Below are 57,115 nucleotides of genomic sequence, written 5' to 3'. Positions count from 1 at the left end.
GCGCGGCGCTCGGCGTCGAGGTGGAGATCGTGCCGGGTGTGTCGTCCTTCTCGGCGGTCGCGGCGCTGGCCGGGCGGGAGCTGACGATCCCGGAGGTCGCGCAGTCGGTGATCCTGACCCGGCTGGGCGGCGGCAAGACGCCGATGCCGCCCGGTGAGGAGGTACGGGAGTTCGCCCGGCACGGTACGACGATGGCGGTGTTCCTGTCCGCGGCCCGGTCCGGGCAGCTCGCCACGGAACTGCTGGAGGGCGGATACCCCACGGACACACCGGTGCTGATCGCCCATCAGGTGACCTGGCCGGAGGAGTTGCTGCTGCGCTGTGAGATCGGCACGCTCGAAGAGACCGTCAAGGCGCACAAGTTGTGGAAGCACACGCTGTTCCTGGTCGGGCCCGCGCTGTCGGCGTCCGGGACGCGTTCGCATCTCTACCACCCCGGTCACTTCCACGGCTTCCGGCGGGCCGACCCGGTGGCCCGGCGTGAGCTGCGCGAGTCCCGTGGCTGACGACGCGAGTGCCGCCGGACGGCCGGTGAGCGCGGTGGCCGAGCCGGTGTGTCCGGTGGCGGCCCGGGCGATCACGGTGCTCGGCGCGGGTACCGGCGGGGCGCTGCCCCCGGTCCTGCTGAGCGGCGCGGGTCTGGTGGTGGGCGCGGCCCGGCATCTGGCGGCCGCCGAACCGCCCGCCGGGGTACGCCGGTTGGTGCTCGGTCCGCTGGCGCCCGCGCTCGACGCGATCGGCGCGCATCTCGCCGCAGACGGCGGGCCGGTGGTGGTGCTGGCCTCCGGCGACCCCGGATTCTTCGGCATCGTCCGGGCGCTGGGCGAGCGGTTCGGTCCGGCGGCCCTCGATGTGCGGCCGTCGTCGCCCTCGGTCGCGGTCGCCTTCGCCCGGCTCGGCCTGAGCTGGGACGACGCGCTGGTGGTGAGCGCGCACGGCCGCGAGCTGCGGACCGCGGTGAACGTCTGCGCGGCCCACCGCAAGGTGGCGGTGCTGACCGGTCCTGGCGCGGGGCCGGCGGAGCTGGGGGCGGCCCTGGAACGCCTCGGCGTCAGCCGGGAGTTGGTGGTGGCCCACGCGCTCGGTACGGACGCGGAGACGGTGCTGCGGCTCTCCCCCGCGGCGGCGGCCGTACGGGACTGGCCCGAGGCGGTGTCCGTGGTGCTGTGCCTCGGCCCCGAGCGGGAGTTGGTGGCCGCCCGGGCCCGTACGCTGGCCGGTCCGCCGCCCGCGCCCGCCGGATGGGCGCTGCCCGAGGAGGCGTTCGCGCACCGCGACTCGATGGTCACCAAGGCGGAGGTGCGGGCGCTGGCGCTGGCCCGGCTCGGGCCCCGCACCGGCGAATCGGTCTGGGACATCGGCGCCGGATCGGGGTCCGTGGGGGTGGAGTGCGCGCGGTTCGGCGCGGCGGTGGTCGCGGTCGAGCGTGATCCGGAGGGCGCGGCCCGGGTGCGGGCCAATGCCGCCGCGCACGGGGTGGACGTCTCGGTGGTCACGGGTGCGGCGCCCCGGGTGCTGGCCGAACTCCCCGATCCCGACGCCGTGTTCGTCGGGGGCGGCGGTCGTGAGCTGGCCGCGATCGTGGCGGAGTGCGGACGGCGGGCGCGGCGGGTCGTGGTGGTGACACTGGCGGCGGTGGACCGGGTCTCCGAGGTCCGGGCCGCCCTGCGCTCGGCCGGCCTGGTGCCGGACGGGGTGCTCCTGCAGTCCTCCCGGCTGGCGCCGCTGCCCGGTGAGGTGGTCCGGCTGGCGGCCGGCAATCCGGTGTTCGTGCTGTGGGGCGTCCGCCCCGCGACGGTGGAAGGAGCGGTTGCATGATCGGGCTCATCTCGGCGACGGCGGCGGGGCGGGGCGGCTGCGCCCGGCTGGCCGCCGCCTGGCCCGGCCGCACCCGGCTCTACGACGGCCCGGTCCGCGAGGCCCTGCCCGTCGCTTTCGCCGAGTGCGACCAGCTGGTGCTCTTCCTGGCGACCGGCGCGGCCGTACGGCTGCTCGCGCCGCTGCTCACCACGAAGCGGGCGGACCCGGCGGTCGTCACGGTGGACGAGGCCCACCGCCACGCCGTCGCCCTCCTCGGCGGCCACGCCTCCGGCGCCAACGCCTTGGCCGAGGCCCTGAGCCCGGTCCTCGGTACGACCCCGGTCGTCACCACGGCCACCGACGCGGTGGGCGTCTCCGCCCTCGACCTCCTCCCCTACCCCGCCGAGGGCGCCCTCCCAGCGGTGACCCGCGCCCTCCTCGACGGCGAACGGGTCGCCTTCCGCGCGGACACGATGTGGCCACTGCCGGCACTGCCCATTGCGGCCCCGGCCGCCACGCCACCGCCGACCTCCGCCGTCCCGCTTCCCGCCGCCGCGGCGGCCTCGGGGGACCCGAACCCCCCCAAGACCGCCGCTGGGAACACGGCGACCAACCCGGTCGCCCCCCACGCCGACACAAGCCGGGCGGTGCCAGCGCGGCCCCTCGCCGCCCCGGCCGGCACAACACCGCCGACCCCCGCCGTCCCGCTTCCCGCCGCCGCGGCGGCCTCGGGGGACCCGAACTCCCCCGAGACCCCCGCGGACAACCCCGCGACCGACCCGCTGCCGGCCCTAACCCCCACCCCGCGGCGCCCCGACGCGCCGCTTCCCGGCGCCGCGGCGGCCTCGGGGGATCCGACATCCCCCGAGACCCCCGCCGGGTCCGGTGACAGCGCGACAGCGCGGGGCGGCGGCGGGAGCACGGCGGTCCCCGAGGACGCTGGCCTCGCCGCGTCTGGCGGGGGCCGGTCGGGGCCGGCCGGTGGGCCCGGAAGCGGTGGCGGAACGGCTGCCGCCGGGGATGAGTACCTCGTGTGGGTGACCGATCGGCTGGTGGACGGTGGGGGGCGCGCCGTCTATGTGCGGCCGCCGTCGCTGGTGGTGGGGGTCGGGGGGAGCCGGGGGGTGGGGGTCGAGGAGGTCGCCGGGCTGATCGCGGGGAGTCTGGCGGAAGCGGGACTGGCAGCGAAGAGCGTGGCCGCGTTGGCGACGGTGGACGCCAAGGCCGGGGAGCCCGGGATCGTGGCGGCCGCCGCGAGGCTGAAGGTGCCGCTGCTGACGTACCCGGCGGCGGCGCTCGCCGAGGTCGCCGTGCCCAATCCCTCCGCCGCGCCGCTCGCCGCCGTGGGGACGCCCTCGGTGGCCGAGGCGGCCGCGCTGCTCGGCGCGCCCGGGGGCGAACTCGTCGTGCAGAAGCGGAAGTCGGCGATGGCCACCGTGGCCGTCGCGCGCAGGAAGCCGCGCGGGCGGCTGGCCGTGGTGGGCCTCGGACCGGGTGCCCGGGACCTGATGACGCCCCGGGCGGAGGCCGAACTGCGGCGGGCCTCGGTGATCGTCGGTCTCGACCAGTACGTGGACCAGATCCGGGACCTGCTGGCCCCCGGGACCCGGGTGCTGGAGTCGGGGCTGGGCGCGGAGGAGGAGCGGGCGCGTACCGCCGTCGCGCAGGCCCTCGAGGGGCACGCGGTCGCCCTGATCGGCAGCGGCGACGCGGGCGTGTACGCCATGGCCTCGCCCGCGCTGGCGGAGGCCTCCGACGACATCGACGTGGTGGGCGTCCCCGGCGTGACCGCCGCGCTGGCCGCCGCCGCGCTGCTCGGCGCGCCGCTGGGACACGACCATGTGTCGATCAGCCTGTCGGACCTGCACACGCCGTGGGACGTGATCGAGCGCCGGGTACGGGCCGCCGCCGAGTCCGACCTGGTGGTGACGTTCTACAACCCGCGCAGCCGCGGCCGGGACTGGCAGCTGCCCAAAGCGCTGGCGATCCTCGCCGAGCACCGCTCCCCCGCCACCCCGGTGGGCGTCGTGCACGCCGCGTCCCGGCCGGACGAGCGGGCCGAGGTCACCACCCTGGCCACGCTCGACGTGACGACCGTCGACATGGTCACCGTCGTCACCGTCGGCAACACCGCCACCCGCGAGATCGCCGGCCGGATGGTCACCCCGCGCGGCTACCGCTGGCAGTCATGATCCCCACCCCACCTCCAGGAGCCGCCGCGTGAGCCGCACGGTCCACCCCATCGAGCAGGAGTCGTACCGCATCCTGCGCTCCCGCCTCGACACCTCCGCGCTGCCGCCGCTGCGCCGCGCCGTGCTGGAGCGGGTGATCCACGCCAGCGCCGACCTGACGTACGCGGCCGATCTCGTCGCGGACGAGGCGGAGTTGCGGGCCGCGCACACCGCGCTGCACCGAGGCGCCCCGGTGGTCGCGGACGTGGAGATGGTCGCCTCCGGCATCACCGCGCTGCGGGCGGTGTGCCTGCTCGCGCAAGCCCGGGCCGGCGACGGCCTGACCCGCAGCGCGCGGGCGATCCGGCTGGCCTACGCGGAAGTCGGCCCCGGCGCGGTGTGGGTGATCGGCAACGCGCCCACCGCGCTGGAGGAGTTGATCGCGCTGGACGCGGCCCCGGCGCTGGTGATCGGGCTGCCGGTCGGTTTCGTCGGCGCCGCCGAGAGCAAGGCGCGCCTGCGGGCGTCCGGGCTGCCCGCGGTCAGCAACGTCTCGGAGAAGGGCGGTTCCGCGGTGGCCGCCGCCGCGCTCAACGCCCTGCTCTACGTCCCGCACCCGCTGCCGGACCCCGCGCCGGGCGCCGCGCCCGAACCCGCGAAGGAGCCCGCCCACCCCAAGGAGACCGCCCAGTGAATCCCCCCGCCCTCCTCCTCGTCGGCCACGGCACCCGTGACGAGGCCGGCGCCGAGGCCTTCCGCTCCTTCGTCACCCAGCTCGGCGCGGCCCACCCCGGGCTGCCGGTGGGCGGCGGTTTCATCGAGCTGTCGCCGCCGCCGCTCGCGGACTCGGTACGGGACATGGTGGCGGCGGGCGTACGGAATTTCGCCGCCGTGCCGCTGGTGCTGGTGTCCGCCGGGCACGCCAAGGGGGACATCCCGGCGGCGCTGGCCCGGGAGAAGGAGCGGCACCGGGGCACGTCGTACGCGTACGGGCGCCCGCTGGGCCCGCACCCGGGTCTGCTCACGGTGCTGGAGCGCCGGGTGGACGAGGCGCTGGACGGCGCGGACCGGGCGGACACCACCGTGCTGCTGGTGGGCCGCGGATCGACCGACCCGGACGCGAACGCCGAGGTGTTCAAGGTGGCCCGGCTGCTGTGGGAGGGCCGGGGCTACGCGGGCGTGGAGACCGCGTTCGTCTCGCTGGCCGAACCGTCGGTGCCGGCCGGCCTCGACCGCTGCCGGCTGCTGCGCGCGCGCCGCGTGGTCGTCCTGCCGTACTTCCTGTTCACCGGGGTGCTGCCGGACCGGGTAAGGGACCAGGCGGACACCTGGGCGCGGGGCCACGACGGGCTGGACGTGCGCTGCGCCGACGTCATCGGGCCCGAACCGGAACTGGCCGGACTCGTCATGGAGCGCTACCGGGAGACGGTCGGGGGCGATCTGCGGATGAACTGCGACACCTGCGTCTACCGGATCGCGATGCCCGGCTTCGAGGACCGGGTGGGCGCGCCGCAGCAGCCGCACCACCACCCGGACGACCCGGCCCACACCCATGGACACCCGCATGCGCACACCCACTGACCCCGCCGCACCGGGCGACTACGACCTGCGGCACCACGGCGACACCGAGGTCGGCGGCGGCCTGATCGACCTCGCGGTCAACGTCCGTACGGGTACGCCCCCGCCGTGGCTGGCCGAGCGGATCGCCGCCTCGCTGGCCGGACTCGCCGCCTACCCCGACGGCCGGGCGGCCCGGCGCGCCGTCGCCGTACGGCACGGCCGCCCCGACCCGGAGGTGCTGCTGACCGCGGGCGCCGCGGAGGCGTTCGTGCTGCTGGCACGGGCGCTGACGCCGCGCCGGGCGGTCGTGGTGCACCCGCAGTTCACCGAGCCCGAGGCGGCGCTGCGGGACGCCGGACACGCGGTGGAACGGGTCCTGCTGAGCCCCTCCGACGGCTTCCGGCTGGATCCCGCGCTGGTGCCCGAGCAGGCCGATCTGGTGGTGGTCGGCAATCCCACCAACCCGACATCGGTGCTGCATCCGGCCGCGCTGCTGCGGCGGTTGGCGCGGCCGGGCCGGACCCTGGTGGTGGACGAGGCGTTCATGGACGCGGTGCCGGGCGAGCGGGAGTCCCTCGCCGGGGAGCGGGACCTGCCGGGCCTGCTGGTGCTGCGCAGCCTGACCAAGACCTGGGGGCTGGCCGGCCTGCGGATCGGCTACGTCCTGGGTGCGCCGGAGCCGGTCGCCGCGCTGGAGCGGGCGCAGCCGCTGTGGGCGGTGTCCACCCCGGCCCTGGCGGCGGCCGGGGCTTGTATGGAGCCGGCCGCGCTGGCCGAGGCGGACCGGGCGGCGCGTACGGTCGCCGCCGACCGCGCGTATCTCGTCGACCGGCTGCGGGAGTCGGGCGGCCCGGCGGGGCTGGAGGTGGCCGGCGACGCCCCGCAGGCGCCCTTCCTGCTGCTCCGGCTGCCCGGGGCGGCCCAAGTCCGTTTGCGGCTGCGGGAGTCGGGCTACGCGGTGCGCCGGGCCGACACCTTCCCCGGTCTGGGCCCGGACTGGCTGCGGATCGCGGTCCGCGACCCGCTCACCACCGACGGCTTCGTCGCCGCCCTGGCCGGCGCTACGGCTGGACACCCAGTGCGGTGAGGTCGACACCGCCGAGCACCTGCTGCTCGTAGACATTGGTCAGGCGCGGGGAGTGGTAGACCGGGTGCCGTTCGTAGAGCAGCGGGACCATGGTGGACTCGGCCATCACCTGCTTGTCGATGGCCTTCCAGGCGTCGGCCGCCCCGGCCGGATCGGTCTCGGTGTCGGCCTGGTCGACCGCGTCGTTGAGGTCGGCGTCGTCGAGCCCGGAGTAGTCGGCGTAGCCGCCGGGCTGGACGAGGGCGCGCAGGAAGCCGCCGCCGGTCGGCCAGTCGGCGGCCCAACTGGTCAGCACCATGCCCCACTTCTTGCTCTTCAGCGCGTCCGGTGAATGCAGGGTCTTGTAGAAGTCGGTGGCGTCCACCGCCTTGACCTTCACCGTGATGCCGACCACGCGCAGCGCGCGGCTGATCGCGTCCATCGCCACCGTGGTCTGCGCGCTGTCGACCCCCGCCAGCGTGATGTCGAATCCGTCCTGCTCGCCGCACCCGGCCAGTTGGGTCCTGGCGGTGTCGGGGTCGGCGGCGCCGGCCGCGGTGGTGTACGGCGCCGCGTCGGGGTCGTGGCCGTCCACCGTCGGCGGCAGCATGGTGGTGGCGATGTCGCCGCCGCTGGTCGGGCCGCCGAACGCGGTCCGTACCGCGAGGCGGTCGACGGCGTACTGCACCGCCTGGCGGCAGCGGTAGTCGTCGAAGGGCGCCACCGATGTCTGGAGGCTCAGGAAGCGGGTGGCGCCGTTGTAGACCAGGTCTGTGTCTGCCTTGAGCGCGTTGTCGCCGAGCACCTTGTTGACAGTGGCGTCGCTCAGGCCGGTGTTGTCGATGTCCAGGTCGGCGGTGCCGGAGAGCAGCGCCGCGTCCGCCGTGCTCTGGTCGGCGACGAACTTCAGGTCGATGGCGTCGGGCAGCGCGGAGTGGACGCTGTCGGTGGACTGCTTCCAGTACGGGTTGCGGACGAGTTCGACGGACTTGCCCGAGTCGTAGTCCGCCACCTTGTAGGGGCCGCTGCCGACCGGGTGGTGCTGGAAGTCCTTGCCGTCGCCGGTGTCGGCGGCGCGCGGGATCGGGGCGCCCATGGACAGCGCGAGGACGTAGCGGAAGTCGGCGAACGGCTTGGCGAGGGTGAAGACGACGGTGGTGTCGTCGGGCGTGGCCACCGAGTGCAGCCCCAGTCCGTCGGGGTCGTCGTCCTCGTAGGGGCCCGGGTAGTGCTGGCCCTGGTCGAGCAGGTCCACGAAGTAGGAGGGGCCGGAGAAGGTGTCGCGGGCGAAGGTGCGCTCGACGCCGTACTTGACGTCCTTGGACGTGATCGGGGTGCCGTCGTCGAAGAGCAGCCCGGGCTTGAGGTGGAAGGTCCAGGTCAGGCCGTCGGAGCTGACATGGCCGGTGTCGGTGGCGAGGTCGGGGACGAGTTTGCGCCCCGCGGGGCCGGGCGCGGGCGCGTAGTCCACGAGTTTGCGCAGGTAGAGGCGCTGCACATTCCAGGACGTGGTGTCGTAGCTGGCCGCCGGGTCGAGCATGCCGGCGGGCGGGTAGTCGGAGACGAGGTGGAGGGTGCCGCCCGTGGTGGTCGAGGGGCGGACCACGCCGTCGAGGCCGCCGTTGTAGCCGCTGCCCTGCTTGCCGCCGTGGAGTGCGAGGGCGGCGTTCCGCACGGTGGGGGTGGCGGTCGGTCCGCCGCTGCTCTTCCCGCCGTGATCGCCCTGATCGCCCCGGTCGCCGCCCAGCGGGGCGAAGGCGAGGGTCAGACCGACACCGACCGCCGCGACGGCGACCCCGGCGCCCGCCGCGATCCAGCGCCTGCGCACGCGGCCGCGGTCCGTGACGGGGCTGGTCCGCAGTTCGAACGGCGGCGGGGTGGCGGGCGGACGCGGCGGCGGGACCCGCGGCGCGGGAAAGGCGGGCGAGGCGGGCGAGACGGGCGAGGAAGCAGCGCGGGAGTACGGCGGTTGCTCGGGCCCGGCGGGCGCCGGATCGGGCCGCCGGTCCGGGGCCGGCGGCAGGACGGGCAGCTTGGCCCCGACGCCGAAGGTCGCCCGGGGGTCGGCGGGCCGGGGCGCGGACGGGTGCAGGGCGTCCTGGCCGGCCCGCGGTCCGGGGCCGTGGCCGGCCGCCGGTCCGGGTGCGCCCTCCCGCACGGACCGCGCCACGGCCTCGGGCGCGGCGGCCGGGCCGGTGAGCGCGGCGGCGCCGGTGGCGGCCAGCCAGCCGAGCAGCCGGTCCCGGTAGGCGGCGGCCGTGGGCGGGCGGTCGGCCGGGTCCTTGGCCAGCGCGGCCAGCACCAGATCGTCCAGCGCCTTCGGCACCCGGGGATCGCGGGAGGAGGGGGCGGGCGGCGGGGTGTGGACATGCCGGTACATCAGGCTGAGCGGATTGCCGTCGATGAACGGCGGGCGGCCGGTGAGGAGTTCGAACAGCACGCAGCCGGCCGCGTACACATCGCTGCGCGCGTCCACATCGCCGCCGTTGATCTGCTCGGGCGACATGTAGCTGGGGGTGCCGATCGCGGAGCCGGTGGCGGTCAGCCGGGTGTCGCTGTGCAGCACCCGCGCGATGCCGAAGTCGGTGACCTTGACGGCCCCTTCCTCGGTGATCATCACGTTGGCGGGCTTGACGTCGCGGTGCACGGTGCCGTGGCTGTGCGCGTGCGCCAGCGCGTCCAGCACGTCGCACACGATCCGCACCGCCCGCTCGGGCGGCAACTGCGCGTGCTTGCGCAGCAGTTGCGCCAGGGTGATGCCGGGGACGTACTCCATCACCAGGAAGGGGACCACCGCGTCGCCGTCGGAGGTCTCGTCCTGGTCGTGGACGGTGACGATCCCCGGGTGGTTCAGCGCGCCTGCCGCCCGCGCCTCGCGGGCGAACCGCTGCCGCGCGCCCGGGTCGCCGGCCAGTTCGGCGTGCAGGGTCTTGACGGCGACCGTACGTCCCATCCGGGTGTCACGGGCCCGGTGCACCCGGGCCATCCCGCCGGAGCCGAGCAGCTCCGCAAGCTCGTAACGCCCGGCGAAAAGCCCGTCAGCCATATGCCCCGTCCGTCTTCTTCCCCCGGTGATGCCCGTAACAGCGTAAGGGGGAGGCCCTGCCGGACAGCGGCCCCCCTCCTGCTTGTTACCCGCTTGTGGTGCGCGCCCGGCCCTTTCTCACCGCACCACCGCGCCCCGCAGCACGATCCGCCGCGGCGCGCCCAGGACCGCCACGTCGGTGCGGGGATCCTCGTCGTAGACCACGAAGTCGGCGGGGGCGCCCTCGGTCAGCCCCTCGCGGCCGAGCCAGTCGCGGGCGCCCCAGGTGGCCGCCGACAGCGCGGCCTCCACCGGCAGCCCGGCGGTGACGAGTTCGGCGACCTCCGCCGCGATCAGGCCGTGCGCCAGGCCGCCGCCGGCGTCCGTACCGGCGTAGATCGCGATCCCGGCGTCGTAGGCGTCCCGGACCGTGGCGTAGCGGCGCTCGTGCAGCCGGAGCATGTGGTCGGACCAGCGCGGGAAGCGGGCCCGGCCGCCGGCCGCGAGCGCTGGGAAGATCGCGATGTTGACCAGGGTCGGCACGATGGCCACGCCGTGCCCGGCGAAGAGCGGGATGGTGTCGGCGGTCAGTCCGGTGGCGTGCTCCACGCAGTCGATACCGGCCTCGACCAGGTCGGCCAGCGACTCCTCGGCGAAGCAGTGGGCGGTGACCCGGGCGCCCTCCTCGTGGGCTGCGGCCATCGCCTCGGCGAGGGCGTCCTTGGGCCAGCAGGCGCCCAGGTCACCGGTCTCCCGGTCGATCCAGTCGCCGACCAGCTTGACCCAGCCGTCGCCGCGGCGGGCCTCGCGGCGGACGTAGGCGGCCAGGTCGCCCGGCTCGATCTCATGGGCGTAGTTCCGGATGTAGCGGCGGGTGCGGGCGATGTGCCGCCCGGCCCTGATGATCCTCGGCAGGTCCTCGCGCTCGTCGGTCCACCGGGTGTCGCCGGGCGAGCCGGCGTCGCGCAGCAGCAGCGCGCCCGCCTCGCGGTCGGTGAGCGCCTGCCGTTCGGCGGCGTCCCGGTCCACCGCGCCGTGCGCGTCCAGACCGACATGGCAGTGCGCGTCGACCAGGCCGGGCAGCACCCATCCGGTGACGGTTCCGGCGCTTTCCGCCGCGGGCCGCCGATAGGTGATCCGGCCGCCGACGACCCAGAGTTCGTCGCGTACGTCCCGCGGTCCGGCCAGGATTCCGCCCCTGATGTGCAACACCTCGCGATCGACCATGCACGGCACTGTACGAGGCGCTGGGTAATGTCGGATCGCACGGCCCCCTGACCGCCCCCCAAGGGCCCTTGAACCCGCCCGACCGTCCCCGCGACCACGCCTGACCGCCCCGGACCACCTGCACCCCGGCCTGCCGGCCCCCGAGTCGCGGAGGAGCGCTCGACCGTGTCCCACCACCCCCTGCTGGACCTGCCGCCGCTGACCGCCGACGAGTTCGCGGCGACCGAGCGCCGGATCGCGGCGCTGCTGCGGACCGACAACGACGTGGTGATCACCCAGGGCGAGGCGCTGCTGCCGCTGGAGGGCGCGATCCGGGGTGCGGCCCGGCCGGGCTCGACCGCGCTGAACGTGGTCACCGGACCGTACGGACGCGGTTTCGGCGACTGGCTGCGGGACGCGGGCGCGAAGGTGGTGGAGCTGGCGGTGCCGTCCGACCGGGCGGTGACCGCCGACCAGGTGGCCGAGGCGCTGGAGCGGAACCCGGGGATCGAGCTCGTCTCGCTGGTGCACGCCGAGGCGGCCACCGGTATCAGCAACCCCGTCGCCGGGATCGGCCCGGTGGTACGGGCGCACGGCGCGCTGCTGATGCTCGACGCGGTGGCGTCGGTGGCGGCCGAGCCGCTGCTGACCGACGCGTGGGGTGTGGACCTGTGCGTGGTCGGCGCGCAGAAGGCGATGGGCGGTCCGGCCGGGGTGTCGGCGGTGGCGGTCGGCGAGCGGGCCTGGCGGCGGCTGGCGGACAATCCCGCCGCGCCGCGCCACTCCTACCTGTCGCTGCTGGACTGGAAGGAGCGCTGGATCGACACCGGGCGCCGCGCCCTGCCGCACGCGCCGGCGCGGCTGGAGATGCTGGCGCTGGCGGCCTGCCTGGACCGGATCGAGGAGGAGGGCCTCGACGCGGTGATCGCCCGGCACCGCGGCGCGGCGGCCCGTACCCGCGAGGGCGCGCTCGACCTGGGGCTGACCCCGTATGTCACCGACGCCCGGGACGCGGCGCCGGTCGCCACGACGGTACGGACGCCGCAGGGCATCCACGCGGGCGAGTTGGCGGCGAGCGCCCTGGTGGCCGACCCCGGGGCGCCGATCACCGCGGGCACCGGCCCGTCGGCCGCGGACATGCTGCGGGTCGACCACTACGGGCCCGCGGCCGACCCGGCGGTGGTCGACCGCGCGCTGGCGGCGCTGGGGGCGGCCCTCAAGCGCTGAGCGGGGGGGCGGGCCGTCCGGGCCGCCCTGGCGGCCCGGACGAGCCTGATCATCCGACCGTGATCACGGCGCCGAGTCCTTCACCTCGGGGCTGATCGCGTACGCCTTGGTCGGCGTCATCCCGTAGCGGCTCGGCTTGGTGGTGACCTTGCCCTCGGCGGTCTCGCCGATCGTGCTGAAGGTGCTGACGGGGGCGCACTTGGAGGTGTCCTTGCCGTTCTGCACGCCCGCGCCGCCGAGCGCCGACTGGGTGTCGGCCGGGGCCGGCTTCGCCTTGCCGCCGGGGAAGGTGTCGCCGGTCGTCCAGTCGGCGCCGATGAGCAGCACGAGCTTGCTGCCGGTGCCCTGGGTGAGGGCGGTGGCCGGCAGGCCGAGCGCGGAGGCCACCGACTTGGCCTGGGCCTGCTCGCCGGCGGGATAGGTCAGCGTGGTGGTGTCGGTCGCCTCGCCGTTGCCCGAGGTGGTGTCCTGGCTGAAGCCCTGCTTCACCAGCCCCTCGGCGATCACCGCGGCCCGGTGGCCGATGCCGGTGCCGTTCTGCACCTCGACGGCGATCTGGGCGGGCGGTACGGGCGGCGGCCCGGACGGCTTCGGCTTCACGGTCTTGGCGCCCGCGGCGGTGGTCAGCGACTGGTCGTTGGCGATGGTCTGGAACAGCGACGCCGCGCCGGGGCCGATCACCGTCTTGCTCGAACCGGTGGTGAGCGGGACCTGCTGGGTCTGCATCGTGACGAAGGTCATCCGGTCGGTGGGGACCTTGTTCACGTCCTTGGCGAGACCGATCAGGCTCTGGATGGGCTTGAGCGCCTTGTCGACGGTCAGCGACTTGGTGGCGGCGTTGGCCAGGCTCCACAGCTTCGTGGGACTGGTGAGGGTGTTCTGGTTCTTGAACTTGTTGATCAGCGCGGTGAGGAACATGTGCTGCGACGAGGTGCGGCCGGTGTCCGAGCCGTCGCCGAAGCCGTGGCGGGTGCGCAGGAACTCCAGGGCGGCCACGTCCTTGAGCACGTGGCTGCCCTGCTTCAGCTTGAGATGCGAGTACGGGTCGTAGACGTTCGCGGTGACGCAGACATTGACGCCGCCGACCGCGTCGGACATGTTCACCACGCCGGAGAAGTCGACCATCATGAAGTGGTCGATCGTGATGCCGGTGAGCTGGTGCACGGCCGCGACGCTGCATCCGGGGCCCCAGTTGAGGGCCGAGTTGATCATCGTGTCGGGCTGCGCCCCGACACTGGTGTGGTTGTCCTCGTCGACACAGGCCGGCAGATCGGCCCTCAGGTCGCGCGGGATGCTCATCACCGTCGCGTTGGTGCGGTCGGCGGATATGTGCACCACCATCTCCACGTCCGCCCGGGCGCCCGAGGACGTGGAGCAGGCGCCGCCGAGCTTGCAGTCCGCGGCGTTGGTCCGGGCGTCCGAACCGATCATCAGGATGTTGATCGGCGTGCGGCCGAAGGCGTCCGCCTTCTCCTTGCCCGCGTCGCCGGACTTGCCGGCGTACAGGTCGGAGGACTTGATGTTGCCGCTGAGCTTGGTGTAGGCCCAGGTCGCGGTGCCCACGCCGAGCAGCACCACAAAGCCGGTGGTCCAGCCGATGATCTTCAGCGCGCGTTTCCCGCCGCGTTTCTTCTGCCGGCGGGCGGCGGCCCTGCCGCCGACCACGGGCGCCTGCGCGTCGACGGAGACGGGAGAGGCGCGGTGCCTCGACGAACCGCGGTTTTGCTGGTTACTGCGGGACCGCGTCATCGAACCTCTTCCTTCGGAGCGTTGAGCCCTGCGTCTGCCTGAAGACCGCGGGAGTTATGACTCCGTCTTGCGGTGAAGCGTTGCAGAGCTGCCGGGCAATCGTCATATCTGCACAAGATCTTCACTTCACGGATGGAGCAAGCGGCGTCACAGTGGGTAGGGGGATGGCTTGGCTCTCGTCCAGGCCGTTCGGGACGGGGAGGCGCCACCGGCCGTGACACTACCGGCGCCGCCCGCGCGGCGGAGCGAGGGGGGCCGCTTGCGGGCGGTGTCAGCGCTGTCCGCGGCCGGTGTCCGGGCGCGCGAAGGCCCGGTGGGGGTGCCTCCCACCGGGCCGGGGACCGCGCTGACGCTCTGCTCCTGGTACCGCTCCCGTTACTTACTCCCGCACGCCGTCCACCCGGCGCGGGATGCCCAGCGGGTTGCCGTCCCGCAGTTCCGGCGGCAGCAGGGCGGGCGGGGTGTCCTGGTAGGCGACCGGGCGGAGCCAGCGTTCGATGGCGGTGCCGCCGACCGAGGTGGAGGTCGAGGTGGTCGCCGGGTAGGGACCGCCGTGGTGCTGGGCTGCGGCCACCGCCACACCGGTCGGCCAGCCGTTGACCAGCACCCGGCCGGCCAGCGCGGTGAGCCGGGCCAGCAGCGCCGCGGCCGCCCCGCCGTCCCGCTCGGCCTCGCGGACGCCGAGGTGGGCGGTCGCGGTGAGATTGCCGGGCAGGCGGTCGAGGACTGCGGCCAGCTCGGCGTCGTCCCGGTAGCGCACGACGACCGTCAGCGGCCCGAAGCACTCCTCCAGCAGCAGGTCGTACGCGGCGCCCCGCTCGGCGTCGGTGAGATCGCGCGCCTCGACCACGACATAACCGGGGCGTACCGACAGGTCGTCGCCGTCCCCTTCGCCCTCGGCGGCGACCTCGCCTGGACCGCCGCCGGGGCCGACCGGCGCCGTGACCCCGGGCAGCGCCACCCGGGCGGCGGCGCCCTGGAGGAAGTTGTCCCGCATCCGGGAGTCGAGCAGCACACCGGCCGGCGCGCCCTTCGCGGCGTCGGTGAGGGCGCCGAGCAGCCGGTCGCCGTCCGCCCCGGCGGGGGCCAGGACCAGGCCCGGCTTGGTGCAGAACTGGCCGGTGCCGAGGGTGAAGGACGCGGCGAGGCCGGCGCCGATCTGCTCGGCGCGTTCGGCCGCGGCGGCCTGGGTGACCACGACCGGGTTGAGGCTGCCCAGTTCGCCGTAGAAGGGGATGGGGCGCGGACGGGCGGCGGCGGCGTCGTACAGCGCCCGGCCGCCGGGGATCGATCCGGTGAAGCCGGCCGCCGAGACCAGCGGGTGCCGTACCAGGGCGGTACCGGCCTCGAAGCCGTGCAGCAGGACGACGGTGTCAGCGGGCAGTCCGGCCGCGACGGCCGCCTCGCGCAGCAGGTCCGCGCACAGCGCCGAGGTGGCCGGGTGGTCCGGGTGCGCCTTGACCACCACCGGGCAGCCGGCCGCGAGCGCGCTGGCGGTGTCGCCGCCGGGCACCGAGAAGGCCAGCGGGAAGTTGCTGGCCGCGTAGACCGCGACGACACCCAACGGGATCTTGTAGCGGCGCAGGTCGGGGCGCGGGATGGGCTGGGCGGTCGGATCGGGGTGGTCGATGATGACGTCGAGGAAGGCGCCCTCGTCCACGATGTCGGCGAAGGCCCGCAACTGGAAGGCGGTCCGGGCCAGTTCACCGGTCAGCCGGGGCACCCCGAGGGCGGTCTCCGCGTCGGCGGTGGCGATCACCTCGGCGGCCGACCGCTCCAGGGCCCCGGCGGCGCCCCGCAGTAGTCGCGCGCGTACGCTGCGGTCGGCGAGGGCGGGCAGGGCGGCGGCAGCGGCGCGGACGGCGGAGTCGACCTCGCCGGCCGACGCCTCGACGCCGGCCTCCTCCCGCCGCTTCCCGGTTCGGGGGTCGAGACTCCAGACTGGTACTCCCACCGGAAGAACCTCCACATTCTTCGTACTGCACACCGTCGTCGTTCTCTATACTGAACAACGTTTTCACATGTGAATCTATGTCGGGAGCCTACGTCCGTGCCTCCCGGCCGAACAAGAGGGGTCGCACGCGATGGCTGCTGGCGAAGGAGCCGGTTCCCAGGTCAAGTCCGCGGTTCGCACGGTGGAGCTGCTGGAGTTCTTCGCGGGCAGCCCCGGCATGCACAGCCTGGCGGCGGTCCAGGAATCGGTCGGCTACCCCAAGTCCAGCCTCTACATGCTGCTGCGCACCCTGGTCGAGCTGGGCTGGATCGAGACCGACGCCACCGGGACGCGGTACGGCATCGGGGTGCGGGCGCTGCTGGTCGGCACCTCGTACATCGACGGCGACGAGGTGGTGGCCGCCGCCCGGCCCACCCTGGACCGGCTGTCCGACGACACCAGCGAGACCATCCACCTGGCCCGGCTCGACGGCACCAGCGTGGTGTATCTGGCCACCCGGCAGTCGCAGCACTATCTGCGGCCGTTCACCCGGGTCGGCCGGAGGCTGCCGGCGCACTCCACCTCGCTCGGCAAGGCGCTGCTGGCCACGTACACCGACGAGCAGGTGCGCAAGCTGCTGCCGGAGTCGCTGGAAGCGCTCACCGAGCACACCCATACCGACCGCGAGAAGCTGATCGAGGAGCTGGCCCAGATCCGCGAGCAGGGCTACGCGGTGGACCGCGAGGAGAACACCCTCGGTCTGCGCTGCTTCGGCATCGCGATCCCGTACCGCACGCCGGCGCGGGACGCGGTGAGCTGCTCGGTGCCGGTGGCCCGGCTGACCTCCGGCCATGAGCAGATGATCAAGGACACGCTGTTCGACGCGCGGGACCGGCTGCTGCTGGCGACCCGCCGCCTGTAGTCCGGGCGGCCGGATTAGGGTCGGTGGTATGGCCACCCATGACGCTTCCCCGGCAGACGAAAGCCCGCAGGACTCCCCGGACCAGCACCAGGACCAGGACCAGAACCGGTCAGCGCCCGACCGCTCCGGCCACGAGCCGGGCGGCCGCCCGACGCCGTACGATCCCGTCCTCTTCGCCCGCCGCGCGTCCTCCTTCGGCGCGGTGGCCGCCGCCTATGCCGAGCACCGGCCCGACTATCCCGAGGCGGCGGTGCGTTGGGCGCTGGCGCCGGCGCTGAGCGCCCCGGACGCGACGCTGGACGTCCTCGACCTCGGCGCGGGCACCGGCAAACTCACCGCCTCGCTGCTCGCGCTCGGCCACCGGGTGACGGCGGTGGAGCCCGACGCGGGCATGCTCTCCGTGCTGCGCGGCCACGCACCGGGCGCGACCGCGCTGACCGGGGGCGCGGAGGACATCCCGCTGCCGGACGCCTCGGTGGACGCGGTGGTCGTCGGGCAGGCGTTCCACTGGTTCGACCAGCCGCGGGCGCTGCCGGAGATCGCCCGGGTGCTGCGGCCGGGCGGTTCGCTGGCCGCGCTGTGGAACACCGACGACGACCGGATCGACTGGATCGCCGAACTCGGCCGGATCGCCGGCAGCCGGGTCTCGTTCGTCGACTGGAATTCCGAACGCGGGATCGACGCCCACCCGGCCTACTCGCCCGTCGAACACGCCGACTTCCCGCACCGCCAGCGGCGTACCGTCGACTCGCTGATCGCCACCGTGGCGACCCACTCGCACATCCTGGTGCTGGAGCCGGCCGAGCAGGCCGAAGTGCTCGGCCAGGTGCGGGAGTTGCTCCGGTCGCGGCCGGAGACCTCCGGGAGCGGCGGCTTCGATCTGGAGATCGTCACGCGGGCGCAGCGCTGCGTGCGCACCGCCGGCTGACGTCCGACAGGGCGCCGCCACGCCCTTTCGGCCGGGGGTCGTTGCCGCTGGCAAGGACCCCCGCGGCGCTGTCCATCGGGCCGACCGCCGCGGTGTCCGCGACGGCGTGAATCCGCTGTTCCCGACCTCTGCCCAGGGCCTTTGCCCGCTGCTACGCTCTCGCCGCGCCGTGGCGGGGACGTCCGGGCAGGAAGAGGTGACCGTGGGCACAGCCATCGGCGACGATGCCGCCGCGTTCCACGATTTCTTCGAACGGCACTACGCCGAACTCGCCCGGCTGGCCGCGTTGCTGACCGGTGAGGCGGACGCGGCCGACGATCTGGCCGCCGACGCGCTGGTGGTGCTGTGGCGGCGCTGGGACCGGGTGGTCGCCGCCGAGCACCCGGTCGCCTACGCCCGCGGGGTGGTGGCGAATCTGGCCCGGTCGCGGATCCGCAGCGCGGTACGCGAGCGGCGCCGGGTCGCGCTGTTCTGGTCGCAGCGCAGCGAGCGGGTCGAGGAGCCGGATGTGCCGGCCGTGCTCGACCTGCGCGAGGCGCTCCAGCGGCTGCCGTTCAGCAAGCGGGCGTGTGTGGTGCTGCGCCACGCCTTCGACCTGTCGGAGAAGGACACCGCCGAGGCGCTGGGCGTCTCGGTCGGCACCGTGAAGAGCCAGACGTCGCGCGGGGTCGCCGAGTTGGAGCGATTGCTCGCCCAGCCGCAGGCCGGGCCCGATACGGTTCCGGCGGTGAGGCGTCCGGGCGCGGCGGGTCCGGACGCGGCACGGATACTGGGCGCGCCCGCTCCCCCGGGACGTGCTCGTACGCGTACGGGACGGGGAGTGTGATGGCCGAACTGCCGGAGCGGCTGCGGGAGGCGGCCGAAGCGCACCGGCCGGACCGGGCGCGGATGCTGGCCCGGGTGGAGCGCGCGATGGACCCGCCCGGCCGGCCGGGCGACGGCCGCGGGGACCGGAAGCCCGCGCCCTGGATGCGGATCGCGGCGGTGACGGCGGCGGTGGCCGGCGCGCTGGGGATCGGCGGGCTCGCGGTGGGGGCGGTCTCCACGGACAGCGAGCCCGGACAGACCGCGGTGACCTCCGGCGGCAGCACCGCCCCCCGGCCGCGGCCTGCGGCCACCACCACCCCGCTGCCCGCGGCGGGCCACCGCGGCGCCGCCGACCGCCACAGCGGCGCCCCCGCCCGGCACCGCGCCGACGCGGCGCACGCTCCCGGCTCGGCCTACGTGCCCGGTTCGGCCCGCACTCCCCCGTCGCCGGCCGCGCCGCCCACCACCCCCACGGGCACGCCGTCGGCGCACGCCACCACCGCGGGGGTCCCCCCGGCGTCGACGCCGGCCACCCAGGGCGCCGCGACGACCTCGGCGGGCACCCTGGACGCCGCCAGCACCACGTCCTGGTCGCAGAGCGATGTGAGCGTGACCACCCACCAGGAACTCACCGCGCTGACCGTCGAATTGCGGGTGGCCCGGACCGGCGGGGTCGCCAGTACCGGCTCCTTCAGCTCGATTCCCGGGAAGACCCTCGCGTCGATCGAGGTGGAGGGCGACCACCTGGTCTACCGCTGGACGCTCGGCCCGGACCAGACCTTGGAGGCCAACACCTACACCTTCGCCGGGCAGTTCAACCACGCGGTGGGGGGCCGCGACACCAGTGGTGACGGATACACGGTGGCGGCCGTCGGAAAGGACGGTCCGGTCGCGCTCAGCGGCGGATTTTGAGCCGTACCGGGGGGCGGCGGTCGGCCAGTCGTGTCCGGGGGCTGGACCTCGCCGGTCGCCTCCGGGAAATATTCCCGTCACCACGGCAACCTCTCGCGCCCCGGTGGCGACTTGAGTGTGCACGGCTCTCCCGGTCCTTCGACCGCCCGGCACCTACGGCCGGTGAAGCTCCGGGGCGCGGCGGTACCCCCATGATCGCCGCGCCCCGGCACGACCGGCGCGGGCCGGCGCGCACCCGGCCGGCCGTCAGCGCGCCGCCAGCTCCGCCAGGCCGCGGCGGATCGCGGCCAGGTCGGCGTCGGAGGCCAACCCGGCGTGGTAGAGGCGCAGTTCGCTGGCGCCGAGCGCCGCGGCGTGGGCCGCGTCCGCCGCGAGCGTGGCCGGACTGCCGCCCAGGCCGGCCACGACCGTGAGGTTGGCGGCCAGCACCGTGTGCGGGTGGCGGTGCGGCGCGGTCGGGCCGAGCATGGCCTCGCGCACCGCCGGGCCACCCGTGCAGGGCAGCACCAGGCCGTCGGTGTGCTGGAGGATGTGCGCGGGATCGACCCCGGCGTTGGCCCCGCAGTGGTACGGCGCAGGGTCGGCGTGCATCAGCACCTGGAAGCCGGGCGGGGCTGCGGCCCGGACCGCCGCGACCGCCTGCTCCTGGAGCGAACGGGCCGTGCGCAGCCGCCAGTCGAGGCCGGCCGCGGCCAACTCCTCGCCGAGCAGGGCGGTGATGCCCGCCGTACCCGCCTCCCGCCCGCCGTGGCCGGCCCACCCGGGAGCCAGCGCGCCGCGGACGGCGGCGGCCAGTTCGCCGGGGTCGGCGCCGGACTCGGCGTAGCCGTCCCGGCAGTGGGAGCAGAAGCACAGCGACATCAGGTACTGGGCCGCGTCACCGAGCGGTACGCCGGCGATCTTGTCGTGGCCGTGCAGATGGGCCAGGCCGTACCAGCCGAGGGACTCCAGCTCGGTGCCGGAGGCCCCCGGCCGCACCGCGGCCTCGGCGGCGAGGTCCACCAGATAGCGCCGGACGTCCGGCCGGGCGATACAGGGCGCCCACGGGTACCGGTCGCCATAGGCGTTGACCACCGAGGTGTGCGGATGCTCCGCGCCCAGCCGGGAGTTGTGCGCCAGCACCACCCAGGTGTGGACCTCCAGTCCGGCGGCCCGCAGCGCGTCGGCGGCCACCCCGTGGGCGTCCTCGGCGGTCACCCAGCCGCCGGCCGGGAGGGGGCGCAACTCCCGGCCCCGCCATTGGTGTTCGCCCGGGGGGTAGAGGACGGCGGCGTACTCGGCGGTGACCACGCGGTGGGTCGGATGGCGCGGGGTGAGGGCGCGGGTGGAGTGGTAGGCCGAGGCGAGGGTGACCTGTTGGACGCCGAGCGCGGCGACCCGGCCGGCGGCCTCGGGGTCGCCCACGACGTCCCACGGGTAGAGGAAGGCGGAGGTCTTCACGGGATGCGGCCGGCCTTGTGTCGTCGGTCAGTTGGCGTCGGAGGCGTGACGGGCGGCGCTGCCGTCGGGGGCGCCTTCCCCGAGCAGCGCCAGCCCTCGCTCGATGAGTTCGGCGAGCTCCTTGGTGTGCGCGGCCGACGGTTCGGACAGCGGCGGGCGTACCTCCCCGACGTCCAGGCCGCGCAGCCGCACCCCGGCCTTGACCAGCGAGACCGCGTAGCCGCGGCCCTGGTTGCGCAGCTCCACCAGCGGCCGGTAGAAGCCGTCGAGCAGCCGGTTGACGGTCGTGTCGTCGCCGGCGGTCAGGGCCCGGTGGAAGGCGAGGGCGATCTCGGGCGAGAAGGCGAAGACCGCGGAGGAGTAGAGCAGCACGCCGATGCCGCGGTAGGCGAGCCCGGTGAGCTCGGCGGTGGGCAGGCCGTTGAAGTAGAGGAAGTCACGGCCGGGCAGTTCGGTGCGGACCGCGCTGATGATGCGCTGCATCAGGTCGAGGTCGCCGCAGCCGTCCTTGAGGCCGATGATGTTGGGCACCCGGGCGAGTTCCACCACGGTCTCGGGGGTGAAGACCGCGTTGTCCCGCTGGTAGACGATGACGTCGAGCGAGGTGCCGGCCGCGAGTGCGGCGTAGTGCCGCAGCAGGCCACGCTGGTCGGCGACGACGAGGTAGGGGGGCATGGCGAGCAGTCCGTCGGCGCCCGCGGCCTCGGCGAGTGCGGCGTACCGCAGGGCGAGCGCGGTGCCGTAGCCCACGCCGGCCACCACCGGCACCCGGCCGGCCGTCTCCTCGACCGCCGCGGCGACGCAGGCGCCGAACTCCTCGGGGGTCAGCGCGTGGAACTCACCCGTGCCGCAGCAGGCGAAGACCGCCGCCGCCCCGGCCTCCACACCCGCGCGCACATGGGCGCGGAAGACGTCCAGATCGAGGCCGCCGTCCGGACCGAAGGCCGTCACGGGAAAGAACAGCAGGCCGTCGAGGCGGTCGGCGAGTGCGGCCTCGCGGGCGGGTGAGGGTGCGGTCATCGGGTCCCCCAGAGGGTGTGCGCTCTTCTGATTAACGTCTATATTTATGAACGCTGCCACGCTAAGCGAGGCCCCCAGCGGTGGTCAAGCCGACGAGCGGGCCGGTAGAACCTTGGAGAACCTTCGCCCAGAGGCGATCAGCGCCACCATTTGTCCACATACATGAATGGCGTCCAAGGATATACTCCGTATTCGTCGTTCGCCGCCACGGCGGCGGCTGGCCGCTCCCCCGGGCCCGCCGCCGGTGAGACCGAGGAGACCTTACGCATGCCAGCTGTGCCCGCTCCCCGTACCGTCCTGCTCACCGGCGCCGCCGGCGGCATGGGCACCCTGATGCGCGGACTGCTGCCGTCCTTCGGCTACGACCTGCGGCTGTTCGACGCCCGGCCGGTCGAGGACGGCCCGGACGCCGCCACCGCGATCACCGCCGACCTCGCCGACCGGGACGCGCTGCGCGAGGCGGTCCGCGGGGTCGACGCGATCCTGCACCTGGCCGGAATCTCGATGGAGTCCGACTTCGACCGGATCCTGCGCGCCAACATCGAAGGCACCTACCACCTCTACGAGGCCGCCCGGGAGGAAGGCGTACGCCGGGTCGTCTTCGCCTCCAGCAACCACGCGGTGGGCTTCACCCCGCGCCCGCGCGGCGACGACCCGCTGATCCCGATCACCGCCCCGCGCCGCCCGGACACCTTCTACGGCCTGTCCAAGAGCTTCGGCGAGGATCTCGCGCAGCTCTACGCCGACCGGCACGGCATCGACACTGTCTCGGTCCGGATCGGCTCCTGCTTCGCCGAGCCGAGCACGGTGCGGATGCTGTCGGTGTGGCTGAGCCCGGCCGACGGCGCCCGGCTCCTGCACGCCGCGCTCACCGCAGAGGTGAGCGGGCACACCGTGGTCTACGGCAGTTCCGCCAACACCCGGCTGTGGTGGGATCTCGCGCCCGCCCGGGCACTGGGGTACGAGCCGCAGGACGACTCCGAGCCGTTCGCCGCCGCGCTGATCGCCGAACAGGGCGAACTCGACCCCGGCAACCCGGCGCACGCCAACCTGGGCGGGGCGTTCTGCACCGATCCGCCGCTGTGGCGGCACTGACCGGCGGAGCGGCGCCTGTCGCCGGGCCGCCGGTCAGCGGCCCGGCAGCCGTACCACCGACACGAAGAAGTCGTCGATCTGCCGGACCGCGGTGATGAACTGGCCCAGGTCGACGGGCTTGGTGACATAGGCGTTGGCGTGCAGCTTGTAGCTGCGCACGATGTCCTCCTCGGCGGAGGAGGTGGTGAGCACCACCACCGGGATCACGGCCAGCGCCGGGTCGCCCTTGATCTGCTCCAGCACCTGGCGGCCGTCGTACTTGGGCAGGTTGAGGTCCAGCAGGATCAAGTCGGGCCGCGCCGCGTCGGCGTAGGCGCCGCGGCGGTAGAGGAAGTCCAGCGCCTCCTCGCCGTCGCGCACCACGTGCAGGTCGTTGCGGATCTTGTTGTCCTCGAACGCCTCCCGGGTCATCAGCTCGTCGCCGGCGTCGTCCTCGACGAGCAGGACCACGATCGGTTGCACGGCATCGGTCATCAGGGCTGCGCTCCCTCGGAGTTCGGGATGTCGGTGGCCGGCAGGGTGAAGGTGATACGGGTGCCGCCGGTGTAGGAGGTGTCCACGGCGATTCTGCCACCGTGGTGCTCGATGATCTTCCGGCACATCGCCAGGCCGATGCCGGTGCCTTCGTAGACGTCCCGGCTGTGCAGCCGCTGGAAGATCACGAAGACCTTCTCGCTGAACTCCGCCGGGATGCCGATGCCGTTGTCGGTGACGGCGAAGGTGTGCTCGCCGTCCGGCCCGGTGCCGCTCTCCACCGTGATCAGCGGCGGGCCGTCGGGGGAACGGAACTTGACCGCGTTGCCGATCAGGTTCTGCCACACCATGGTGAGCAGCGTCCGGTCGCCGGTCGTCACGGGCAGCTCGGCCGGGCGGCGCACCTGCGCGCCGGACTCCTCCAGCGTGCCGGCCAGATTGGCCAGCGCCTGGTCCAGCACCGTGTCCAGCCGGACCGGCAGCCGGTCGTCGTAGGTGCGGCCGACCCGGGAGAAGGCCAGCAGGTCGGTGATCAGGATCTGCATGCGCTTGGCGCCGTCCACCGCGAAGTCGATGTACTGCACGCCGCGTTCGTCGAGCTTGTCGCGGTAGCGCTTCTCCAGCAGCTGGCAGAAGGAGGCGACCTTGCGCAGCGGCTCCTGCAAGTCGTGCGAGGCGACATAGGCGAACTGCTCCAGCTCCGCGTTGGAGCGGCGCAGCTCCTCGGCCTGCGTGGTGAGTTCGTCGGCCTGCAGGGCCAGCCGCCCACGCTGGTCGCGGGCTTCGGCGAGCGCGCCGGCCAGACCGTCGCGCATCGCCTCCACCGCCTCGGCGAGTATCCGCAGGTCGGCCGGCCCGGCCGGTACGATCCGGCCCTCGAACTCGCCGCCGGCCACCCGCAGCGCGCCGTCCCGCAGCCGGTTGAGCGGCCGGCCCACGATCTGCCGCAGCAGCATGGCCAGCACGAGCGCGGCGGCCAGGAAGCAGGCGAGCATCGCCAGGAAGACCGCGTCCCGCTCGCCCTCGATGTGCCGCAACTGGCTCTGGCTGCGCTGCCGGTCGGCCACCAGATGGGTGTCCTCGGCCGCGTACAGCGCCCTGATCCCGTCGAAGGCCTGCTTGCTGCCGTTCAGCAGCGCGCTGTCGGACGCGGTGGGCAGGCCCCGCCGGGCGTGCTCGACCAGTGGCTCGGCGTAGTCGGCGCGCCACCGGGCGGCGGAGTCCTGCAGCGCCTTGAGGTCGGCGGTGGCCCGGGTGTTCCCGCTGATCAGCGGACGCAGCCGGGCGACGCTCTGCTTCTCCTCGGCCAGACCCTGGGTGTAGGGGACGAGGAACTGCGGGCTGTGCGTGAGGACATAGCCGCGCACTCCCGTCTCCTGGTCGAGCAGCGCGGACTGGAGGCGTACGCCTTCGACACGGGCGGGCTGCACCCGGCCGGAGAGGTCGTCCGATATCTGCGAGTTGCGGGCGAGCAGCCGGGCGCCGATCACCGCGAAGACCACCACCAGGAGCACCATCACGGCGAGCACCAGGTTGAACCACACCTGGACGGTGGCGCGGCCGCGCAGCCGGGTCCCGGTGAGGGCGGCGGCCGGCGGGTCGCCGGGCGTACCGGCGGCGGCAGGGGCGGCTGTACGGGCGGGGGCGGGCGAGCTGGTGTGATCCGCTGTCACCGTGGGGTCTTCCATCCGACGTGTACGACAGCCGCGTCGTCGGCCAGGCCGCCGTGGTCGGCGGTGGCCGTCTCGGCGGCACTGATCAGGGCATCGACGAAGTCGTCCGGGGGCAGCGTGCCGTGCTGCCGGGCCAGGGCCAGCAGACCGTCCTCCCCGAGGCGCTCCGGGCCGGCGCCGAACCGCCATTCGAACAGGCCGTCGGTGAAGAGCACCAGCGCTTCGCCGTCCAGCGGCAGGGTGGTCACCGGCCAGTCCGCGGTGCCCGGCAGCAGCCCCAGCGCGGGGCCGCCGGCCGGTTCGTACCACTCCACGCCGGCGCCGCGGCGCAGCATCAGCCCGGGATGCCCGGCCCGTACCACCCGCACCGAGCGGCGGTCCGGCGGGAACTCCAGCGCGATGACGGTGGCGAAGACGTCGGTGGCGGCGCGCTCGGCGACCAGCATCTGCTCCAGCAGCCGGGTGCGGTCGGTGGTGCCGGTGCCGGCCAGCACGAAGGACCGCCAGGCGACCCGCAGGCACACCCCCAGGGCGGCTTCGGCGGCGCCGTGGCCCGAGACGTCGCCGATGACCACGTGCACGGTGCCGTCCTCGGTCTGCACCACGTCGAAGAAGTCGCCGCCGAGCAGCGCCAGGTCGCGGCCGGGCAGATAGCGGGTGGTCACCTGGAGGTCGTCGGTGCGCAGCAGCGGGGTCGGCAGCAGGCCGCGTTCCAGCCGGGCGTTCTCCTCGGCCCGCAGCAGGCTCTCGCGCAGCGCCACGGTGGCCCGTTCGATCTGCTTGCGCTGGACGGCGTAGCGGATGGCGCGGTCCAGGGCCTGCGGTTCGAGCAGGCTCTTGGACAGATACTCATGGGCGCCGGCCGCGACGGCGGCCAGGCCGGCGTCCTCCTCGGACAGGCCGGTGAGGACCACCACGGGCGATCCGGGGGCGTCGCGCAGCAGCCGGGTCACCGCGTCCACCCCGAACGCGTCGGGCAGGTGGAGGTCGAGCAGCACGCAGTCGGGGGCCGGTCCGCCGGTGAGCAGCTCGATCGCCTCGGCGAGATTGCGGGCCCGCAGCAGCCGGGGGGAGCCGGGAGCGTCGCCGAGATACTCCTGGACCAGCAACGCGTCCCCGTCGTCGTCCTCGACCAGCAGCACCGACTCCGGGCCGTCGGGACCGCGGACGGCCCTGATGTCCAGCCCCCTGGCGTCACGCGCCCGCGGCAGGCGGACCCGTGCGACGCCCGGCGCGAGCCCGGTCCGGTCCGGGCCGTCGAGCCCGGTCCGCGCCGGGCCGTTCTGTGCCAACTCCCTCATCCTCCAGCATGCCGCCGCCCACCACAGATGATGTCGCGCCGAGCGTACGTGAAGTGCCCTGCCCCGCATATGCGGCAACCCCGTTACTCCATCCTCCGGAGGGACACGCTCCCGCCGGGAGCGCCGCCTCGGGGAGCGCGTGCCCTCCCGCGGGGGCGCGTACCCCTTCCGGCCGGGTAATGGAACCGCAAAGCGGAGTCGGTCGTTACCGGGACATGAACGCTATGACGCCTGGCTCGAATGTGCCGCTCGCCGTGTCCCGGGTGACCGTGGAGGTCGCCGCCACCGTGCGGCTGGATGTGTCCGGGCTGCTGCTGGGCGCCGACGGCAAGGTCCGCTCGGACGCCGACTTCGTGTTCTACAACCAGCCGCAGGGCGCCGGGGTGACCTACCGCTCGGGCGACGGCGCGGCGCCGGACGCGATCACGGTGGACACCGCGGCGGTCCCGGCCGACGTGGAGAAGATCGTGGTGACCGCGAGCCTCGACAGCGGCGCCCCCTTCGCCGGCACCACCCCGACCGCCACCGTGCGCGGCGCCGACGACGGCAGCGAGGTCGCCGCCTTCACCCCGACCGGCCTCGGCCCGGAGACGGCCCTGGTCATCGTCGAGGTCTACCGGCGCGGCGGCGCCTGGAAGGTGCGCGCGGTCGGTCAGGGGTACGCGAACGGACTGGCCGGCATCGCCACCGACTTCGGCGTGACCGTGGACGAACCGGCCGCCGCCGCCCAGCCGCAGAGCCCGCCCGCGGCTGCCGCGCCCGCGCCGCCCGCCGCGGCGCCCGCGGTGCCGCCGATCTACGCCAAGCCGCCGACCGGCCCGGCCGCGGCCCATCTGCCCCCGCCGCCCGCGGCGGCCCCGCCGGCCGCCCCCGCGCCGCCGGCCGCCGCTCCCGGGCGGATCAATCTGGACAAGGGCCGGGTCAACCTCCGCAAGAACGAGACGGTCTCGCTGGTCAAGGCCGGCAAGCCGCTGCTGTCCTCGGTGCGGATGGGCCTGGGCTGGGAGCCCGCCTTCGGCGGCCGGAACATCGACCTGGACGCCTCCGTGATCGCCTACGGCCCGCAGCGCAACCACGTGGCGACCTGCTACTTCGGCAAGCTGATGGTGCTCAACGGCGCGATCCAGCACCACGGGGACAATCTGACCGGCCAGGGCTCGGGCGACGACGAGGCGATCACCGTCCACCTCGGCGGGCTGCCGGCGGAGGTCACCGGCCTGGTCTTCACGGTCAACTCCTTCTCCGGCCAGAAGTTCAACAAGGTCAAGAGCGCCTACTGCCGGCTGCTGGACGAGACCACCGGCGAGGAACTGGTCCGCTTCGACCTCACCAACGGCGAGGCGCGCACCGGGGTGCTGATGGCCAAGTTCGTCAAGCAGTTCAGCGGCGAGTGGGAGATGACCGCGCTCGGCGAGTTCGTGGACGCGCGCACCGCGAAGGCCCTGCAGAAGCCGGGAGCCGCGGCGCTCTGACCGCGGCGCTCAGCGCTGTCCGGGGTGCGGGCCCGGCCCGAGCAGCGCCTTGAGGGTCAGGGTGCGGCGTGAGGCGCTGTAGAACCAGACGGTGCCCTCGTGCCGCACCGGGCCGTCCTCCCGGGGCTGGGACGACACGATGTACGTGCCCCGGCCGGCCCACCACATGCGGCCGAGACCGGCCGCCCGGGTGACCTGGCCGCCGGTGAACTGCTCGCGTACCGGGGCCTGCCGGGCGTCGCGGTCCGCCACGTCCGCCCAGTCCACCCCGTAGACGGTGCCGATCCGGGTGGCCCGGGACAGGTCGTCCACGAAGCGCCCGCCGGAGTCGAAGCAGCGGAAGGCCTGGAGCAGGCCGGCCGTCGGGCCCAGCGCGGCGAGCCGGACCGTGCCGGAGCCGAAGCCGTGCGGCGGAGTCCAGCGGTAGAGCAGGCCGTTGGGGCCCGAGGCGTCCTCGGTGAGGTAGACATGGCCGCGCTCGGGGTCCACCACGACGTCCCGGTGCGCGAACCGGCCCAGCGCCTCGACCGGCCGGGGGCCGCGGTCGCCGGATTCGACGGCATCGACGGCATCGACGGCGCCGTCGGGCTCGACGGACTCGATGACGTAGCCGGCCCCGCCGGTCGTGGTGTCCGGGCAGCTGAGCCGGGTGCCCCAGGGAGTGCCGCCCTCGTGGCCGGCGTCCGGGCCCGGAAGGTCGCCGGGCCCGGCCAGGGCGAGCCCGGCGCCGGGTATCGCGAACGGCTGGACGGCGTCACTGCGGCTGAGCGGCATGGCCGGCTCCTTCTCTCGCACGGGGGCGGGGCGGCGCTCGCCGCTGAGGACAAGAGGGCGCCGCGGCCACGCTCGTGGCCGCGGATCAACTCCGGGTGAACACGGGGCGGCTTTCAGGAAGACGATGGTCCAGCAGACCGTGAGGCGGCGCCGCCCCGGCCGCGGGCCGCGGTGCTCAGCCTGCCGCGCCCTCGCGGGAGCGGGCCTTGAAAGCGGCCTTGCGGGCGTCCTTGGCGATCTTGCGGTCCGGGTGGAGGCGGCCCATCGCCTCCAGTACGTCGGCGGTCGCGGGGTGCTCCACCCGCCAGGCGGCGTCGAAGAAGCCGTCGTGCCGGGCCACCAGATCGCGGATCAGCTCACCGAGCAGTTCGGCGTCGTCGTCGGCGGACAGTTGCGCGGCCAGCGTGTCGATGGTGAGCCAGAACACCATGTCGGAGCCGGGCGCGGGGATGTCGGCCGCGCCGCGCTCGGTCAGCCAGACCCGGGCCAGGCCGCCGAGCTGGGGGTCGTCCAGCACGTCGCGCAGCGCGGGTTCCGCCTCGGCGCCGAGCAGCGCGAGTGTCTGCTGGCAGATCAGCCGGCGGCCGGGCGCGCCCGGGTCGTCGCCGCGGCCGGCCGCCAGCAGCTCGGCCGCCGCCTCGGCCGGTTTGCGGCCGGCCAGCCACGACTCGGCCTCGGCGCGGGCCGCGTGGTCGGGGTACTCGATCAGCGCGTCCAGCAGTTCCACCGCGGGTTCGCCGGCCAGGTCGCCCACCACGGGGGCGTGGGCCCCGGCGTCGATGAGCCGCTCGCGCAGCCCGTGCACGCCCAGCGGGGTCAGCCGCACCATCCCGTAGCGGGAGATCTCCTCCGGGTCCAGGGGATCGGCGTCCGCGCCGGCCGGCTCGGACTCGCCGTCCTCCTCGATCAGTGCCTCGTCCACCGGCTGGTAGTCCAGCAGCCCGGTCGGCGCGAGCAGTCGGAACTGCTCGTCGAGCCGCATCATCACCTCGGTGACCTCTTCGAGCACGGCGTCGCTCGGCTGCTCCATCTCGTCGGGCACGACCAGCGAGGCGGCCAGCACCGGCAGCGGCACGGCGCCGGTCTCCGGGTCCCCGGCGGCGTCCGGGTCGTTGTCGTGGTCCGCTCCGCCGTCCATCGCCATCAGGACGTAGAGGTTGGCCAGCGCGGTGTCCAGGAACTCGGCGGCCTCCTGCGGGTCCCAGTCCAGCTCGTCCAGCACCGACCGGTCCCCGTCCGTGTCGTCCAGGTCGTCCCGCGGGCCCTCCCAGTCCGGGGCGGCGGCGTCGGCCAGCCCGTACTCGGCGGCGGCCAGCCAGACCTCCAGTACGTCCTGCGGGTCCCCGGCGCCCACCGCGTCGTAGGCCTGGCCGCGGACCGCCCGCCCGGCGGGCTCGCCCTCCGGGGTGTTCTCCTCCGCGCCGGGCTCGATCTCCAGCGCGAGCAGCCCGGCCTCCACGGCGACCCCCCACGCCTGCTCGACCTCGGCGAGGGCGTCCTCCCCCTCGATCCCGAGCTCGGCGGCGGCCTGTACGAGGTCCGCCTCCAGCAGCTCCCCCAGCGCGTCGACCTGCCGCTCCGCCCCGACCCACCGCGCCAGCCGCAGCGCGCGGTCCAGCAGCGGTACGGCCAGCGCCAGCCGCGCCAGTTCGTCCGCGGGCAGCAGCCGCACCGGCGGCAGGACGAGAGGACTTGCGGACATAGGACGAGCTCCCCTTCGGAAGTAAGCGCGGTCGATCGCGGTCAAAGGCACGGCGCTGTGCGGCTGAGCCGCCCCGCGAGGCGCCCGGCGGGAGACCCGCGCGGGCACGGACGCGTGGCTTCAGCGTATTGCCTGTGAGCACCCTCCTCGCCCGCCCACCGCCCCGCGGGCAGACCCCGCATCCGGTCGCCACCGCCCCTTCACCCCACCGTGCGACGCGCTTCCGCCCCCGGCCGCCCGCCCGGTCGCCGCGCGCGGGCCCGCGGGACCGGCTCGCCGGGGCGCGGGCACGGGTCGCGCCCGCTGGGGGTGCGGCAGGATGACACCCGGACGATCGGCCCGGGTGTGGAGCGCGGAACGGAGAGCGATGAGCGGCGACGGACTGCGGATCGAGGTGGAGGAGGTCGGACGGCGGGTGGGCGCCGGCCGCCGCCGGAGGCCGGGCGCGGACGGCGGGAGCGGCGGCGCCGGCCGGGAGACGCTGGGCGCGGTGACGCTGGCGGTCGCGCCGGGCGAACTGCTGGCGGTGGCGGGCGGCAGCGGCTCGGGGAAGACCACCCTGCTGGAGATCATGGCCGGTATCCGTGCGCCGTCCAGCGGCCGGGTGCGCCACGACGGCGCCGAACCGTCCACCGTACGGGCCGCGTTGGGGTATCTGCCGCACGGGAACGTCATGCACGAGGATCTGCCGCTCGCCCGGGCGCTGGGCTACGCGGCGCGGCTGCGGATGCCGGCCCGCACGGACGCGGTACGGCTGGCCGCCGCCGTGGACGACGCGCTCGCCGCGGTGGGGCTGTCCGCGCGGGCGGTGCAGCCGGTGCGCACGCTCAGCGAGGGCGAGCGGCGGCGGGCCAGTATCGCGGTGGAACTGCTGACCCGGCCCCGGGTGCTCCTGCTGGACGAGCCGACCACCGGGCTCGATCCGGCGACCGGCGCCGAACTGATCAGCATGCTGCGGGACTTGGCCCGCGAAGGGGTGACGGTGGTGCTGACCACCCACGCCCCGGCCGACCTGACCCGCTGCGACCGGGTCCTCTTCCTGTCCCCGGCCGGCCGGCCCGCGTATCTCGGTTCCCCCGACGGGCTGACGGCCGCCTTCGGGGTGCCGACGCTGGAGGATGTCTACGGCGCGGTGGCCCGCGGTGAGCAGCGGCGGGTGACCGGCCCCGGCACGGAGAGCGCGCGGCCGGCCGACCCGCTGCCGGGGCCGGGCCACGAGGTGCTGCACGCCCGCGACTACCGGCCGCCCGCCGGGGGTGCGCCGCTCGGACCGGTCGGCCAGTGGTGGCTGCTGACCCGGCGCAGCACCGAAGTGCTGCTGCGCAACCGGCTGTCGGCCGCGGTGGTCGCCGGCTCCCCGCTGGTCATCGTGGCGATGTTCGCGCTGCTGTTCCGCCCGGGGGCGTTCGATCCGGCGGCCCCCAGCCCGGGTTCGACGGCGATGATCCTGTTCTGGATCGCGTTCGGCGGCTTCTTCTTCGGGCTCACCTACGGGCTGCTGCAGATCGTCGGCGAACTGCCGGTGGTGCGGCGCGAGCGGCTGACCGTACTGCGGCTGGGGCCGTATCTGCTGTCGAAGGCGGCCCTGCTGATGCCGGTGCTGGCGGCGGCCGACGCGCTGCTGCTGGCGGTGCTGCGCGGCCTGGACCGGCTGCCCGCAGCCGGCTGGGGTACGTACGGCTCGCTGTTCACCACGGTGCTGCTGGCCTCGGCCGCCGCGCTGGCGCTGGGCCTGCTGGCGTCGGCGGCGGTGAGCGAGCCGGGGCAGGCGACGCTGATGCTGCCGCTGCTGTGCTTTCCGCAGGTGCTGTTCTCCGGCGCTTTCGTACCGGTGCCGCAAATGGCGTGGGCCGGGCGGCTGTTGAGCGCGGCGATGACCAACCGGTGGGCCTTCGAGGCGCTGGGCGGCGGTATCGGCCTGCCGCGGCTGTGGGCGCGCGGCGCCTCGCCGCTCGGCCCGCCGCTCCTGGCCTCGTACGGCGACTCGTTCGGGCGGACGGTGGGAGTGGACTGGCTGCTGCTGGCCGGCTTCACCGCGCTGTTCCTGGCCGGGGCGTGGACGGTGCTGGCCCGCAAGTGCCCGTCGGTGGGCGCGGTTTCACGGCGCGCCCGGCAGGCCGGGCGGGAGGCGGCGCCCGCGGTCAGCAGACCAGCCGAGGGGTGAGACCGGTCGCGTCCGGGGCCCGGTCGCGGTAGGTCTCGGCGGCGAAGGCCAGGAAGGCCGCTATGTCGGCCCGGTTGGAGGACAGGCCGAGGGAGACCCGGACCGCGCCGCCGGACGGCAGGCCGAGCCGGCCGAGGTAGTCGTCGATGGTGCCGGTGGTGGTGCGGACCGCACCGCCCAGGACGTCCCGGTCGATGGCGAAGGCGGCCTCCCCGGTGCCGGGGTTGCAGAAGCAGCCGGTGCGCAGCGAGATCCGGCGGGCGGCGCTGTCCCGGGCGACGATCCGTTCGTCGATGATCCGGCCGGCCGGGTCGAGCAGGTTGAGCGCCACCGTGCCGCCGCGGCCGGCCGTGCCGGTGGGGCCGTAGATCCGCACCAGCGGACTGCCGTCGCCGTGCCGCAGTTCGAGCAGGCCGGTCAGCAACTCGGCGGTGAGGGCGCTCACATGGCGGTGTATCGCCGGGATTCCGCCGACCTCGGCACGTATCCACTCCAGGCCCCACTCGATGTCGGGGATGCTGAGGTAGTTGACGGTGCCGTCCTCGAACGCGGCCTCGCCGTCGGCCATGTGGTGCCACTGGCCCTGGGCGCTGACGACATGGATGGTGCCGCCGGAGAACCACGGGCGGCGCAGCCTCTCCAGTGCCTCCCGGCGGGCGATCAGCGCGCCGAGGCCGGTGGGGTAGCCGAAGACCTTGTACCAGCTGACGGCGACGAAGTCCGGTCGTACGGCGGTCAGATCGAGGGGGTTGGCCGGGACGTGGGCGGCGGCGTCGAGCAGGGTGTCCCAGCCGGCGTCCTTGGCCCGGGTCACCCAGTCCAGGGAGTGCCGCACACCGCTGAAGTTGCTCTGCGCGGGATAGGCGAGCAGCCCGGGCCCGCCGGCGTCCAGCACGGCCGCCATCGCGGTGCCGTCCACGCCGAGCCCGGGTGCCTCCAGCGGTATGTACACCGTGTCGGCGCCGCGGCTTCTGGCGTACTCGCGCAGGCCGTTGACGGAATTGTGGTTGTCCAGGGTGAGCGCGAGGCGGCTGCCGGGCCGGAAGGGGTACGCCTCGCCGACCAGCCGGCAGGCACCGGTGGCGTTGGCGGTGAACACCACGGTGTACTCGGCCGGGTCGGCGCCGAAGTGCTCCAGGACCCGGCGACGGGCGCTGTCCACCAGCGCGCCCGAGGCCTCGGAGGCCGGGCTGGCCGAATGCGGGTTGCCGAAGGGCCCGGCCGCGATCCGGTCGGCGTGGGCCCGGACCTGGGCCCTGGCGGCCAGTCCGGCGCCGGTGTGGTCGAGGTAGACGTGCCCGCCCTCGTCCAAGTACCCGTAGCCGTACTCGGCGGCGCGCAACGCGGCGAAAGTGTTCATGGGTCGGCCCCCGGCCTGGTACGCGATCTGCGGGGGCCAATATCCCACCACGGCGGGCGGGGCGCGAGGGACATCGCGACGGGACGGCCGCGCCCGGCCCGCCGCCCACCGGGGCGGTACGCGGCCGGGCGCGGGTGGAGGGCCCGTCAGTTGTGGCTGTGCAGAACGGTGTTGAGGCCGCCCCAGGAGCCCGTGCGCTGGAGCACCTCGACCTTGCCGGTGGTGGAGTTGCGGCGGAAGAGCAGGTTGTCTGCGCCGGACAGCTCGACCGCCTTGACAATCTGGCCGTCGGGGAGGGTGAGCCGGGTGCCGGCCGTGACATACAGCCCGGCCTCCACCACACAGTCGTCGCCGAGCGCGATGCCCAGGCCCGACTCGGCCCCGAGCAGGCAGCGTTCGCCGACCGAGACACGCTGGGTGCCGCCGCCGGACAGGGTGCCCATGATGGAGGCGCCGCCGCCGATGTCGGAGCCGTCGCCGATGACGACGCCCTGCGAGATGCGCCCCTCGACCATGGAGGTGCCCAGGGTGCCGGCGTTGAAGTTGCAGAAGCCCTCGTGCATCACGGTGGTGCCGGAGGCGAGGTGGGCGCCGAGCCTGACCCGGTCGGCGTCGGCGATGCGGACGCCCGAGGGGGCGACGTAGTCGGTCATCCGGGGGAACTTGTCGACGCCGTGCACCGCCAGGTGCAGGCCCTCGGCGCGGGCCGCCAGCCGGGCGGCCTCCAGCCGCGGGACCGGGACCGGGCCGAGCGAGGTCCAGGCGACATTGGCCAGCAGGCCGAAGATGCCGTCGAGGTTCGGCTCGTTGGGCCGGACCAGGCGGTGGCTGAGCAGGTGCAGGCGCAGATAGGCGTCGTGCGCGTCGAGGGGCTTGTCGTCGGTCGAGGAGATGACGGTGCGCACCGCGATGACCTCGACACCCCGGCGGGGGTCGGGCCCCAGCGCCTTCGGGGCGGCGGCGCCCAGGGCCTCGGCGGCCTGCTCGGCGGTCAGCCGCTCGGTCCCGGCGGGTCCGGGCTCCGAGGAGAGTTCCGGGGCGGGGTACCAGGTGTCGAGTACGGTGCCGTCGTCTGCGACGGTCGCCAGGCCGTTGGCGATGGCGCCGGGGCGGTTCTCAGTCATACCCCGACGCTAGCGGTTGCCCTCCGGGGGTGCGTCGGCGGCTCACCCCTGCGCGGGGCGCCCTCGCGGGCTCACCCCCGCGCAGGGCACCCTCGCAGGGTCACCCCAGGGTGTTGCGCCCTCGCACCGACGCCCGCACCCCGCGCCGCACGACGCGGCCCTCCCCGCTGACGCGCGCACCCCGAACCCGGCGGGCCTGCGGCCCGCCTCCGCCCACCCACCCGCCCATATGAAGCCCGAGTCGCGACGTAGGCCCCCAAAGCCCGCCAGCCGCAGCCCGCAGGCTCCGCCCGCGCCGAGCCGCCGGGGGCGATCCCGCCCCCGGGCTCCGCCCGAAGACTCGCCCGCCCCGCACAACCCCCCGCAGCCCCGGCCGCCAGCAGGCGTCCCTCACCGCCATCCCAGACACTCGGCCCACACCGAAGCACCGAGGTAACCCTCACACCAGCCTTCCGACCACCGGCCCGCCCGCCCAGGCGCCGGGCCCCCAGCCGGTCAGCCCGCCGCGACCCCGCACGCCCGGGCCGTGGCGGAGGCTCGGCCGTCCCGGGCGGGGGCGGGCGGATGCGAAGGTCCTGTCAGAACCTCGCCACCGGGGCCTCCCGCTCCCAGGCGGGCGCCTGGGTCGGGCCGGCGCCCAGGACCGCGCAGCGCAGCCAGTGTTCGCCGGGGGGGAGGGCGGCGGTCAGGAGGGGGAGGGCGGTGCGGGGCGTGAGGACGTTGGTGCCCGGGAGGAGGTCGATCACCTGGCCGGAGCGGGGGACGGTGCCGTCCAGGTCGCGCAGGCCGCTGAGGTCGCCCGTGGCGGAGACGGCCATCGCGGCGCGCGCGGACTCCTCGCGGTGGGCGGTGGCGCCGTCACGGTCCACCGCGAAGGCCGCCTCGGCGGTCGAGAGCGCGCGGCCGGTGCGGATGCGGTGGGTACGCAGATGCCAGGGGGACGCCGCGGTGAGCCAGGTGGTGATCTCGACGTCGGGCCAGGGGTGCCACACGCTGCGTACCGTGCCGTCGGCGGCCAGGATCTTCGGCGCGGTGGGCTGCTCGCGGACCCGGAAGTGCGTGGGCTCCCCGGTGTCGTCGCTGACCGCCAGCATCGAGTCGAAGGCGCCGTGCGCCAGGCCGAGTTCGTCGGCCGGCAGGCTGAAGCCGAAGCGGGTCGAGTAGGCGAACTTGCCGTATTTGGCCGCGCCGCCGCGAACCCAGGTGTTGTGCTGGCGCCCGCTGAGCATCGTCACATCGCCGCCGGACCGCATCAGCACCGCGCCCGCCTCCGGCTGGGCCCGCGCCGGGCCCAGGTCGGCGGGAGCGCCGGCCTCCTCGGCGGCCCAGAAGGGGTGTTCCGCCGGCAGCGCCAGCGGCAGGAACGCCTTGAGCGCCCAGTACGGCGAGGCCGGCCCGTTGTACTGCTCGGCCACCCCCGGCTGCGGATAGCCGTAGCCGATGCTGAGCAGCCCGTCCGGCGAGGTCTGCCCGGTGCGGGCCCGCCACCAGCGCAGATGCCGCATCAGCAGGCCCTTGACCTCGCCGTACGGCAGCGCGTCCACACCCGCGTAGGGCAGCGCCCCCCAGAAGGAGCCCTGCGCGAAGCGATAGGTGAGGCTGCGGCCGAAGGGCACCGCGGAGCCGTCGTCGGCGAACCAGTGCCGGAAGCCGGCCGCGAACAGCGCCGCACGCTCCCGGAAGCGCTCGGCCCGGGCCGGGTCCTCGGCGCCGGCCAGCGCCGCGTAGATCAGGCCGTAGTACTGCATGGCCCAGGGGATGTAGTAGTCGCGCTGCTCGGTGGCGCCGTCGCCGTACCAGCCGTCGCCGAGCGCGTACGTCTCCAGCCGGTCCAGCCGGGCGTGCCGGGCGTCGCGGTCGTGGCCGTATCCCACCCGGTCCAGGCCCAGGCTGATCATGACCGGGAAGAAGTTCCAGTTGTTCTCCGGGGTGGTGGCCCGCAGGAAGCCGGCCAGCCAGGCGCCGACCCGGTCGCGCTCCTTGCCGGTGAGCGGGTCCCACAGCCGCTCGGGGACCAGGGCGAGGGCGAAGCCGAGCGCGGCGGTCTCCACGGTGCGCTGGTCGATGCCGTCCGCGACGCCCCAGTACTCGGGGTGGTCCGGGTCGGTGCCGGCGGCCAGTCCGCGCGCCCAGACGTCCCAGTGCGCGAAGTCCCCGCCGCCGGCCGACAGCGGCGCCAGGCCCCACAGCGGGCGGGCGTACCCCTCGAGTTCCGCCGCGGTGTCGTCGTGGTGGGCGATGTTCACACCGAGCCGGAACCGGGCGCCGCCGGGGCTGGCGTAGCGCACCAGCGGGTCGGCCAGCTCCCGTACGTACGTCTGCAGCTCCGCCCGGGTGGCAGGTCCGTCCGTACCGCTGGCCATGGGTGGCCGCCTTCCGCTGTCCGACCGGTGGTCCGATCACTCTCGCAACACCGCCCGGACAGCGTCAACGCCTTTCGTCTGCGGAAATGGGCGTCCGGGCGGCCGGGAGCCAGCGAGACAACGACGGGCGGCCACCACGCGCTGCATGGTGGCCGCCCGTGAGGCGAGACGCGGTCAGACGTTGAAGCCCAGCGCCCGCAGCTGCTCGCGGCCGTCGTCGGTGATCTTGTCCGGGCCCCACGGCGGCATCCAGACCCAGTTGATCTTGAGGTCGTTGACAATGCCCTCGGTGGCGCTCCTGGCCTGCTCCTCGATCACATCGGTGAGCGGACAGGCCGCCGAGGTGAGGGTCATGTCGAGGGTGGCGACATTGCTGTCATCGACGTGGATGCCGTAGATGAGGCCGAGGTTGACGACGTCGATCCCGAGTTCGGGGTCGACCACGTCGTACAGCGCCTCGCGGAGTTCCTCTTCTGAGGCCGGCTTCAAAGCCGTCCCCTGGCTCTCGGTGGACTCGGTCATGAGGTCTCCTTACCAGCAGTGGGGCCGTCCGCCGGACCACCGGACAGCGCCTTGGCGGTCGCGTCCTTCCAGGCCATCCAGCTCAGCAGCGCGCACTTGACGCGCGCGGGGTACTTCGAGACGCCGGCGAACACGACCGCGTCCTCCAGCACCTCCTCCATCGCGTCGTCCGGCTCGATCCGGCCCCGGGACTGCATCAGCTCCAGGAAGGTCTCCTGGATCCGCTGCGCCTCGGACACCTCCTTGCCGACCAGCAGCTCATTGAGCACCGACGCACTGGCCTGGCTGATGGAGCAGCCCTGCCCTTCGTAGGAGACGTCGCCGATCAAGGTGCCGTCCATCCGCACCCGCAGGGTGATCTCGTCCCCGCAGGTGGGATTGACGTGGTGCACCTCGGCCTGGCCGTCCCGCAAGCCCCGCCCATGAGGGTGCTTGTAGTGATCCAGGATCACGTCCTGGTACATCGAGTCGAGCTTCACAGCAGCACCACCATCAGCCGAAGAAGTTCCGTACCTGCTCCAACCCGTCGACCAGGGCGTCGACCTCGGCCGGAGTGTTGTACAGATAGAACGACGCCCGCGTGGTCGCAGGAATTCCGTAGCGCAGGCAGACTGGGCGGGCGCAGTGGTGGCCGACCCGTACCGCGATGCCCTGCTCGTCCAGGACCTGGCCCACGTCGTGCGGGTGAATGTCACCGAGCGTGAAGGAGATCGCCGAGCCGCGCTGGTCGGCGGTGGCCGGTCCGATGATCCGCAGATCCGGGACCTCCAGCAGCCGGCCAAGGGCGTACTCGGTGATCGCGTGCTCGTGCGCCGCGACCTTCTCCATCCCGAGGGCGGTCAGATAGTCCACCGCGGCACCGAGGCCGACGGCCTGGGCGATCGGCGGGGTGCCGGCCTCGAACTTGTGCGGCGCGGGCGCGTAGGTGGAGGAGTGCATCGACACGGTCTCGATCATCTCGCCGCCGCCGAGGAAGGGCGGCAGGTCCTCCAGCAGCTCCTGGCGGCCCCACAGCACGCCGATACCGGTCGGGCCGAGCATCTTGTGGCCGGTGAAGGCCACGAAGTCGGCGCCGAGCGCCTGCACGTCGAACGGCAGGTGCGGGACCGCCTGCGAGGCGTCGATCAGCACCAGCGCGCCGACGTCCTGGGCACGGCGCACGATCGCGTCGACCGGGTTGACGGTGCCGAGGATGTTGGAGACCAGCACGAAGGAGACGATCTTCGTCTTCTCGGTGATGACCTGCTCGATGTCGGACAGGTCGAGCCGGCCGTCGTCGGTGAGGCCGAACCACTTCAGCTTGGCGCCGGTGCGCTGCGACAGCAGCTGCCACGGCACGATGTTGGAGTGGTGCTCCATCTCGGTGATGACGATCTCGGTGTCGCGGTCCACCCGGTAGGGCTCGTCGGCCCAGCCGAGCATGTTCGCCACCAGGTTCAGCGACTCGGACGCGTTCTTGGTGAAGATCACCTCGTCGCGGCTGGGCGCGTTGATGAAGGCGGCCACCTTGTCGCGGGCCCCTTCGTACAGCGCGGTGGCCTCCTCGGCGAGCACGTGCACCCCGCGGTGGACATTGGCGTTGGACCGCACGTAGTAGCCGTTCAGCGCGTCGAGCACCTGCTGGGGCTTCTGCGAGGTCGCCGCGTTGTCCAGGTAGACGAGCTTGCGGTCGTCGTGGACCAGCCGGTCCAGCAGGGGGAAGTCCTTGCGGATCGTGTCGGTGTCGAGGAGGCCGGGCAGCGCCCGGCCGTTCGGAGCGGAGACCGTCACGCTGAAGCGCCACCCTTCACATAGGACTCGTAGCCCTCTTCCTCCAGCTTGTCGGCGAGCTCGGCGCCACCGGACTCGACGATCCGGCCGGCCGAGAAGACATGCACGAAGTCGGGCTTGATGTAGCGCAGGATGCGCGTGTAGTGGGTGATCAGCAGGGTGCCGACCTCGCCGCTGTCGCGGACCCGGTTGACGCCCTCGGAGACCACGCGCAGCGCGTCCACGTCGAGACCGGAGTCGGTCTCGTCCAGGATCGCGATCTTCGGCTTGAGCAGTTCGAGCTGGAGGATCTCGTGGCGCTTCTTCTCACCGCCGGAGAAGCCCTCGTTGACATTGCGCTCGGCGAAGGCGGGGTCCATGTGGAGGCGTTCCATCGTCTCCTTGACCTCCTTCACCCAGGTGCGCAGCTTGGGGGCCTCGCCGCGGACGGCGGTGGCGGAGGTGCGCAGGAAGTTGGACACCGAGACCCCGGGGATCTCCACCGGGTACTGCATGGCGAGGAAGACGCCGGCCCGGGCCCGCTCGTCGACCGTCATCGCCAGCACGTCCTCACCGTCGAGGGTGACGGTGCCGCCGGTGACGGTGTACTTGGGGTGACCGGCCAGCGAGTAGGCCAGGGTGGACTTGCCGGAGCCGTTGGGGCCCATGATGGCGTGGGTCTCGCCCTGCTTCACGGTCAGGTCGACGCCTTTGAGGATCTCCTTGGTGGAGTTGTCGGCGTCGACGGTGACGTGCAGGTCGTGGATTTCAAGCGTTGCCATGGGTGACTCAGGACTCCTGGGTGACGGAGACGAGCACGTCGTCCCCAACGATCTTGACGGGGTATACGGGGACGGGCCGGGTGGCGGGCAGCCCGGACGGCTTGCCGGTGCGCAGGTCGAAACTGGAACCGTGCAGCCAGCACTCGATCTGGCAGCCCTCGACCTCGCCCTCGGACAGCGAGACATTGGCGTGCGAGCAGATGTCGTTGATCGCGAACACCTCGCCCTCGGCGCGGACCACGGACACCGGTACGCCGCCGACCTCGACCCTACGGGGCGTGCCGTCCTCCAGCTCGCCGAGCGCGCAGACACGCACGAAGCCGGCCGCGCCCGGGGCGCTCGCGTCGATGCCGCTGACGTCGCTCATCAGACGGACGCCTTCAGCTCGGCGTCGATCTTCGCCATCAGGCGTTCCTCCAGGTCGGGCAGGCCGATCTGCTGGACCAGCTCGCCGAAGAAGCCGCGGACCACCAGGCGGCGGGCCTCGTCTGCCGGGATGCCGCGGGACTGGAGGTAGAACAGCTGCTCGTCCTCGAACCGGCCGGTCGCCGAGGCGTGGCCGGCGCCGATGATCTCGCCGGTCTCGATCTCCAGATTCGGCACCGAGTCGACCCGGGCGCCGTCGGTGAGCACCAGATTGCGGTTGAGCTCGTAGGTGTCGGTGCCTTCGGCGGCGGCCCTGATCAGCACGTCGCCGATCCACACCGCGTGCGCGTCCTGGCCCTGCAGCGCGCCCTTGTAGGCGACGTTGGAGCGGCAGTGCGGGGTGTCGTGGTCGATGAAGAGCCGGTGCTCCTGGTGCTGGCCCTGGTCGGTGAAGTAGAGCCCGAAGAGCTCGGCCTCACCGCCGGGCGCGCCGTAGACCACCCGGGGCTGGACCCGCACCAGATCGCCGCCGAAGGTGACGACCACCGACTTGAAGCGCGCGTCGCGGCCGATCCGCGCGGTGTGCTGGGCGGCGTGCACGGCGGTGTCGTCCCAGTCCTGCACCGAGACCACGGTGAGCCGGGCGCCGTCGCCGATCAGATACTCGACGTTGGCGGCCACCACCGCGTCACCGGTGTGGTCCAGGACCACGACCGCCTCGGCGAAGGCGCCGACCTCGATGACCTGGTGGCCGTAGGAGGTGCCGCCCTCGCCGTGCACGGCGATCCGGATCGGCTCGGCGAGCACCGCGTCCTTGGGGACGGTGATCACCGAGGCCTTCTCGAAGGAGGTGTAGGCCTGGGCGGCCACCCGGTCGACGGGCTTGCCCGCCTTGCCGAGCCGGGGATCGGTGCGGTCCACCGTCTCGACGGTGACGCCCTCGGGCGCGGTCACCTCGACGCGCAGGGCGCCGGTGGCGTCCGCGGTGCCGTCGTGCAGGCCGCGCAGCCGCTCCAGCGGAGTGAAGCGCCACTCCTCCTCGCGCCCGCTCGGCACCGGGAAGTCGGCCACGTCGTAGGACGCGGCCGCGCTGACCCGGGCATCGGTGGGCTGGGCCACCGGCTGCCCCACCGTGATCGCACCGTCGGTGGTGCTGCCCGCAGGGGTGTTCTCAGCCATCGCTTGTCGTGACAACTTTCTGGTCGGTGCTTTCCGGTCGGTACGGCGTCGGCCGGCCGGCGAGCCGCGCCGGCCGGTGGGCGGGGGCGGTCAGCCCACCGCCCCTTCCATCTGGAGCTCGATCAGCCGGTTGAGCTCCAGCGCGTACTCCATCGGCAGTTCCTTGGCGATCGGCTCGACGAAGCCGCGCACGATCATCGCCATCGCCTCGAACTCGGTCATGCCGCGGCTCATCAGGTAGAAGAGCTGGTCGTCGGAGACCTTGGAGACGGTCGCCTCGTGACCCATCGACACGTCGTCCTCACGGACGTCCACATACGGGTAGGTGTCGGACCGGGAGATCGTGTCGACCAGCAGCGCGTCGCACAGCACGTTTGACTTGGCGCCCTTGGAGCCCTCGCCGATCTCGATCAGACCGCGGTACGAGGTGCGGCCGCCGCCGCGGGCCACCGACTTGGAGACGATGTTGGACGACGTGTTGGGCGCCATGTGCACCATCTTGGCGCCGGCGTCCTGGTGCTGGCCCTCGCCGGCGAAGGCGATGGACAGCGTCTCGCCCTTGGCGTGCTCGCCCATCAGATAGACGGCCGGGTACTTCATGGTGACCTTGGAGCCGATGTTGCCGTCGACCCATTCCATGGTCGCGCCCTCGTAGGCCACGGCGCGCTTGGTGACCAGGTTGTAGACGTTGTTCGACCAGTTCTGGATGGTCGTGTAGCGGCAGCGGCCGCCCTTCTTCACGATGATCTCGACGACCGCGGAGTGCAGCGAGTCCGACTTGTAGATCGGCGCGGTGCAGCCCTCGACGTAGTGGACGTAGGCGTCCTCGTCGACGATGATCAGCGTCCGCTCGAACTGGCCCATGTTCTCGGTGTTGATCCGGAAGTAGGCCTGGAGCGGGATCTCGACGTGCACGCCCTTCGGCACGTAGATGAAGGAGCCGCCGGACCACACCGCGGTGTTCAGCGAGGCGAACTTGTTGTCGCCGGCCGGGATGACGGTACCGAAGTACTCCTGGAACATCTCGGGGTGCTCGCGCAGCGCGGTGTCGGTGTCCTGGAAGATGACGCCCTGCTCCTCCAGGTCCTCACGGATCTGGTGGTAGACGACCTCGGACTCGTACTGGGCGGCGACACCGGCGACCAGCCGCTGCTTCTCGGCCTCCGGGATGCCCAGCCGGTCGTAGGTGTTCTTGATGTCCTCCGGCAGGTCCTCCCAGGACTCGGCCTGCTTCTCGGTGGACCGCACGAAGTACTTGATGTTGTCGAAGTCGATGCCGCTGAGGTCGGAGCCCCAGGTGGGCATGGGCTTCTTGCCGAACAGACGCAGGCCCTTCATCCGCATCTTGAGCATCCACTCGGGCTCGGACTTCTTCGAGGAGATGTCGCGGACGACGTCCTCGGAGAGGCCGCGCTTGGCGGCGGCGCCGGCCAGGTCCGAGTCGGCCCAGCCGTACTCGTAGGTGCCGATGCCGTCGAGCTCGGGGTGAGTGGTCTCCGTGGGAGCAGTCATGCGGGGTTCCTCCCGGACGTGCCGGCTGATGCGTGGGCTGGGTCTGTTGGGTGTCGATCCGCGGGTCGATCCGTCCGCCGCGCCGGGTGTCGGTCCGCGGGGGATCGAGCCGGTACGGCGGGGTCGGGCGGGTCGGGTCGCGCCGGGCCGGCTTGCGCCGGTGGCTGGTGGGCCTGCGGGATGAAGGTGGTGCACACCCCGTCGCCGTGGGCGATGGTGGCCAACCGCTGGACGTGGGTCCCGAGCAGGTCGGAGAAGACCTCGGCCTCCGCCTCGCAGAGCTGCGGGAACTGCTCGGCGGTGTGGGCCACCGGGCAGTGGTGCTGGCACAGCTGCTCACCGGCCGGACCGGGGGGCGTCCCCGCGCCGGACCCGGGGGAAGCGCTGCGCGCCGTAGCAGCGTACCCGTCGGCCGACAGGGCCTGGGCGAGGGCCGCGGCGCGGTCCTCGGGCGCCGCCGCCTCGACCGCCGGGCGGTACCGCTCGGCCTGCGCGGCGACCCGGGCGCGGGCGAAGGCGAAGACGGCCGCCTGGCCGTCCTCGCCACCGCCGGCGGCCTCGGAGATCCAGCGCAGCGCGTCGGCGGCCAGCTGGTCGTATCCCTGGTCGAAGGCGTCCCGGCCGCAGTCGGTGAGCGAGAAGACCTTGGCGGGGCGGCCGCGGCCGCGGCTGCCGTAGACCCGCTGCTCGCGGGGCTCCACCACGTTCTCCGCGACGAGGGCGTCGAGGTGGCGCCGGACGGCGGCCTGGGTCAGGCCCAGCCGGTCGGCGAGGTCGGCGGTGGTGGACGGTCCATGGTCCAGGATGGAGCGGGCGACCCGGGTGCGGGTGCGCCGCTCTCCGGTCGTCTGCTCGTCGGCCGCCTTCTGGGCAGCGCCATCCGTCATTTCCACAAGGCCATTGTTGCGTAATTGCTCTGGACCGGGCAAGCGACCCCGGATCAAGGCCGCGGTGGTCTTGATCACTTAGGGTCACCTAAGCGCTTCGGGGATTCCGCCCTGCCGCCACCGGAGCCCGCGCGGCTCCCTAGACTCGACGGCATGCGAAACGAGCCCGCCGTCGAGGTCACCGGACTGGTCAAGCGGTACGGGGCCAGGACCGCGGTGAGCGGACTGGACCTGGCCGTCGGCCGCGGCGGCGTCACCGCGGTGCTCGGACCCAACGGCGCGGGCAAGACCACCACGGTCGAAATCTGTGAGGGCTACCGGCGCGCCGACGCCGGCCACGTCCGGGTCCTGGGCCTCGATCCGGCCGCGCAGGGCGCGAAGCTGCGACCCCGGATCGGTGTGATGCTCCAATCGGGGGGCGTGTACCCCGGTGCGCGCGCCGTGGAGATGCTCCGGCACACCGCCACGCTCTACGCCGACCCGGTGGACCCGGAGCTGCTGATCGAGCGGCTCGGCCTGGAATCGTGCGGCCGCACCACCTACCGCCGGCTCTCCGGCGGCCAGCAGCAGCGGCTGGCGCTGGCCATGGCCGTGGTCGGCCGGCCCGAGCTGGTCTTCCTCGACGAGCCCACCGCCGGACTCGACCCGCAGGCCCGCCACGCCACCTGGGACCTGGTACGGGAGCTGCGCGCGGACGGCGTGACGGTCGTCCTCACCACCCACTTCATGGACGAGGCCGAGCAGCTCGCCGACCAGGTCGTGATCATCGACGGCGGCCGGGCGATCGCCGCCGGCACCCCGGAGGAGCTGTGCCGGGGCGGCGCCGAGAACACCCTGCGCTTCTCCGGCCGCCCAGGCCTGGACCTCCCCTCCCTGCTCAAGGCGCTGCCCGCCGACACGGTGGCGCTCGAAACGAGCCCGGGCGGCTACCGCATCGAGGGCAAGGTCGACCCCCAGCTGCTGGCCACCGTCACCTCCTGGTGCGCCCAGCACGGCGTCATGCCGGACCACCTCGCGGTGGAGCGGCGCACCTTGGAGGACGTCTTCCTGGAATTGACGGGCAGGGAGCTGCGGGTATGAGCGACAGCCGGGCCCGCAGCGCGCGGGGGTACGGGGGTCGTCCCCCGGAAGACAGGGGCTTGGAATCGACGGGCAGGGAGCTGCGGGTATGACGACGACCACGGAGACGGCGTACGCGGCCGGCGCGTTCACCCCCAGGCCCGGGGCGGCGCCGCTGCCGAGGATGATCCGGGCGCAGGCGCTGCTGGAGACCAAGCTGCTGCTGCGCAACGGCGAGCAGCTGCTGCTCACCGTAGTGATCCCGGCGCTGCTGCTGGTGCTGTTCAGCGCGGTGGACATCGTGGACACCGGCGCGGGCAAGTCGGTCGACTTCCTCACCCCCGGCATCCTCGCGCTGGCGGTGCTGTCCACCGCCTTCACCGGCCAGGCCATCGCCACCGGCTTCGAGCGGCGCTACGGCGTGCTCAAGCGGCTGGGCGCCTCCCCACTGCCGCGCTGGGCGCTGATGACCGCGAAGACCTGCTCGGTGCTGGTCACCGAGGTGCTGCAGATCGCGCTGCTGACGGTGATCGCGCTGCTGCTCGGCTGGTCGCCGCACGGCGACCCGCTCACGGTGGCGCTGCTGCTCCTGCTGGGCACCGCCGCCTTCTCCGGGCTCGGTCTGCTGATGGCCGGCACCCTGCGGGCGGAGGCCACACTGGCCGCGGCGAACCTGGTCTTCCTGCTGCTGCTGGTCGGCGGCGGCGTACTGGTGCCGATGGACAAGTTCTCCGGCGGCGTCCGGTCGGCGCTGGAGCTGCTGCCGATCTCGGCGCTGTCCGACGGGCTGCGGGACGTGCTCCAGCAGGGCGCCGGGACCCCGTGGGGCGACCTCGGCATCCTGGCCGTCTGGGCGGTGCTCGGGCTGGCCGCGGCGGCGCGGTTCTTCCGCTGGGAGTGACCGCCGGGAGAGCCCGGCCGGACCGGCCGGGGCCCGCACGGCCCCGCGACCGCCCGCGACCCCTCGTGAAACCGTGCACAAGGCGGCGCCTACCATGTTGCCCGTGCCGAAGCTGACCGATATCGCGCGAAGCCCGCTCGCCCTCATCGCCGCCCGGTGGACCCCCGCCCCGGTGACGGTGCGCAGAGCGACGCTGTCCGCCCTGGTCATGTCGGTGGTCATCGTGGTGACCGGCGGCGCGGTACGCCTGACCGGTTCCGGACTCGGCTGCCCCACCGCGCCGCGCTGCGTCGGCGACAGCTGGGTGCCGACCGAGGCGATGGGCGTGCACGGCGTCATCGAGTTCACCAACCGCATGCTGACGTACGTGCTGTGCGCCGCTGTCGGCTGGGCCATCATCGCGGTGCGCTCGCAGAAGCCCTACCGCCGCACCCTCACCCGGCTCGGCTGGGCCCAGTTCTGGGTGGTCGTCGCCAACGCGGTGCTCGGCGCCTTCACGGTGCTCACCGGTCTGAACCCGTACACGGTCTGCGTGCACTTCCTGCTGGCCTTCGGCCTGATCGTGATCGCCGTGCTGATGTGGCAGCGCACCGCCGAAGGCGATGCCTCGCCCAGGCCGCTGGTGGGCAAGCCGGTACGGCAGCTCGGCGGGGTACTGGCCGGCGCCACGATGGCACTGATCGCGGTGGGCACGGTGGTCACCGGGGCCGGGCCGCACGCCGGCGACTCCAGCGATGTGCACCGCATCCCGGTGGACTGGAAGTCCGTCGCCCAGCTGCACGCCGACCTGGCGTGGGTGGTCGTGGCACTGACCGTCGCGCTGTGGTTCGTACTGCGGGCGGTGGACGGGCCGATCGGTCCGCGGCACCGCACCCGTGAGCTGTTCCTGGTGCTGATGTCCCAGGGGATCATCGGCTACGTCCAGTACTTCACCCATCTGCCGGAAGCGGTCGTCGGGCTGCACATGTTCGGCGCCTGCCTGGTGTGGGTGGCGACCCTGCGCGTCCTGCTGTCCTTCCGCGAGCGCCCGCTGGCCGAGCCGGGCGGGCCGGGGGCCGCGGCATCAGAGCTGACCGCCGGCGCCGGGGGATCTCGGGTGGGGGACAGCGCCCTCGGGGCCCGGCGGGAGCCGGTAGACGCGGCGCGCGTTGCCCTCACCGACGAGGCCGGCGACCCGCTGCCCGTCCGCCGCTGACCACTCCCCCGCGCCCACCCGCTCCCCCACCAGCCGGTCGAGCGCGGCCCGGAAGCCGCGGGCACCGGTCACATAGAGTTCGGGCAGCCCGCCCGCCCCGCTGGCGTAGAGCACCTTCCCGAAGGGCGCCCGGGCGAGCACGGCGGCCGGATCGGTGCCGAGCCCCACGTACACATGCGGGAGCGCCGCCGCCAGATCCGCCGCCGCCGACTCGTGCGGCAGCCCCGGCAGCAGCACCACGTCCGTGCCGAGCCCGGCGGTGGCCCGCAGAAAGTCCTCCCCGGCCAGCGGGCCCGGCCCGGCGGCAGGCTGTCTGAGCAGCAGCGGCAGGCCGGTGGCCATCGCCTGCCACAGCAGGTGCCGCAGCAGTACGGGGCTGGTCGGCCGGCTGCCGACCGCTCGGTCCCCGAGCCAGCGCGCGGCGGCGTGCCGCACCTCCGCCGGTCCGGGCGGCCGGCTGCCGTAGCCGCTGCCCGGGCCGTGGACACCGCCGGGCAGTCCCCTGCCGACACCCGCCCGGCCGCCGAAGCCGCCGCCGTCACCGGTGGGCCCGATCCCGTAGCCGCCGCTGTAGCCGGCCGGCGGCACGATCGCGGCCGCCTGCCCGGCCACCCCGTCGTAGCCCTCGGGCGCCGGCCGCGCGTGCCGCCCGCTGCCCGAGCCCGCGCCGTCACCGCAGGAGAAGCCGGCCGCGCTCAGCGCGGCGCCGTGGACCGCCTCGGCGAGATTGGCCAGAAACGACTCCACCGTCCCGGAGGTGTCGGCGACCTGCTGGGCCAGCGGTTCCAGCCGCACGATCTCGTACGCGGCCGCCGCCCCCGCCGCGGCCAGTTCCTTGGGCGGGGTGAGATTGCCGGGCTCGCCGGTGTCCACCAGGTAGTCGGTGACGCCGGTGCTCCGCAGCAGCAGCCGCGCCACCTCGGCGCCGCCCAGTTCACGGCGCCGCGCCAGGTAGTGCGCCGGGGTGCTGTGCGGCTCCAGCCCGAGCAGCGGCGGGCACCAGCGGCGCACCGCGAAGCCGGTGGAACTGTCGAACAGCGTGGTGCGCGCGGCCGCCCTCCCGGGCAGCCGCGCCTCGAAGGCCCCCAGCCCGAGGTCCGCCGACAGCACCCCGTGGCAGTACGCGTCCACCAGGTGTCCCCGCACCCACCGCGCCCCGCCCATCGCCGCTCCTGACCCTCGTCCGCTCGTCCGCCACGACCTTGCCACGGGTCCTAACGGCGAAGGCGGCTGTCAGGTGTTGGCGCGCCCCCCGATCTGGATTCCGGCCATCCGGGCCCACTCGTACCGCCCGCTGCGCATCCTGCCGCCCAACTCCCCGTCCAGTTCCTCCCGGACGGGAACCCCGGCACGCACGACCGCGGCCTGCGCGATCCCATGACTGGGCGCCACCAGATCCCCCCAGACCCCGTCCGCCCCCACCAGCACGATCCGCGCCCCGCGCTCCCCGATGTACGCCACATTCGCCTCCGTGCTCCCGCCGTGGGCCCGCGCGAACGCCCCGATCTGCCGCGCCAGCCGCGCGGCCCGCCGCTCGGCACGGGTGTCCGGCTTGGGGGCGGCGGGAGCGGGGTCCGGAGTCTCTTCAGGAGTGGTCTCAGCCATGGGGGTGATGCTACCCGCGGGTAGGTGGGCGGCGTGAGGTACGGCGCGGGACGAACCGACGGCCGGCGCCCACCGAAATCAGCCCGTCCGGCGTGCGAGGAGGAGAGCGGGGCGCCCGGAGGCGAGACGGCGGCAGAAAAGACGCCTAGTGCAGGAACGGGTCCACGGCGACAGCCACGAACAGCAGGGTGGCGTAGGTGATCGACCAGTGGAAGAGCCGCATCTCCTTGAGCTTGACGCCCGTCACCCCCGCCTTCGCCCGGGCGTGCAGCCCGTGCGCCTCCTTCAGCCAGAAAGCACCGAGGACCGCGGCCACCAGCGGGTAGAACCACGAGGTGTCGCCCAGCGGCCACCAGAGGGTCAGCGAGGTCGCGACCATCACCCAGCTGTAGATGACGATCTGCCGGGCCACCACCTGGTTGCCCGCCACCACCGGCAGCATCGGCACGCCGACCCGCTCGTAGTCGTCCTTGACCTTCATCGACAGCGGCCAGTAGTGCGGGGGCGTCCAGAAGAAGAGGACCAGGAAGAGCACGAACGGCGCCCAGCCGAGCTCGTCGCGCACCGCCGACCAGCCGATGAAGACCTGGAGGCAGCCGGCCACCCCGCCCCAGACGATGTTCTGGGCGGTGCGGCGCTTGAGGCCGAGCGTGTAGACGAAGACGTAGTAGAGGATCGCGGTCAGTGACAGGCAGGCCGACAGCGGATTGACCAGCGTCCAGAACCACACGGTGGACACCACCGACAAGGTGATGCCGAAGATCAGCCCTTCGCGCGGCGAGACCAGCCCGGTGACCAGCGGACGCTGCTCCGTACGGTGCATGAGCGCGTCGATGTCGCGGTCGATGTACATATTGAGCGCGTTGGCGCCGCCCGCCGACAGATAACCGCCGACCACGGTCGCCACCACCAGCCAGAGATCGGGTACGCCGCCGGCCGCCAGGAACATCACCGGGACCGTCGTGATCAGCAGCAATTCGATGATGCGCGGCTTGGTCAGCGCCACGAACCCCATAACGCGGGCCCGCAGCGGCCGATGACCTGGGCCCGCCCCGAGGACCCCTGCGGGTCGGGATTCGACGGCCGTCACGAACACCCCAAAAGAGAGATGAAGTCCAGCAAGCACCGGCCGCCCACCGACAACGGCGGGGCCGAAGAAGGCTTGCGCTTACCACGCCACTCTAGACGTAGGGAATACCCGGCTTTCCCGCGGGGGTCGAGGGGGTCCGGCGCGGCGCGCGGCGGCACCGCGAAGACACCCCGCTTGCCGCGGGCCGCGGGGGAAACGCCCTGTCGGCGGCGGGTTAACCGGCCGTTCACGGTCTTCGGGAGGCGAAGTCGGCGGCACCGGGGGAGGATCGAAAAGGTGCACGCCTGCGGCGGTAGGCTCGGCGGCGTCGGGTAGGCACTATCCACCGGCGCTTTCAACATGTCGAGAGGAGCCCTGACCCAGGGTGAGCAAGCAGCCGACCACCACAGACCTTGAGTGGACTGATCTGGACGCGCGGGCCGTTGACACCGCCCGAGTCCTGGCCATGGATTCCGTGCAGAAGGTCGGCAACGGCCATCCGGGCACGGCCATGAGCCTGGCTCCCGTCGCGTATCTGCTCTTCCAGAAGATCATGCGGCACGATCCCGCGGACGCCGACTGGGTCGGCCGGGACCGCTTCGTGCTCTCCGCCGGGCACTCCAGTCTGACCCTTTACACGCAGCTCTACCTGGCCGGCTACGGCCTGGAGCTGCCGGACCTCGAATCATTCCGCACCTGGGGCTCCAAGACCCCGGGCCACCCGGAATACGGCCTGACCAGGGGCGTGGAGACCACCACGGGCCCGCTGGGCCAAGGCGTCGCCAACGCGGTGGGCATGGCGATGGCCGCCCGCTACGAGCGCGGCCTGTTCGACCCGGACGCGCCCACCGGCACCTCGCCGTTCGACCACACGATCTGGGCGATCGCCGGTGACGGCTGCCTCCAGGAGGGCATCTCCGCCGAGGCGTCCTCGATGGCCGGGCACCAGAAGCTCGGCAACCTCGTACTGCTGTGGGACGACAACCACATCTCGATCGAGGGCGACACCGAGACCGCCGTCTCCGAGGACACCGTCAAGCGGTACGAGGCGTACGGCTGGCACGTCCAGCGCGTGCAGCCCAAGGAGAACGGCGACCTCGACCCCGAGGCCCTGTACGCGGCGCTGAAGGCGGCGCAGGCCGAGACCGGGCGGCCGTCGTTCATCGCGGCCCGCTCGATCATCGCCTGGCCGGCCCCGCACGCGCAGAACACCGGCGCGGCGCACGGCTCGGCGCTGGGCGAGGACGAGGTCGCGGCCACCAAGCGGGTGCTGGGCTTCGACCCCGAGCAGCACTTCCAGGTGTCCGACGAGGTGATCGCGCACACCCGCGCGGTCGGCGAGCGCGGCCGCGAGGCGCGGGCCCGCTGGGAGGAGTCGTACGCCGCCTGGCGCGCGGCCAACCCCGAGCACGCCGCGACCTACGACCGGATCGCCTCGGCCGAGCTGCCCAAGGGCTGGGAGGACCACCTGCCGGTCTTCGAGGTGGGCAAGTCGCTGGCCACCCGGGCCGCTTCGGGCAAGATCCTGGAGGCGCTGGGCGCGGTCATCCCCGAACTGTGGGGCGGTTCCGCCGACCTGGCCGGGTCCAACAACACCACGATCGACAAGAACTCCTCCTTCCTCCCGGACGGCAACCCGCTGCCGGGTGCGAACCGTTACGGCCGGACCGTGCACTTCGGCATCCGCGAGCACTCGATGGGCGCGGAGCTGAACGGCATCACCCTGCACGGCAACACCCGTGTCTACGGCGGTACGTTCCTGGTCTTCTCCGACTACATGCGCAACGCGGTGCGGCTGTCCGCGCTGATGCACCTGCCGGTGACCTACGTCTGGACGCACGACTCGATCGGTCTGGGCGAGGACGGTCCGACCCACCAGCCGGTGGAGCACCTGTCGTCGCTGCGGGCCATCCCGGGGCTGAACATAGTCCGGCCGGCCGACGCGAACGAGACCGTCATCGTCTGGCGGGAGATCCTCAGGCGCTGGACGAAGGTGTACGGCGAGGGCCACCCGCACGGCCTGGCGCTGACCCGGCAGGGCGTGCCGACCTACCCGCGCAACGACGACGCCGCCCGCGGCGGATATGTGCTGTTCGAGGCCGAGGGCGGCCCGGCGCAGGTGATCCTGATCGGCACCGGCTCCGAGGTGCAGCTGGCCGTCGGCGCCCGTGAGCAGCTGCAGGCCGCCGGGGTGCCCACCCGGGTGGTCTCGATGCCCTCGGTGGAGTGGTTCGAGGAGCAGGACCAGGCCTACCGCGACAGCGTTCTGCCGCCGTCGGTCAAGGCGCGGGTCGCGGTCGAGGCCGGGGTGGCCCTGACCTGGTACCGCTTCGTGGGCGACGCCGGCCGGATCGTCAGCCTGGAGCACTTCGGTGCCTCGGCGGACGCCAAGGTGCTGTTCCGTGAGTTCGGTTTCACCGCGGAAGCGGTGGCCGCCGCGGCCCGGGAATCTCTCGGCGCCGTAGATCGCTGACGCAAGTACACGACTAGTAGGAGATGCAGATCTCATGACAGACGCACTCAAGCGCCTCTCCGACGAAGGCGTCGCGATCTGGCTGGACGACCTGTCGCGCAAGCGCATCACGTCCGGGAACCTGGCCGAACTGATCGACCAGCAGCACGTGGTCGGGGTCACCACCAATCCGACGATCTTCCAGAAGGCCATTTCCCAGGGTGACGGCTACGACATCCAGGTCAGGGATCTCGCGGCGCGCAGGGTGACGGTCGAAGAGGCCATCCGCATGATCACCACCGCGGACGTCCGCGACGCCGCCGACATCCTGCGGCCGGTGTACGACGCCACCGACCACCAGGACGGCCGGGTGTCCATCGAGGTCGACCCGCGCCTGGCGCACAACACGCTGGCCACCATCGCCGAGGCCAAGCAGCTGGCCTGGCTGGTGGACCGCCCGAACACCCTGATCAAGATCCCGGCGACCGAGCCGGGCCTGCCCGCGATCAAGGAGACGATCGGCCGGGGCATCAGCGTCAACGTCACGCTGATCTTCTCGCTGACCCGTTATCGCGAGGTGATGGACGCCTACATCTCCGGTCTGGAGCAGGCCAAGGCGGCCGGGCTCGACCTGTCCGAGATTCACTCGGTCGCGTCGTTCTTCGTGTCCCGGGTGGACACCGAGGTCGACAAGCGACTGGAGAAGATCGGCTCCGACGAGGCCAAGGCGCTCAAGGGCAAGGCCGCCGTGGCGAACGCCCGGCTGGCCTACCAGGCCTACCAGGAGGTCTTCGGCAGCGACCGCTGGGCCGCCCTGGAGAAGGCCGGCGCGCACCGGCAGCGCCCGCTGTGGGCCTCCACCGGCGTGAAGGACCCGGCGTACTCGGACACCATGTACGTCACCGGTCTGGTGGCGCCCAACGTGGTGAACACCATGCCGGAGGCGACTCTGGACGCCACCGCGGACCACGGCGAGATCACCGGCGACACCGTGACCGGCGGCTACGCGCAGGCGCGGGCCGATCTGGACGCGCTGGCCGCGCTCGGCGTGTCGTACGACGACGTGGTGCAGGTGCTCGAGGACGAGGGCGTCGAGAAGTTCGAGACGGCCTGGACCGAGCTGCTGAACTCCACCAAGGCGGAACTCGAACGGCTCGCCCCCTCGGAGGCCTGAGTTGACCACCGAATTCCCGCCCGTGGTGGTCAATCCGCTGCGGGACCCGCTGGACCGGCGGCTGCCGCGGATCGCCGGACCCTCGGGCCTGGTCATCTTCGGGGTGACCGGTGACCTGTCGCGCAAGAAGCTGATGCCGGCGGTGTACGACCTGGCGAACCGCGGTCTGCTGCCGCCGGGGTTCGCCCTGGTGGGCTTCGCCCGCCGCAGCTGGGAGAACGAGGACTTCGCCCAGGAGGTCCACGACGCGGTCAAGGAGCACGCGCGCACCCCTTTTCGTGAGGAGGTGTGGCAGCAGCTCTCCGAGGGCTGCCGCTTCGTGCAGGGCAATTTCGACGACGACACCGCGTTCGAGCAGCTCAAGGCCACTATCGAGGATCTGGACAAGGTCCGCGGCACCGGTGGCAACTTCGCCTTCTATCTCTCGGTGCCGCCCAAGTTCTTCCCGAACGTGGTGCAGCAGCTGAAGAAGCACGGCCTGGCCGACCCGCCCAAGGACGCCTGGCGGCGCGCGGTCATCGAGAAGCCCTTCGGGCACGACCTGGCCAGTGCCCAGGTGCTCAACCGGATCGTGCACGAGGTCTTCCCGCCCAACGAGGTCTTCCGTATCGACCACTACCTGGGCAAGGAGACGGTGCAGAACATCCTGGCGCTGCGGTTCGCCAATACGATGTTCGAGCCGATCTGGAACCGGTCCTACGTCGATCATGTACAGATCACCATGGCCGAGGACATCGGCATCGGCGGCCGGGCCGGGTACTACGACGGCATCGGCGCCGCCCGTGACGTGATCCAGAACCACCTGCTCCAGCTGCTGGCGCTCACCGCGATGGAGGAGCCCGGCTCCTTCCACCCCAAGGCGCTGACCGCGGAGAAGCTCAAGGTGCTCGGCGCGGTCGTGCTGCCCGACGACCTGGGCAGGCACACCGTGCGCGGCCAGTACGCGCACGCCTGGCAGGGGGGCGAGGAGGTGCTCGGCTATCTGGAGGAGGACGGTATCGACCCCAAGTCCAAGACCGACACCTACGCGGCCGTGAAACTGGAGATCAACAACCGGCGCTGGGCGGGTGTGCCGTTCTATCTGCGCACCGGCAAGCGGCTCGGCCGCCGGGTCACCGAGATCGCGGTGGTCTTCAAGCGGGCTCCGTATCTGCCCTTCGAGTCCGGGGCCACCGAGGAGCTGGGCGAGAACGCCCTGGTCATCCGGGTGCAGCCGGACGAGGGCGTGACGGTGCGGTTCGGCTCCAAGGTCCCCGGCACCACCACCGAGGTCCGGGACGTCACGATGGACTTCGCCTACGGCGAGTCGTTCACCGAATCCAGCCCGGAGGCCTACGAGCGGCTCATCCTGGATGTGCTGCTCGGCGACGCCAACCTCTTCCCGCGCCACCAGGAGGTCGAGCTGTCCTGGACGATCCTCGACCCGATCGAGCAGTACTGGGACAAGCACGGCAAGCCCGCGCAGTACGCGTCCGGCACCTGGGGCCCGGCCGAGGCCGACGAGATGCTCGCACGAGACGGCAGGAGCTGGCGCCGCCCATGAAGATCGATCTGACCGACACCACGTCCTCACGCATCAACGCCGGGCTGATCGAGGCCCGGCGGGCCATCGGCACCCCCGCGGTGGGCATGGTGCTGACCCTGGTCATCGTGACCGACGAGGGCAGCGCCTACGACGCGCTGAAGGCGGCCGGCGAGGCGTCCCGCGAGCACCCCTCGCGGATCATCGTGGTCATCAAGCGCCCCGGGCGTTCGCCGCGCGAGCGGGCCGGCGCCCGGCTGGACGCCGAGGTGCTGGTCGGCGCCGAGGCCGGCACCGGTGAGACCGTCGTCCTGCGGATGCACGGCGAGCTGGCCAACCACAGCGAATCGGTGGTGCTGCCGCTGCTGCTGCCGGACGCCCCGGTGGTGCTGTGGTGGCCCGAGACCGGGCCGAAGAATCCGGCGCTCGACCCGCTGGGCCGGCTCGGGCAGCGCCGGATCACCGACGCCGCCTCGGCGGAGGACCCGGTGGGCGCCATCGGCACCCGCGCGTCCACCTACGCGCCGGGCGACACCGACCTGGCCTGGACCCGGATCACCCCGTGGCGCTCGATGCTGGCCGCGGCCCTGGACCAGAAGCACGCCACGGTCACCGCCGCCGTGGTGGAGGGCGAGGCCTACAACCCGAGTACGGAACTGCTGGCGCTGTGGCTGGGCGACCGGCTCGGTGTCGAGGTGGAGCGCCGGGTCACCGACGGACCCGGTATGACCGCGGTCAAGCTCTCCACGGCGGACGGCGACATCCGCCTGGACCGGCCGGACGGCCGGCTGGCCAAGCTGGCCGTGCCCGGTCAGCCGGACCGGCATGTCGCGCTCAAGCGCCGGGAGACGGCGGAACTGCTCGCCGAGGAACTCCGGCGGCTGGACCCGGACGACATATACCGCAGCACGGTGGAGTACGCCGTCAAGCACCTGGTGAGCGAGGCCGACAAGGAGGCCGGCCAGGAGAAGACCGTCACCGGTGCCGCGTCGGCCAAGAAGGCGTCGTCCGCGGCCTCGGCCAAGAGCAAGAGCACACCCCCGGAGAAGGCTTCGACATGAGCAGCACACCGCAGGTGGTCGTCCATCGGGACAAGGAGCTGATGGCCTGCGCCGTCGCGGCCAGGCTGATCACGAAGATCGTGGACGCCCAGGCCGCCAGGGGCTCCGCCTCGGTGGTGCTCACCGGCGGTCGCAACGGCAACGCGCTGCTGGCCGCGGTGGCCGGCTCCCCGGCGCGGGACGCCGTGGACTGGGCGCGTCTTGACCTGTGGTGGGGTGACGAGCGCTTCCTGCCGGAAGGCGACCCGGAGCGCAACATCACCCAGGCCCGGGAGGCACTGCTCGACTCGGTGCCGCTCGATCCCGCCCGGGTCCACGTCATGGGTCCGTCCGACGGCGAGTTCGGTTCCGACGTCGAGGCCGCGGCGGCTTCGTACGCGACCGAGCTGGCGGCCGCCGCCGGGCCCGAGGACCACGGCGCGGTGCCGTCGTTCGACGTGCTGATGCTGGGGGTGGGTCCCGACACGCATGTGGCGTCGCTCTTCCCCGAGCATCCCGGGGTACGGGAGAGCGTCCGCACCGTGATCGGTGTGCACGGCTCCCCCAAGCCGCCGCCGACCCGGATCTCGCTGACCCTGCCGGCCATCCGGGCGGCCCGCGAGGTCTGGCTGCTCGCGGCGGGCGAGGACAAGGCGGGGGCGGTGGCGCTGGCGCTGTCCGCCCCGGGCGAGGTCCAGGCGCCGGCCTCCGGTGCCTACGGCAGGTCCCGCACCCTGTGGCTGCTCGACCGGGCCGCGGCGGCGAAGCTTCCGGCGCAGCTGTACCCGCCCGCTTCTTCGTAGCGGCGGGGGTCGACGAGGGGGGGGGGGGGG

45 protein-coding genes and 2 pseudogenes (1 of these 47 only partly in view) are annotated in these 57,115 nt (G+C 73.4%); 22 read left to right on the top strand and 25 right to left on the bottom strand.

What is annotated here, in order from left to right:
- The 6 genes from cobM to cobC all read left to right on the top strand — a co-directional run.
- Positions 1 to 506 carry the 3' portion of a precorrin-4 C(11)-methyltransferase gene (gene cobM, locus ACFO3J_RS03300; RefSeq protein WP_386425926.1) on the top strand. 295 nt of this gene lie to the left of the window's left edge, so only the last 506 of its 801 coding nucleotides appear in the window; its start codon lies off the left edge, out of view; the stop codon is at positions 504 to 506.
- A 70-nt stretch (positions 507 to 576) separates the two neighbouring features.
- Positions 577 to 1,818, top strand: coding sequence for a precorrin-6y C5,15-methyltransferase (decarboxylating) subunit CbiE (gene cbiE / locus ACFO3J_RS03295; protein ID WP_386426043.1), 1,242 nt, complete (start codon positions 577 to 579; stop codon positions 1,816 to 1,818).
- Positions 1,815 to 3,992, top strand: coding sequence for a precorrin-3B C(17)-methyltransferase (cobJ, locus tag ACFO3J_RS03290; protein WP_386425924.1), 2,178 nt, complete (start codon positions 1,815 to 1,817; stop codon positions 3,990 to 3,992). The genes cbiE and cobJ overlap by 4 nt, the downstream gene beginning before the upstream one ends.
- A gap of 28 nt (positions 3,993 to 4,020) precedes the next feature.
- A complete protein-coding gene (locus ACFO3J_RS03285) occupies positions 4,021 to 4,665 on the top strand; it encodes a precorrin-8X methylmutase (RefSeq protein WP_386425922.1) in 645 nt (214 codons plus the stop codon).
- The gene (locus tag ACFO3J_RS03280; RefSeq protein ID WP_386425921.1) at positions 4,662 to 5,552 is read left to right on the top strand and encodes a sirohydrochlorin chelatase; all 891 of its coding nucleotides are present in this window, start codon (positions 4,662 to 4,664) and stop codon (positions 5,550 to 5,552) included. The genes ACFO3J_RS03285 and ACFO3J_RS03280 overlap by 4 nt, the downstream gene beginning before the upstream one ends.
- The gene (gene cobC, locus ACFO3J_RS03275; protein WP_386425920.1) at positions 5,536 to 6,618 is read left to right on the top strand and encodes an Rv2231c family pyridoxal phosphate-dependent protein CobC; all 1,083 of its coding nucleotides are present in this window, start codon (positions 5,536 to 5,538) and stop codon (positions 6,616 to 6,618) included. The genes ACFO3J_RS03280 and cobC overlap by 17 nt, the downstream gene beginning before the upstream one ends.
- Here cobC and ACFO3J_RS03270 read toward each other — a convergent pair.
- Together ACFO3J_RS03270 and ACFO3J_RS03265 are read right to left on the bottom strand one after the other, a co-directional pair.
- Entirely contained in the window at positions 6,593 to 9,643 is a 3,051-nt protein-coding gene (locus ACFO3J_RS03270) for an ABC transporter substrate-binding protein (RefSeq protein ID WP_386425919.1), read from the bottom strand. The genes cobC and ACFO3J_RS03270 overlap by 26 nt on opposite strands.
- A 117-nt stretch (positions 9,644 to 9,760) precedes the next feature.
- Entirely contained in the window at positions 9,761 to 10,849 is a 1,089-nt protein-coding gene (locus tag ACFO3J_RS03265; protein WP_386425918.1) for an amidohydrolase family protein, read from the bottom strand.
- Between the two features lie 165 nt (positions 10,850 to 11,014).
- On the opposite strand from ACFO3J_RS03265, the gene ACFO3J_RS03260 reads away from it, so the two are divergent.
- Positions 11,015 to 12,055, top strand: coding sequence for a pyridoxal-phosphate-dependent aminotransferase family protein (locus ACFO3J_RS03260; RefSeq protein ID WP_386425916.1), 1,041 nt, complete (start codon positions 11,015 to 11,017; stop codon positions 12,053 to 12,055).
- Positions 12,056 to 12,118: 63 nt separating this feature from the next.
- On the opposite strand, the gene ACFO3J_RS03255 is transcribed toward ACFO3J_RS03260, so the two are convergent.
- Positions 12,119 to 13,804 (bottom strand): LCP family protein, encoded by a 1,686-nt coding sequence (locus tag ACFO3J_RS03255; protein WP_386425915.1) that lies wholly within the window; start codon positions 13,802 to 13,804, stop codon positions 12,119 to 12,121.
- 379 nt (positions 13,805 to 14,183) lie between these two features.
- Positions 14,184 to 15,758, bottom strand: coding sequence for an aldehyde dehydrogenase (NADP(+)) (locus ACFO3J_RS03250; protein ID WP_386425914.1), 1,575 nt, complete (start codon positions 15,756 to 15,758; stop codon positions 14,184 to 14,186).
- 130 nt (positions 15,759 to 15,888) lie between these two features.
- Between ACFO3J_RS03250 and ACFO3J_RS03245 the strand changes: the two genes are divergently transcribed.
- From ACFO3J_RS03245 to ACFO3J_RS03230, 4 genes are all read left to right on the top strand, one after another.
- Entirely contained in the window at positions 15,889 to 16,659 is a 771-nt protein-coding gene (locus tag ACFO3J_RS03245; RefSeq protein ID WP_386425912.1) for an IclR family transcriptional regulator, read from the top strand.
- A 28-nt stretch (positions 16,660 to 16,687) separates the two neighbouring features.
- Positions 16,688 to 17,587 carry a class I SAM-dependent methyltransferase gene (locus tag ACFO3J_RS03240; RefSeq protein WP_386425910.1) on the top strand — a complete coding sequence of 300 codons (900 nt, stop codon included), beginning with the start codon at positions 16,688 to 16,690 and terminating at the stop codon, positions 17,585 to 17,587.
- Between the two features lie 202 nt (positions 17,588 to 17,789).
- The gene (locus ACFO3J_RS03235) at positions 17,790 to 18,413 is read left to right on the top strand and encodes a SigE family RNA polymerase sigma factor (protein ID WP_386425909.1); all 624 of its coding nucleotides are present in this window, start codon (positions 17,790 to 17,792) and stop codon (positions 18,411 to 18,413) included.
- The gene (locus ACFO3J_RS03230; RefSeq protein WP_386425907.1) at positions 18,413 to 19,306 is read left to right on the top strand and encodes a hypothetical protein; all 894 of its coding nucleotides are present in this window, start codon (positions 18,413 to 18,415) and stop codon (positions 19,304 to 19,306) included. The genes ACFO3J_RS03235 and ACFO3J_RS03230 overlap by 1 nt, the downstream gene beginning before the upstream one ends.
- Positions 19,307 to 19,552: 246 nt before the next feature.
- Here the strand turns inward: ACFO3J_RS03230 and ACFO3J_RS03225 are convergent, their stop codons facing one another.
- Entirely contained in the window at positions 19,553 to 20,746 is a 1,194-nt protein-coding gene (locus ACFO3J_RS03225) for a hypothetical protein (RefSeq protein WP_386425905.1), read from the bottom strand.
- A gap of 27 nt (positions 20,747 to 20,773) precedes the next feature.
- On the bottom strand, positions 20,774 to 21,766 hold the full coding sequence (locus ACFO3J_RS03220; protein ID WP_386425904.1) for a 5-dehydro-4-deoxyglucarate dehydratase: 993 nt from the start codon (positions 21,764 to 21,766) through the stop codon (positions 20,774 to 20,776).
- A gap of 276 nt (positions 21,767 to 22,042) precedes the next feature.
- Here ACFO3J_RS03220 and ACFO3J_RS03215 point away from each other — a divergent pair, with 276 nt between their 5' ends.
- Positions 22,043 to 22,861 carry an NAD-dependent epimerase/dehydratase family protein gene (locus ACFO3J_RS03215; RefSeq protein WP_386426041.1) on the top strand — a complete coding sequence of 273 codons (819 nt, stop codon included), beginning with the start codon at positions 22,043 to 22,045 and terminating at the stop codon, positions 22,859 to 22,861.
- 33 nt (positions 22,862 to 22,894) lie between these two features.
- Here the strand turns inward: ACFO3J_RS03215 and ACFO3J_RS03210 are convergent, their stop codons facing one another.
- The 3 genes from ACFO3J_RS03210 to ACFO3J_RS03200 are packed head-to-tail and all read right to left on the bottom strand — an operon-like array spanning position 22,895 to position 26,192.
- Positions 22,895 to 23,335, bottom strand: a complete 441-nt coding sequence (locus tag ACFO3J_RS03210) for a response regulator (protein ID WP_386425902.1) — start codon at positions 23,333 to 23,335, stop codon at positions 22,895 to 22,897.
- Entirely contained in the window at positions 23,335 to 25,008 is a 1,674-nt protein-coding gene (locus tag ACFO3J_RS03205) for a sensor histidine kinase (RefSeq protein WP_386425900.1), read from the bottom strand. The genes ACFO3J_RS03210 and ACFO3J_RS03205 overlap by 1 nt, the downstream gene beginning before the upstream one ends.
- Positions 25,005 to 26,192: a PP2C family protein-serine/threonine phosphatase gene (locus ACFO3J_RS03200; RefSeq protein WP_386426039.1), complete on the bottom strand. Its 1,188-nt coding sequence runs from the start codon at positions 26,190 to 26,192 to the stop codon at positions 25,005 to 25,007. The genes ACFO3J_RS03205 and ACFO3J_RS03200 overlap by 4 nt, the downstream gene beginning before the upstream one ends.
- A gap of 341 nt (positions 26,193 to 26,533) precedes the next feature.
- Between ACFO3J_RS03200 and ACFO3J_RS03195 the strand changes: the two genes are divergently transcribed.
- A complete protein-coding gene (locus tag ACFO3J_RS03195; RefSeq protein WP_386425898.1) occupies positions 26,534 to 27,781 on the top strand; it encodes a TerD family protein in 1,248 nt (415 codons plus the stop codon).
- Positions 27,782 to 27,796: 15 nt separating this feature from the next.
- Here the strand turns inward: ACFO3J_RS03195 and ACFO3J_RS03190 are convergent.
- Positions 27,797 to 28,450, bottom strand: a pseudogene (locus ACFO3J_RS03190) (alkaline phosphatase PhoX); the annotation flags it as partial.
- Positions 28,451 to 28,730: 280 nt separating this feature from the next.
- Positions 28,731 to 30,257 carry a hypothetical protein gene (locus ACFO3J_RS03185; RefSeq protein WP_386425896.1) on the bottom strand — a complete coding sequence of 509 codons (1,527 nt, stop codon included), beginning with the start codon at positions 30,255 to 30,257 and terminating at the stop codon, positions 28,731 to 28,733.
- Between the two features lie 367 nt (positions 30,258 to 30,624).
- On the opposite strand from ACFO3J_RS03185, the gene ACFO3J_RS03180 reads away from it, so the two are divergent.
- Positions 30,625 to 32,421, top strand: a complete 1,797-nt coding sequence (locus ACFO3J_RS03180) for an ATP-binding cassette domain-containing protein (RefSeq protein WP_386425894.1) — start codon at positions 30,625 to 30,627, stop codon at positions 32,419 to 32,421.
- On the opposite strand, the gene ACFO3J_RS03175 is transcribed toward ACFO3J_RS03180, so the two are convergent.
- The 11 genes from ACFO3J_RS03175 to ACFO3J_RS03125 all read right to left on the bottom strand — a co-directional run bounded on the left by ACFO3J_RS03175 (position 32,399) and on the right by ACFO3J_RS03125 (position 44,265).
- The gene (locus ACFO3J_RS03175) at positions 32,399 to 33,781 is read right to left on the bottom strand and encodes an aminotransferase class V-fold PLP-dependent enzyme (protein ID WP_386425892.1); all 1,383 of its coding nucleotides are present in this window, start codon (positions 33,779 to 33,781) and stop codon (positions 32,399 to 32,401) included. The genes ACFO3J_RS03180 and ACFO3J_RS03175 overlap by 23 nt on opposite strands.
- Positions 33,782 to 33,927: 146 nt before the next feature.
- Positions 33,928 to 34,905 carry a 2,3,4,5-tetrahydropyridine-2,6-dicarboxylate N-succinyltransferase gene (dapD, locus tag ACFO3J_RS03170; protein ID WP_386425891.1) on the bottom strand — a complete coding sequence of 326 codons (978 nt, stop codon included), beginning with the start codon at positions 34,903 to 34,905 and terminating at the stop codon, positions 33,928 to 33,930.
- 578 nt (positions 34,906 to 35,483) lie between these two features.
- The gene (locus ACFO3J_RS03165) at positions 35,484 to 37,268 is read right to left on the bottom strand and encodes a DUF2264 domain-containing protein (protein WP_386425889.1); all 1,785 of its coding nucleotides are present in this window, start codon (positions 37,266 to 37,268) and stop codon (positions 35,484 to 35,486) included.
- 174 nt (positions 37,269 to 37,442) lie between these two features.
- Complete coding sequence (locus tag ACFO3J_RS03160; protein WP_386425887.1) at positions 37,443 to 37,790, bottom strand: metal-sulfur cluster assembly factor; 348 nt, start codon at positions 37,788 to 37,790, stop codon at positions 37,443 to 37,445.
- The gene (sufU, locus tag ACFO3J_RS03155; RefSeq protein WP_386425885.1) at positions 37,787 to 38,269 is read right to left on the bottom strand and encodes a Fe-S cluster assembly sulfur transfer protein SufU; all 483 of its coding nucleotides are present in this window, start codon (positions 38,267 to 38,269) and stop codon (positions 37,787 to 37,789) included. The genes ACFO3J_RS03160 and sufU overlap by 4 nt, the downstream gene beginning before the upstream one ends.
- 13 nt (positions 38,270 to 38,282) lie before the next feature.
- Positions 38,283 to 39,530 (bottom strand): cysteine desulfurase, encoded by a 1,248-nt coding sequence (locus tag ACFO3J_RS03150; RefSeq protein ID WP_386426037.1) that lies wholly within the window; start codon positions 39,528 to 39,530, stop codon positions 38,283 to 38,285.
- Between the two features lie 26 nt (positions 39,531 to 39,556).
- Positions 39,557 to 40,321, bottom strand: coding sequence for a Fe-S cluster assembly ATPase SufC (sufC, locus tag ACFO3J_RS03145; protein WP_386425883.1), 765 nt, complete (start codon positions 40,319 to 40,321; stop codon positions 39,557 to 39,559).
- Between the two features lie 7 nt (positions 40,322 to 40,328).
- Positions 40,329 to 40,688 (bottom strand): non-heme iron oxygenase ferredoxin subunit, encoded by a 360-nt coding sequence (locus ACFO3J_RS03140; protein WP_386425881.1) that lies wholly within the window; start codon positions 40,686 to 40,688, stop codon positions 40,329 to 40,331.
- Positions 40,688 to 41,866, bottom strand: a complete 1,179-nt coding sequence (gene sufD, locus ACFO3J_RS03135) for a Fe-S cluster assembly protein SufD (RefSeq protein WP_386425879.1) — start codon at positions 41,864 to 41,866, stop codon at positions 40,688 to 40,690. Before sufD ends, ACFO3J_RS03140 begins: the two co-directional genes overlap by 1 nt.
- A gap of 90 nt (positions 41,867 to 41,956) precedes the next feature.
- Entirely contained in the window at positions 41,957 to 43,378 is a 1,422-nt protein-coding gene (gene sufB / locus ACFO3J_RS03130) for a Fe-S cluster assembly protein SufB (RefSeq protein ID WP_386425877.1), read from the bottom strand.
- On the bottom strand, positions 43,375 to 44,265 hold the full coding sequence (locus tag ACFO3J_RS03125) for a helix-turn-helix transcriptional regulator (RefSeq protein WP_386425875.1): 891 nt from the start codon (positions 44,263 to 44,265) through the stop codon (positions 43,375 to 43,377). The genes sufB and ACFO3J_RS03125 overlap by 4 nt, the downstream gene beginning before the upstream one ends.
- 153 nt (positions 44,266 to 44,418) lie before the next feature.
- On the opposite strand from ACFO3J_RS03125, the gene ACFO3J_RS03120 reads away from it, so the two are divergent.
- The 3 genes from ACFO3J_RS03120 (at position 44,419) to ACFO3J_RS03110 (ending at position 47,420) form a co-directional block, all read left to right on the top strand.
- On the top strand, positions 44,419 to 45,345 hold the full coding sequence (locus ACFO3J_RS03120; RefSeq protein WP_386425873.1) for an ABC transporter ATP-binding protein: 927 nt from the start codon (positions 44,419 to 44,421) through the stop codon (positions 45,343 to 45,345).
- An 88-nt stretch (positions 45,346 to 45,433) separates the two neighbouring features.
- Entirely contained in the window at positions 45,434 to 46,225 is a 792-nt protein-coding gene (locus tag ACFO3J_RS03115; RefSeq protein ID WP_386425871.1) for an ABC transporter permease, read from the top strand.
- A 94-nt stretch (positions 46,226 to 46,319) separates the two neighbouring features.
- The gene (locus tag ACFO3J_RS03110; protein ID WP_386425869.1) at positions 46,320 to 47,420 is read left to right on the top strand and encodes a COX15/CtaA family protein; all 1,101 of its coding nucleotides are present in this window, start codon (positions 46,320 to 46,322) and stop codon (positions 47,418 to 47,420) included.
- Positions 47,421 to 47,621: 201 nt separating this feature from the next.
- Here ACFO3J_RS03110 and ACFO3J_RS03105 read toward each other — a convergent pair.
- The 3 genes and pseudogenes from ACFO3J_RS03105 to ACFO3J_RS03095 form a co-directional block, all read right to left on the bottom strand.
- Positions 47,622 to 48,584, bottom strand: a pseudogene (locus ACFO3J_RS03105) (hypothetical protein); the annotation flags it as partial.
- Positions 48,585 to 48,653: 69 nt separating this feature from the next.
- Positions 48,654 to 49,025 carry a hypothetical protein gene (locus ACFO3J_RS03100; protein WP_386425867.1) on the bottom strand — a complete coding sequence of 124 codons (372 nt, stop codon included), beginning with the start codon at positions 49,023 to 49,025 and terminating at the stop codon, positions 48,654 to 48,656.
- Between the two features lie 145 nt (positions 49,026 to 49,170).
- Complete coding sequence (locus ACFO3J_RS03095) at positions 49,171 to 50,115, bottom strand: heme o synthase (protein WP_386425865.1); 945 nt, start codon at positions 50,113 to 50,115, stop codon at positions 49,171 to 49,173.
- Between the two features lie 364 nt (positions 50,116 to 50,479).
- Between ACFO3J_RS03095 and tkt the strand changes: the two genes are divergently transcribed.
- The 5 genes from tkt to pgl are packed head-to-tail and all read left to right on the top strand — an operon-like array spanning position 50,480 to position 57,085.
- Positions 50,480 to 52,567 carry a transketolase gene (gene tkt, locus ACFO3J_RS03090; protein WP_386425863.1) on the top strand — a complete coding sequence of 696 codons (2,088 nt, stop codon included), beginning with the start codon at positions 50,480 to 50,482 and terminating at the stop codon, positions 52,565 to 52,567.
- Positions 52,568 to 52,601: 34 nt separating this feature from the next.
- Positions 52,602 to 53,720, top strand: a complete 1,119-nt coding sequence (tal, locus tag ACFO3J_RS03085) for a transaldolase (RefSeq protein ID WP_386425861.1) — start codon at positions 52,602 to 52,604, stop codon at positions 53,718 to 53,720.
- Position 53,721: 1 nt separating this feature from the next.
- Complete coding sequence (gene zwf, locus ACFO3J_RS03080; RefSeq protein WP_386425859.1) at positions 53,722 to 55,263, top strand: glucose-6-phosphate dehydrogenase; 1,542 nt, start codon at positions 53,722 to 53,724, stop codon at positions 55,261 to 55,263.
- Entirely contained in the window at positions 55,260 to 56,303 is a 1,044-nt protein-coding gene (gene opcA / locus ACFO3J_RS03075; RefSeq protein ID WP_386425857.1) for a glucose-6-phosphate dehydrogenase assembly protein OpcA, read from the top strand. Before zwf ends, opcA begins: the two co-directional genes overlap by 4 nt.
- The gene (gene pgl / locus ACFO3J_RS03070; RefSeq protein WP_386425855.1) at positions 56,300 to 57,085 is read left to right on the top strand and encodes a 6-phosphogluconolactonase; all 786 of its coding nucleotides are present in this window, start codon (positions 56,300 to 56,302) and stop codon (positions 57,083 to 57,085) included. Before opcA ends, pgl begins: the two co-directional genes overlap by 4 nt.
- Positions 57,086 to 57,115 lie beyond the last annotated feature (30 nt).

Source organism: Streptomyces polygonati (assembly GCF_042650325.1).
Taxonomy (GTDB): Bacteria; Actinomycetota; Actinomycetes; order Streptomycetales; family Streptomycetaceae; genus Actinacidiphila; species Actinacidiphila polygonati.
The sequence above is the reverse complement of the archived record's forward strand: the minus strand, read 5'-3'. Positions and strand labels throughout refer to the sequence as shown.

Excerpts from the sequence above, each read along its gene's own strand:
- cobJ (WP_386425924.1), top strand. The coding sequence starts at position 1,815 with ATGATCGGGCTCATCTCGGCGACGGCGGCGGGGCGGGGCGGCTGCGCC.
- ACFO3J_RS03110 (WP_386425869.1), top strand. The coding sequence starts at position 46,320 with ATGTTGCCCGTGCCGAAGCTGACCGATATCGCGCGAAGCCCGCTCGCC.
- dapD (WP_386425891.1), bottom strand. The coding sequence starts at position 34,905 with ATGACTGAGAACCGCCCCGGCGCCATCGCCAACGGCCTGGCGACCGTC.
- ACFO3J_RS03270 (WP_386425919.1), bottom strand. The coding sequence starts at position 9,643 with ATGGCTGACGGGCTTTTCGCCGGGCGTTACGAGCTTGCGGAGCTGCTC.
- ACFO3J_RS03240 (WP_386425910.1), top strand. The coding sequence starts at position 16,688 with ATGGCCACCCATGACGCTTCCCCGGCAGACGAAAGCCCGCAGGACTCC.
- ACFO3J_RS03255 (WP_386425915.1), bottom strand. The coding sequence starts at position 13,804 with ATGACGCGGTCCCGCAGTAACCAGCAAAACCGCGGTTCGTCGAGGCAC.
- sufD (WP_386425879.1), bottom strand. The coding sequence starts at position 41,866 with ATGGCTGAGAACACCCCTGCGGGCAGCACCACCGACGGTGCGATCACG.
- ACFO3J_RS03180 (WP_386425894.1), top strand. The coding sequence starts at position 30,625 with ATGAGCGGCGACGGACTGCGGATCGAGGTGGAGGAGGTCGGACGGCGG.
- ACFO3J_RS03120 (WP_386425873.1), top strand. The coding sequence starts at position 44,419 with ATGCGAAACGAGCCCGCCGTCGAGGTCACCGGACTGGTCAAGCGGTAC.
- ACFO3J_RS03210 (WP_386425902.1), bottom strand. The coding sequence starts at position 23,335 with ATGACCGATGCCGTGCAACCGATCGTGGTCCTGCTCGTCGAGGACGAC.
- opcA (WP_386425857.1), top strand. The coding sequence starts at position 55,260 with ATGAAGATCGATCTGACCGACACCACGTCCTCACGCATCAACGCCGGG.
- ACFO3J_RS03195 (WP_386425898.1), top strand. The coding sequence starts at position 26,534 with ATGACGCCTGGCTCGAATGTGCCGCTCGCCGTGTCCCGGGTGACCGTG.
- ACFO3J_RS03185 (WP_386425896.1), bottom strand. The coding sequence starts at position 30,257 with ATGTCCGCAAGTCCTCTCGTCCTGCCGCCGGTGCGGCTGCTGCCCGCG.
- ACFO3J_RS03140 (WP_386425881.1), bottom strand. The coding sequence starts at position 40,688 with ATGAGCGACGTCAGCGGCATCGACGCGAGCGCCCCGGGCGCGGCCGGC.
- ACFO3J_RS03220 (WP_386425904.1), bottom strand. The coding sequence starts at position 21,766 with ATGACCGCACCCTCACCCGCCCGCGAGGCCGCACTCGCCGACCGCCTC.
- pgl (WP_386425855.1), top strand. The coding sequence starts at position 56,300 with ATGAGCAGCACACCGCAGGTGGTCGTCCATCGGGACAAGGAGCTGATG.
- ACFO3J_RS03115 (WP_386425871.1), top strand. The coding sequence starts at position 45,434 with ATGACGACGACCACGGAGACGGCGTACGCGGCCGGCGCGTTCACCCCC.
- ACFO3J_RS03230 (WP_386425907.1), top strand. The coding sequence starts at position 18,413 with ATGGCCGAACTGCCGGAGCGGCTGCGGGAGGCGGCCGAAGCGCACCGG.
- ACFO3J_RS03175 (WP_386425892.1), bottom strand. The coding sequence starts at position 33,781 with ATGAACACTTTCGCCGCGTTGCGCGCCGCCGAGTACGGCTACGGGTAC.
- ACFO3J_RS03125 (WP_386425875.1), bottom strand. The coding sequence starts at position 44,265 with ATGACGGATGGCGCTGCCCAGAAGGCGGCCGACGAGCAGACGACCGGA.
- ACFO3J_RS03245 (WP_386425912.1), top strand. The coding sequence starts at position 15,889 with ATGGCTGCTGGCGAAGGAGCCGGTTCCCAGGTCAAGTCCGCGGTTCGC.
- sufC (WP_386425883.1), bottom strand. The coding sequence starts at position 40,321 with ATGGCAACGCTTGAAATCCACGACCTGCACGTCACCGTCGACGCCGAC.
- ACFO3J_RS03100 (WP_386425867.1), bottom strand. The coding sequence starts at position 49,025 with ATGGCTGAGACCACTCCTGAAGAGACTCCGGACCCCGCTCCCGCCGCC.
- ACFO3J_RS03165 (WP_386425889.1), bottom strand. The coding sequence starts at position 37,268 with ATGGCCAGCGGTACGGACGGACCTGCCACCCGGGCGGAGCTGCAGACG.
- ACFO3J_RS03265 (WP_386425918.1), bottom strand. The coding sequence starts at position 10,849 with ATGGTCGATCGCGAGGTGTTGCACATCAGGGGCGGAATCCTGGCCGGA.
- ACFO3J_RS03160 (WP_386425887.1), bottom strand. The coding sequence starts at position 37,790 with ATGACCGAGTCCACCGAGAGCCAGGGGACGGCTTTGAAGCCGGCCTCA.
- tal (WP_386425861.1), top strand. The coding sequence starts at position 52,602 with ATGACAGACGCACTCAAGCGCCTCTCCGACGAAGGCGTCGCGATCTGG.
- sufB (WP_386425877.1), bottom strand. The coding sequence starts at position 43,378 with ATGACTGCTCCCACGGAGACCACTCACCCCGAGCTCGACGGCATCGGC.
- cobC (WP_386425920.1), top strand. The coding sequence starts at position 5,536 with ATGCGCACACCCACTGACCCCGCCGCACCGGGCGACTACGACCTGCGG.